Here is a 57,671-nt window from a genome sequence, read left to right on the forward strand (position 1 = left end):
AAGAGGGATTGCAGGAGTTGCTGAAGGCGGTTCCGGGGATAGAGATAGCTTCGCTGTGGGCGACTCAGGATAACCGCCCGGACAGGGATGAGAGATGGCTAAATGGGATATTAAGAAAATGGGCGCCTTTATGAGGATTTCCTTGATTTAAAAAAGGTATCACTTACTTCTCGTTGTGTTAGTCGATGGAGGAACAGGCCACCAGTCTTGAGACGAGTCTACTTATGCGTTTTGGATCACACTAATAATTTAATATATCTAAAAGTAATCGAAAAAGCTCTGAAAAAAGCGGATACTCAGCTAAAATATCGAATTTATTAATGTAAGAATAGGCTAAATATTGTAAGGGATAACATGCCAAAAGTAAGTTTTATTACACCGTTGGATCAACCTAGTGGCTCTAAACGTTTACTGGACATTTTGCGTACAGGTCTCAAAGATCCGCATTTTAATCAACTACGCATAGTCACTGCATACGCGAAATCTGGCCCTTTACTACGTCTTAAGTCAGATATTGAGACCTGGTTAGCTTCTGGAAACTCCCTTTGCGCTATCTTAGGAATTGACCAGCAAGGTACCAGTAAAGAAGCATTAACAATAGCAGCCGATTTGTGTAAAGAGCTTTACATAACTCGTGAGAATGGGATTACATTTCATCCCAAAATTTATTTATTTGATGGCCCAAAACATGCAAAAATAATTATCGGCTCTAATAATCTTACCGTCGGTGGCACTGAAACTAATTTTGAAAGCTCGGTAATTTTAGACTTAGTTTTACCTGACGATAATAGTATTTATACTGATTTAGACACAATGTGGAATAAGTTATTACCTCATTCATGCGTTGCAACTAAAGCAGTTGAACAAAAATTATTAGATGAATTGGTAGCTAATGGTGCTGTACTATCTGAATTAGATAAACAAGCACGCGCCAAGTTGACAGGAAACTATCCGGCGGCTCCGAGAACCGGCCTGATACGCAAACCAGCAAGTCCACTTCCGACATCCATAATGAAATCGCCTAAATCTAAGGCGACAGCAATTATGGGGCAACCACAATCCTCACAACAGGTAGTTGCAGGATTAATTATACAAATTAAACCTCATCATAATGGTGAGATATTTTTAAGCAAAATTGCTGTGCTTCAGAATCCAAGCTTTTTTGGCTGGCCATTCAAGGGGTCGACAATACCTAAGAAAGTAGGTAATCCTGCATATCCACAAAGAACCCCCGACCCAGTAGTGAACATAAATGTATATGGCTCCACTACGACACCGACACTAACGCTTTCTAATTATAAACTCAATACGGTATATTATTCTACTAAAGAGGAAATCAGGATCACAGCATCGCCATTAGTATCTCAAGTGCCAGAATATTCAATAATGGTAATGATGCATGGTAATAGCGTTGGTATCGATTATGAGATAAGCATTTATCGACCGGACAGCCCACAATATACTTACTGGTTAGTTGCTTGTAACCAGTCAATGCCTGGTGGTGGAAAAAAAGCAAGAAAGTTCGGCTGGTTTTAAACCAGCCTCACAATTATGGTTTCCTAAGTCTAAGCACAACATTTTTGACAATAGCATTTTTAATATGCCTGAAATTTTCAGTTGTAACTGATATATCGATTCTTTCTACTACAGCCATACCCTGTGAACAAGCTATTTCTTCAATCAAGTCTGTACAAGGGATTAATATAGTTTTTCCGTTAATTGTCGTTTTATTATCTCCAATGACAATCATCATTTCTCCACCTGATCGCAATAACCGTTTGGCTTGGCCAAGAGCAGCAGACATGTCAAGAAGATATCGCACCATTAGTGCTGGCATATTACGTTTTCTGAATCCTGCAGATAAATCACTTTCGAGTTCATTCTGCATTGTTGAAATAAATTTTTGTGAACCAGAAGGCAGTACCTCGCTGAGTTCAACCTGCTCTAATCGTCGACGTTCAGCCGTACTTATTTCTCGGCTTCCAATTAACCCATTTTCAACGGGTTTCCTATCAGAGCTCTTTAAACCCATTATGAAAAGCAGAGATAGTCGATCGGTATCGATATATGGCAAAGCGGTCCCATAAGGTGGACTAGTTAACACAAGGTCCACACTACCAGGCTCAAGTCCTAATTTCGTAAATGTATCAGATTTTCTATTATCTCCTTCTGTAATTACAGAAGGTAGGAAGGCCTGCGGGGCATTATTTCGTATTTTCCAGAATTTCTCTATCCGATTAAACTGTTCCTCTAATTTGTTCAGAAAGAGACCAAGTACATCAGCATCAGTAAGCGGTTCAGACCGATAGCGGATACGAAGATCTGTGGGTTCTTGATTTGAAACCTCACGAATAATACTGCTCAAAATTACTTCGAGAAAATCTAGCATTACTCCAGCACTGACTCTTCGCAGAAGCCCTAATAGCCAGTTTAGCTTGAAAGCTATAGGGGATGAAAACCAGCGAAGAATTTCTTCACGGCAACTTTCATCTACAAAATCAAGGTGCTGAGGGAAATTTAAAGGTGGGCTAGTGAGAAGTTCCCGAACATTCAATACAACTTCACGTACTGTATCTGGACTCAGCTCTAAGACACCAAGCTTCGCTCGTGATATCTTAGCTGCCAGTGGATTCATATCACAGCCAAAGGTACGATAGCCATTCAAATATCCTTCTAACAAGGTTGTTCCGCTACCACAAAATAAATCCAATACTGTAGCACCGGGTCCAAACCCACTAATATTTAGTAAACTTTTGGCTAACTGTGGATAATACTTCCCTTTGTATGAATGAATCCCATGAGTAACATATTTGGGATCCTTCCGTGTAGTTGAACGCCACGCTTCGCCATTCTCCAAAACAGCTTGCCATGTAGGCTCAACATTTCCACCTTCCAATTGAACACTATGCGAAAAAGCCGCACGCTTGTACATACTCCGATCTTCTTCAAATGAAGGAAGACGAATATCTAAAGAAGGATCTGCATCACCTTGTTTAAGGCCAACCTCTCTGAGCCTTAACTCTTCCTCATATGGCCATAGCTTATATGGCGCTGGAGATATTTGAATGAATGTCGGAGTAACTTTGCGTCGTAAAACCAATATATGTTCAGAAGTCGCACGCCTGCCTGCATGTGAGAATGATCTCTTCACTGCGTGAATAGCTCGATCAACAATAGTACAAGCTTCAAAACCTAAACTATCTGCACGCTCATAAAGAGCATCAGCTGGATCATATGTCTTTTTATCATATACAGAATCTCCAATTACCAGCGCAGCATATCGGCCCGGCTTTAAAGCACGGTGCATAGTTGCTAAAGCTGCTTCCATATCTTCAAGGTAACTTTCGAAACCGCTCGATTCTCTCTGATGTTTTAAGTGAGAACCAATTTCTACATGCCCTAACGCAATAGGATCAAAACCCAGCCATAACAAACGGAAACGGTGGTAAAGATGGTAGTCTGTCGCATTTCCATACGGAGGTGAAGTCACGACTAGGTCCGCAATTCCATCAGGAAGCTTTTCTTTACCAATCAGGCGAATATCATCACATAAGAATTGTGATAGCCCATACCGGGTTGCAGCCTCATTCTTTTCCACAGACTTAACTACTGCTGTAAATTCTCGTAAATATCTTCGTAACGTTTCACCCATGGGAACTTCACGTGGAACACTTTTATAACGTGTTTCTGAATCTTGAAAAGAGGCTTTAATTACAATTCTAGAAAGCGCAACTAAGGCTATATCTTGACTAGTGCTGTTCAGCTCATTTATATAAGCTTTAATTAAGCACAACTCTGCGTATGCAGTCTCTGCAAACCATTTATCCTGATTGACGATCTTTGGTGCATGAGAAGAATAATTGTTAATTAAAGAGGAAGGTGAGAGACTCCCCCCTTCAAGATGAGTAAGTAGCACCGAATGATGGGAATTGAGTGCCTTAAGAGTTTCAGGTTCAAGTCTGGCAGTTTTAACTCGACCAATGAGGGCAGAGAGTGGATTAGCATCGATACTAATTGCCTTACGTCCTAACTTAACTGCTTCAAGTGCTGTAGTTCCGCTCCCACCAAATGGATCAAGCACTGTTTCCCCGCGTCCGCTCAGACGTGATATTAAGCCGTGCGGAAGTTGTGGGATAAACTTAGCGGGATATGGATGTATGTCATGGCCCGGCAGGCGAGTATCCACTTCGGTGAAGCTCCAATCAATAGCTCCCAGCTCATGAGCAACCTCCCTGATTGGCCTCAGATGAAGTGCTGGGTCATTATTTATGACTTCCATCTCCGTCAAATTAGCATTGTGTACAGCTTTTTGTGTTGGCATATAATGGGGACTCTCAATTTTTAGTTCTGGGATTTTATCAAAATCCCAGAATTGATTCAATTATACAATTAGGTAACATTCTAGGGAGATATATTGTTGTTTCATAATTGAAAATCTTCACTAAGAACTCTAGTGAGTATCCCTTCAAGAGCTCTGTGTAGGTAAAAAAATTATCGAACGAGGCAATACCACATCAGTAAGTTGATGTAGATTGAATCTAGTTGACCCATATTGACTTCTGTTGAAAGGAAAATCGCGGAAAGCCATGTGTGGCGCGGATTTCAGACAAAAAAAAGCCGCCTTTAAGCGACTTTGATTTGCATCTTTTGGTGCCGAAGGCCGGACTCGAACCGGCACGTATTTCTACGGTTGATTTTGAATCAACTGCGTCTACCGATTTCGCCACTTCGGCACTGAAGGGGATGCGGAAACGTTGTGGATTATACCTGTCGCGCGCCGCCATGCAAGCGACGACGCGCGAAACCCGCGCTAAGTGCCCAAAAAACCAGCGCCCTTCGTCACTCCAGCTCAGACACCGCCAGCCGAATCACCCCTGCCGCCTTCTGCTCCGGCAGCGCCAGCACCTTCGCCCACATGTCCTGCACCATATCGCAGGAGAGCTTCTCTTTACCCGCCGCCTTCTCCGGCATCTGCAGCAGCTGGATGTCCTCGCCGTACTTATCGGCAAGCGCCTTCATAATCGGCCGCACATCCTCGACAGCCGCCTCGCGTTCGGCCGTGGTCACGGTGTGGCGGTTTTTGCCGTAGGCCGCGCGCATCATGTCGGCGTCGGCCTGCATACGCCGCGCCATCAGGTCTTTATCCAGCATGCGCATCGGGTTGATGCCGCCCTTCACCATAGGGTAAAGAAAGCGGAAGCAGGCGTCGTCGCTCACCTTCTGGATGGCGGCGGTCTGCTCCATGTTGATGGTCATGTAGTTCACCACGTTGGCGTCCGGGGCGTTTTGCAGGCGCGACATCTGCAGATGCAGGATCTGAGGCTGGATGGTGTCGATAATCTGCTGCTCCGGCTCGCCCGCTTTTTGCAGGGCGGCCATCTGGTCGAGGATGCGCTGATGCAGCGCAGGCTCCTGCTCCTTAATCACCTGCCAGGCGGGCATCGCGTTAAGGGCAGCATCCATCTGCTGTTCAGGCGCGCGCTGCCTGTCGAAGAACACCCAGAACGCCACGGCGGCAGCCGCGACGACGACAATCACAATACGGGTCCACGTTTTATTCATCTCGCATCCTTATCCTTGCGTTATGCCGGTTTACACCGGCACGCCGCTGTGGAAGCGAAACTCGTGGTCCGGTGTCGAGATAAGTGTGGCTTCAATTTCGCCAAAATGCTGTATGCGCGGTGAGATATCGTCGTCGCTCACCTGTTGGGCCAGCGTCAGGTAGTCCTGATAATGGCGCGCTTCCGAGCGCAGCAGCGAGAGATAAAACTTTTGCAGGTCATCCTCGAGGAACGGGGCCAGCGCGGCGAAGCGTTCGCAGGAGCGGGCTTCGATGTAGGCGCCGCAGATGAGTTTGTCGATCAGCGTCAGCGGTTCGTGGGTGCGCACTTCTTTAAGCATCCCTTTGGCGTAGCGGCTGGCGGTGATTTTGACGTACGGAATGTCGCGGGCCAGCATCGCCTCGCGCACCTGCCAGAAGTGGTGCAGCTCCTCTTTAATCAGCAGCACCATGCTGTCGATGAGCGCCTGTCCCCACGGGTCGTCGGTTTTGGGCATCACGCTTTTGCCAATCTGCTTGTGCAGGGCGATGAAGTCCGGCTCCGGGCCGTCGCGGAAGGTGAACTGTTCGTAGGGCTTGAGCCAGTCGAGCAGCGCGTCGGCACCGCTTTCGTCGGCGACGTATTTACGCACGAGTAATAGCGCGGTCTGGGCGGCCTTGAGCTCGCACACCATGTGGTCGGTGAGCAGCAGCGGCAGGTTTGCCGGGTCGCGGGCTTTATCAATCCATGCTTGCGGGGTCGGGCACTGAAGGAAGTTGAGTACGGGGGCGAGTATCTGCGGGTAATCCATGGTTCTGCCTTGAAAAAGCGGTGGCGCGCGCCACCGCCTGAAACGCTTAGTGACGCACGCCGTCGTCGTCTTCGTCGACGTAATCTTCGTCGTCGCCTTCTTCGCCGTCTTCACCGTTCGGATCTTCGAAGTAGGTTCCCCAGCCGTCGTACTCCACCTCAAACTTCTCGGCCAGGTTCATCAGCTGTTCTACCTGCGCGTCAATCAGCTCCGCCTTCAGCGCGCCCTCGCTCAGGATGTCGCAGCAGATGACGGTGTCGCCCTCTTCCACTTCCAGCTCTTCCGGCTCGGTCACTTCGTAACCCAGCTTGAAGGCTTCCACCGCCATTTTTTCCAGCGCGTCGAAATCATCCGCAGAGAAATGGTGCTCGATGGTGTACAGCGCGTCCGGATCGCTACCGTCTTCCAGCAGCTCTTCAATAATCAGACGCGTCTCTTCGCGTTGCTCTTCCAGGTGTTCCGGGTTTGCCATGGCTCAATCCTCTTTAAAGTGCGGCAGATACTTCTATTTTCACACACGGACGGGTTTGCCTCCACCTTTGTAAGAAAGAATTGTGAAACGGGGTTGCAAATGAATAATTACACATATAAAGTGAATTTTAATTCAATAAGTGGCGTTCGCCAGGCGAGGATAAAATGTCCGATTTGTACAAGAAACACTTTCTGAAATTGCTCGACTTTACCCCTGCACAGTTCACTTCTCTGCTGACTCTTGCCGCACAGCTCAAAGCCGATAAAAAAAAGGGCAAGGAAGTACAAAAGCTTACTGGTAAAAACATCGCGCTCATCTTCGAAAAAGACTCGACCCGTACACGATGCTCTTTCGAAGTTGCCGCATTTGACCAGGGCGCACGCGTCACTTATTTAGGGCCGAGCGGCAGCCAGATTGGGCATAAAGAGTCAATTAAGGACACCGCACGGGTGCTCGGGCGGATGTACGACGGCATTCAGTATCGCGGCCACGGCCAGGACGTGGTCGAAACGCTGGCGCAATATGCGGGCGTGCCGGTGTGGAACGGCCTGACCAACGAGTTCCACCCGACGCAGCTGCTGGCGGACCTGCTGACCATGCAGGAGCACCTGCCGGGCAAGGCGTTTAACGAGATGACGCTGGTCTACGCGGGCGATGCGCGCAACAACATGGGCAACTCGATGCTGGAAGCGGCGGCGCTGACCGGGCTGGATCTGCGTCTGGTGGCCCCGAAAGCCTGCTGGCCGGAAGAGAGCCTGGTAGCGGAGTGCAGCGCGCTGGCGGAGAAGCACGGCGGCAAAATCACCCTGACGGAAGACGTAGCGGCCGGCGTGAAGGGCGCGGACTTTATCTATACCGACGTGTGGGTGTCGATGGGCGAAGCCAAAGAGAAGTGGGCGGAGCGGATTGCGCTGCTGCGTGGGTATCAGGTGAACGCGCAGATGATGGCGCTGACCGGCAACCCGAACGTCAAGTTCCTGCACTGTCTGCCGGCGTTCCATGACGACCAGACCACGCTCGGCAAGCAGATGGCGAAGGAGTTCGATCTGCACGGCGGGATGGAGGTGACGGACGAGGTGTTTGAGTCGGCGGCGAGCATCGTGTTCGACCAGGCGGAAAACCGGATGCATACGATTAAGGCGGTGATGGTGGCGACGCTTGGGGAGTGATCCTCTCTCCACATTATTGATTCGGTGCGCTCTTCTTGCCGGGTGACGCTGCGCTTAGCCGGCCTACATAACCCGTAGGCCCGTGCAAGCGAAGCGCCGCCGGGCAAATCAAGCCTGCTCAATTGATTTTTCACCCCAAAAAAGGTACGTTTTCGCCTTAATTCCAGCGTGGACATGCCAGCATTATGCCGATTATTCAGTCTGTTGAACGTGCGTTGCAGATCCTCGACCTGTTCAACGAGCAGGCCACCGAGCTTAAGATCACCGACATCAGCAAACTGATGGGGCTGAGCAAAAGTACCCTCCATTCGCTGCTGAAAACCCTGCAGCTTCACGGCTATATCGATCAGAACCCGGAGAACGGTAAATATCGCCTCGGCATGAAGCTGGTCGAACGCGGCCATTTCGTCGTGGGCTCAATGGATATTCGTCAGAAGGCAAAAGGCTGGCTGACGGATCTTTCCCGGCGGACCGGGCAGACCACCCATCTGGGGATCCTGGACGGGCGTGAAGGGGTCTATATCGAGAAGATTGAAGGCAAGCTGGCCGCCATCGCCTATTCGCGCATTGGCCGTCGCCTGCCGGTTCATGCCACCGCCATCGGCAAGGTGTTGATTGCCTGGCTGGGCGAGGCCGAGCTGAAAGCCCTGCTGGAGGGCTATCAGTACACTACCTTTACCCCTTCCACTCTTGCCACCCGCGAAGCGTTGGTGGATGCGCTGAAAAAAACCCGCGAACAAGGCTACGCCCTGGACAGCGAAGAGAACGAGCAGGGCGTGCGCTGCGTGGCGGTGCCGGTGTGGAACCACGAGTCACGCGTGATTGCCGCCCTGAGCCTGTCGACGCTGACCTCGCGCGTGGACGACGCCGAGCTGGCTAATTTCCGCGAGCAGCTTCAGCAGGCCGGGCTCCAGCTCTCACGCGCGCTGGGCTACCCGGCCTGAGCCGCTACAGCGGCTCGTAGGTGAAGTAGTCGAAATCCGCGTGGCAGCCGTCACCGCTGATGTCCTCGCAGTGCAGCCCCACAAATGCGCCGGTGAAGAAGCCGCGCCCGCCGATGTAGTCGTCCGACAGTTTCCACGCCTCATAGGTTACCGGCACGGTGTGCCACGTCTCGCCGTCGAACGAGTAGCTGTAGCGATAGACCAGCGTATCCACCTCGACGCGCAGCCAGACGCTCTGCGCACTCTCCGGCACCGGAATCGGCTGCTCGTGCAGCGGCCATGACGGCACGTTGTGGTCGAGCTGGATCACCTTTATGGTTCTCCCCTGCCCCTCCTCGTAGTCCACAAAGCAGTAGCTCCAGTTTTTACTGTTGTAGTAGCAGGTCAGCCCGGCGCTCTGCTGGAAGTGGATCGGCGAGAACTGCATCCGCGTCTCCGCCCGGAAGGTAAAGTGCTGCCAGCGGCGCGCCACGGTCGACTGGGTGAAGGTCGAGTTAAGCGAGTCGTTGCCGTAGAGCCGTAAATAGCCGGGGCGCGCGGTGAGCGAGCCGAGGGTGTCGTCGAACGGAATGCGCAGGGTTTGCAGCTCCGGGTCAAGCGAACTGGCGTCGAAATCGTCCCGCCAGCTGTGCTGAACGGCAGCGGGCTGCTCGGCAATCTGCGGGCCTTTCACGGTCAGCTGCGCGTGCTTGCCACCTTCGACATACGGCCAGCCGTCGCGCCACTCAATGCGCGCGATGCCGGTCTCGCGCCCCAGCGGGCAGTAGCCGCGCCCGCCGGAGGCCAGCAGCGGCACGCCGGGCAGGCGCAGCGGGCGGCTGGTGAGGTAGGCCATATACCATTCCCCCGTGTGGGTCTGCAGCAGCGAACCGTGGCCGCTTTTCTGCAGCGGGTTCTCCGGCAGGTGCCAGCTGGTCATCATCGTCACGTCCGGGTGCAGCTCGTACGGCCCGTCGATCGTTTTTGAACGCAGCACCACGACGGCGTGTTCGTAGCTGGTGCCGCCTTCGGCAACCATCAGGTAGTACCATCCTGCGTGGCGATACAGGTGCGCGCCTTCGGTGTAGCAGAGCGGCGTGCCGGTAAACAGGGTCTTACGCTCCGGCGAGAGGGTGCCGGTCTGCGGATCGAACTCCTGCATCACGATGGTGTTGTGCGGATTGCTGTGGTGGCGCGGCCCCCACGGGCGGTAAAGGTAATATTTGCGGCCATCGTCGTCGTGGAACAGGGACGGGTCGAACCCGCCGTTGCCCATCGGGATCGGCTCGCTCCACGGTCCCTCAATGGACGGCGCGGTGACGAGGAAATTGCGGCCGTTTTTCCACGGCGAGTCGACAATTTTCACGTCGGTATAGAGCAGCCAGAATTTGCCGTCGGCGTAGCTCAGGCACGGCGCCCAGATGCCGCCGGAGTCCGGGTTGCCCTTCATGTCCAGCATCGACACGCGGTCCAGCGGGGTGTTGACCAGCGACCAGTTTTTCAGGTCGCGGGAGTGGTAGATGCGCACGCCCGGGAACCACTCGAAGGTCGAGGTGGCAATGTAGTAGTCCTCGCCCTGGCGGCAGAGAGACGGGTCCGGGTTGAAGCCGGTGAGTATCGGGTTAGTGATTTCCATAGTGCCTCCGGTTAATGGGATGCGGCTGTCGCGGCGTCGGGAACGGCTTCACCCTGGGCCGCGCGGTGCTTGATCAGCTGCTGGCTGATGGCCTCCACGCGGGCGTCGGTGAGTTTGTAGAACGACAGCATGATGAACATGCCCGCGTAGAGCACTACCGGCACCACGCAGAACAGAATTTTGATGGTGGTCAGCACCTCAACCGGCTGCACGCTGCTGCTGGCGGAGTAGTTGACGTACGCGAGGATCCAGCCCACTACCGCCCCGCCAATCGCCAGGCCAATCTTCAGGCTGAACAGGTAGGTGGAGAACACCAGCCCGTCGAGGCGGCGCCCGCTGCGGCTCTCCTCGTAATCCACCACGTCAGAGGCCATGAGCCACTGGAGCGGCGTGGTGGTGTTAAAGACGAACAGGAACAGAATGTTGAGGGCGAAAATCAGGGCGATATGCTCCGCCGGGGTGACGAAAATCAGCAGGCTGATCAGCGAGTAGGCGACGATGATCCACTTGAAGGCGGTGACGCGGTCAAAGCGGCCCAGCAGGCGGGAGGAGCAGAGCGAGCCGAACATGGTGGCGAGGCTGCCATAGAGTAAAAACTGGGTCGCCAGCTCCGGGTGATCCATCACGTATTTGACGAAGTAGAGGGTCGCTCCGCCGCGCACCACGTTGGAACAGGTCGCCATCATCTTGAAGGCGCACATAATGCGCCACTGGCCGTTGCCGAACAGCAGCCTGAGATCTTTTGCCACCGACGAGCCCGGCTGCACCTCAAAGGTGTAACGCTCTTTGGTGGTAAAGAAGCAGACGTAGAGCAGCACCACGCCGCTCAGCCCCAGCACGCACATGGCGCCGAAATAGCCCACCTGCTCGTCCCCTTTGCCGATGATGCTCACCAGCGGCAGGGCAATGCCGCTGATGGCGAGCGACCCCGCCGCCGCCAGGAAGAAACGCCAGGATTGCAGGGCGTGACGCTCTTTCGGGTCAGCGGTGATGACGCCCGGCATGGCGCAGTACGGCACGTTAACGAAGGTGTAGACCAGAGTCAGGAGAATGTAGGTCACGCAGGCGTAGATGATTTTGCCCTGCGCCGAGAAGTCCGGCGTGTAGAAGGTCAGCACGCAGACGATGCCGAACGGAATCGCGCCCCACAGCAGGAACGGGCGGAACTGGCCGTGCCGCGTGCGGGTACGGTCAACCAGCAGCCCCATCAGCGGGTCGGTGACGGCGTCGAGCACGCGGGAGACTAAAAACAGCGTGCCCATAATGCCCGCCGACAGGCCGAAGACGTCGGTATAGAAATAGGCCAGCAGAAACATCGTGGCCTGCCAGACGAAGCCGCAGGCGGTGTCACCCAGCCCGTAGCCAATTTTGTCTTTCATGGTTAATTGCGTCATCAGATTTACACCCTTATGTCGTGTGCTGAATAACAACATCGTGTTAATGGAGTGTAATGAGCTGTTCAATTAACCAGCAATGGTCATATCTTATTTCTGAATTATGTTATTTTGCTTTTGTGACGCCAACGATATATCGCAACTGATTGTTTAAATTAATAAATTACAGAAACGGGAAAGCCGTCCGCGGAATATTTTCCGCAGACGTTTTTCCTGGAAATAATTAAATGCCGAGCGCTTTTTTACCGGCGTTAATTACCTCAATAATTTTATCGGTGTCATAAATACAGCCTTTCCAGGTGCCGCCGCTCACCGACTGCAATGCTGCCCATAGCCGGGTATCGTCCGGCAAAAAGTCGTGGGCGTGCAGGTCCGGATGCGTCTGCCGCCGTGCCAGCTCGCGCGCGCCCTCTTCCGGCGTCAGCGGGGTGTCCGCCGTGCCGATAAAGTTCACGCTGCCCGTCAGGGTCATACGATCCACGGCAATCTCAATGATGTCGTTATCGCGCAATTTGCCGATCGGCCCGCCCGCCAGCGCCTCCGGCGACACGTGCCCGAAGCATGCGCCCGTCGACACGCCCGAGAAGCGCGCATCGGTAATCAGCGACACCGTCTTGCCCCACGAAATATGCTTCAGCGCGGAGGTGAGCTGGTAGGTCTCTTCCATGCCAGTGCCGGACGGTCCGCCGCCGATCACCACCATGATATCGCCCTGCTGAATCTCTTCCCGCTTGATGGCCTTAATCGCCTGCGCTTCTGAGACAAACACCCGCGCCCGACCGGTGTGGCGGTAAACGCCATCGTCACCGACCACCGACGGGTCGATCGCCGTGGCCTTGATCACCGATCCTTCCGGCGCAATGTTGCCCGTCGGGAAGCAGACCGTTGAGGTCAGCCCTTTCGCTTTGGCCTTCTCGGGCGGCAGGATCACGTCATCCGGATCGACGCCGTCCTGCTCGCGCAGGCACTGACGGAAGCGCGCCCGACGTTCCGATGCCTGCCACCAGTCGAGGTTCTCGCCCACCGTCTGGCCGGTCACGGTCATGGCATCCAGATGCAGCAGGCCGAGATCGCGCAGGTGGAGCATCACCTCCGGCACGCCGCCTGCCAGGAACGCGCGCACGGTCGGATGGTAGTCCGGGCCGTTGGGCAGGACGCTCACCAGGCGCGGAACTTTACGGTTGATGCGCGTCCAGTGCGCGACGTCAGGAAGGGTGCAGCCCGCCGCGTGGGCGATGGCCGGTATGTGCAGCAGTAAATTGGTGGAACCGCCGAACGCCGCGTGGAGCACCATGGCGTTTTCGATGGCCTTATCGGTGAGGATATCGCGCGTGGTGATGCCGCGGTTATCCAGCTCGCTCACCGCCCGCGCCGACTGGCGGGCGATCTCCAGCCACACTGCCTGCCCGGACGGTGCCAGCGCGGAGTGCGGCAGTGCCAGACCCAGCGCTTCCGCGACCACCTGAGAAGTGCCCGCCGTGCCGAGAAACTGACACCCGCCGCCCGGCGACGCGCAGGCGCGACAGCCCAGCTCGGCGGCCTCCTGCAACGACAGCTCGTGGTTGGCAAAGCGCGCGCCAATGGTCTGCACCTTGCCCGCATCTTCACCCACGGTCGGCGGCAGCGTCGCGCCGCCCGGCACCAGAATGGTCGGCAGATCGTGCATGGCGGCCAGCGCGATCATGGTCGCCGGCAGCCCTTTATCGCAGGTTGCCACGCCGATCACCGCCCGGCGCGTCGGCAGGGAGCGGATCAGACGACGAAACACGATCGCCGCATCGTTGCGGTACGGCAGGGAGTCGAACATGCCGTGCGTGCCCTGAGAGCGCCCGTCGCACGGGTCGCTGACGAAGGCCGCGAACGGGATCCCACCGTTGCGGGTGATCTCCTTCGCTGCCGCCTGCATCTGCATGCCAATTTCCCAGTGCCCGGTGTGGTAGCCCAGCGCAACCGGGCGTCCGTCCCCGGCGCGGATGCCGCCCTGGGTACCGATGATCAGCACCTCTTTGCCGGTCAGCCTGTTGGCGTCCCAGCCCATCCCGGCGTTTTGCGTCATGCCGAACAGGTTGCCGCTGGGGGATTCCATCAGCATTTGCGGGGTCAGCGGCAGCGCGCCCTGCGGCCCCGCCGCGTGGGTGATCACCGCATAAAACGCATCGTCCTGTGGGGTGAAAATTTTCTCGATGGTCATGGTTATCTTCCGGCTCAGCAGAGCTTGAGCTGTTGCAGCAGGGATTTCAGCTGCGCTTTGCGCGGCTCGTCCAGCGGTGAAGCGGGCGGCAGCACGTGCGTGGAGATCGGGCGACCGCAAAGTACAATCGCCTCTTTAATGACGTTCACGAACGGCGTATCCAGCTGATACAGCTGCGGGATTTGCAGCAAGGTCTGATGATACTCAGCCGCTTTCGCCACGTCCTTATCGCGCCAGGCTTTCAGAAGATTTACCGACACCTGCGGCGCAAAGTTGCCGCTCGCCGAAATCGCCCCGTCGCCGCCGAGCAGCAGGGTATTGAACAGATGATCGTCGTAGCCACACAGCACGGTGAAGTGTGGGTGGGCCGCTTTGACGGTGTGGATCATGCTGCGCAGATGGGCGACGGAGTCGATGGTGTCTTTAATGCCTACGATGTTGCTGCGCGAGTCGGCGAGGGTTTTCACCAGCGCTGGCGTGAGATCCTGCCCGGTCAGCGCCGGGAAGTTATAGAGCATCACCGGCAGCGTGACGCTGTCGGCCACCTGTTCGAAATAGCGAATCAGGTTCGCTTCCGAGACTTTCCAGTAGTAGGGGTTGATGACAACGATGCCGTCCGCGCCCGCCTGCTGCGCGTGCTGGCTCAGTTCAATGGTTTCCCGGGCATTGGTGCCGCCGGTGCCGATCAGGACCGGCACGCGACGATCGACATGATCGATAGCAAAGCGGGCAATGGTTTTACGCTCTTCGGCGTTGAGCTGGGAGAATTCGCCGCCGCTGCCAAGGAAGAACAGGCCATCAACGCCTGCGGCGATCAGATCGTCGATCAGCGCGGCGGTGCCCTGCTTATCGAGCTGGCCATCGGCGGTAAAAATGGTGGAGACAGGGGGAATGATTCCCGTAAACAACACAGGCTGCGGCATGAGATCTCCTTGCTGAATCATTTTGTTCTACATTATAGAACAGTGTTCATTAATTTAACGATCATACTATGACGCAGAAAAAGCGCAGGTAAATGGGAGATGAGGAGGGAGTGCGGGAAATTTAAGCTGGATCACAGATTGTCCCCCTCACCCCGACCCTCTCCCCAAAGGGGCGAGGGAGAAAAGACGGCTCGGTGCAGTCCCCTCTCCCCACTGGGGAGAGGGTTAGGGTGAGGGGTAAGGGGTTATTCAATCAGCATTTTCACCACGACTTTTCGCACCTTAGCAGGCGCCCCCACCGCGCACAGCGGCTTATGGACTTCGCCAGGCCAGAACACCACAAAATCCCCTTCGCTCAGCACCACGGTTTTCTCCTGCTCGCCTTCCGGCAGGAACGCGATGTCTTTGTCCGCCAGCCAGTCGGTATCCGGCGTACCGTGCGGCAGGGTGCTGAAGGTCATCCCTTCCTGACCCTTCATCACGATCTGGATGTCCAGATAGCGCGCATGAAACTCGGCGCGGCGTTCAGCAAACGGCTGAGTCATGTCTTCCGAGACCAGATAAAAGAGAGTGTTGCCATCGATATCATGCTTGCCGGGCGGCGTGGCGTCGGTGACGTGGCGCTTTATATACTCAATGGCCTGGCGCAGCTCGTCAGGCAGCCAGGGCTGGAGATGGTGGATGTTGCCGATAATCATGAGAAAACCCTCGATGTAAAACAACGTTTCATTTTTTTCTTTTATACGAGAGTTCGCGCTGCCATACCAGCCCTTTTTCTGTAACCATTGCGCGAGCGCATGTTTATCGGGAAAGGTGTTAATTCACTGTTAATCACACACAGGCAATTATGCAGCGGTTATGCATAACCTCATTTCGCGCGCGTCATAGCGCCAACATAACCTCCTGAATCGAAAGCGTAAATCACAAAACCTGCTGCCGTATCACATTTTATCACTTTAATAATTTCCTTTATAAACCCATAATTATTTATGGATTTTCCTTAAGTCAAAAATAGTTAACTGCCATTATTGCATAGCTATTCCAGACACCAAATTTTAACTTTTAAAATCAATGATATAACTAATTATTTCGAAACATTAAATTCTACAAAATAATAACAAATACAAATATTGCCACCGAATGCTGCTTAGCTATTCACGTGTCAATAATATGAAATTAATCATTATCTGATGCGAATCATGCAAATGAAAACAAACACCTTAATATCCATTTTCGCGTGAGCTGCATCACAATAATGATTATTTAACCGCCTAGTATGAACCACGAAATCAATTGAGCTTAGCCGCCATGAAATTAAACACATCACATGGCGCATGCCCTTTTTATTCTGAAAAACAGTTAAAGGAATAATTATGGAAAAGCATTACGTCGGTTCTGAAATTGGTCAATTGCGTAGCGTTATGCTGCACCGCCCAAATTTAAGTCTGAAACGTTTAACGCCATCGAATTGTCAGGAACTGCTTTTCGATGATGTGCTCTCGGTTGAACGGGCGGGTGAAGAGCATGATATCTTCGCAAACACGCTGCGCGAGCAGGGTGTGGAAGTCCTGCTATTGACCGACCTCCTGACACAAACGCTTGATATTACAGAAGCGAAAGCCTGGCTGCTGGAGACGCAAATCTCGGACTATCGCCTCGGACCTACCTTTGCGGGCGACGTGCGCGGCTGGCTGGCGGACATGCCGCACCGTGAACTGGCGCGCAGATTAAGCGGCGGATTAACCTACGGCGAAATTCCGGCAGCCATCAAAAATATGGTGGTAGATACCCACACGGCCAATGACTTTATTATGAAGCCGCTGCCGAACCATTTATTTACCCGCGACACTTCCTGCTGGATTTATAACGGCGTGTCCATTAACCCGATGGCTAAACCCGCCCGTCAGCGTGAAACCAATAACCTTCGGGCAATATATCGTTGGCATCCGGCATTTGCCGACGGCGATTTTATTAAGTATTTCGGCGACGAAAATATTAATTACGACCACGCTACCCTGGAAGGCGGCGACGTATTAGTGATTGGTCGCGGGGCGGTATTGATCGGCATGTCTGAACGCACGACGCCGCAGGGCGTGGAGTTCCTCGCCAACAGCCTGTTCAAACACCGCCAGGCCGAGCGCGTGATCGCCGTTGAGCTGCCAAAACATCGCTCCTGCATGCACCTCGACACCGTGATGACCCACATCGACGTGGACACTTTCTCCGTCTATCCGGAAGTGGTGCGCAAAGACGCCCAGTGCTGGACGCTCACCCCGGACGGGCGCGGCGGTCTGCAACGTACCCAGGAAACCGACCTGCTGCACGCCATCGAGAAAGCGCTCGGCATTAATCAGGTGCGTCTGATCACCACCGGCGGCGACGCCTTTGAAGCCGAACGCGAACAGTGGAACGACGCCAACAACGTTCTGACCATCCGTCCCGGCGTGGTGATTGGCTACGAGCGCAACGTCTGGACTAACGAGAAGTACGACAAAGCCGGCATCACCGTGCTGCCCATCCCGGGCGATGAGCTGGGACGCGGCCGCGGCGGCGCACGCTGCATGAGCTGCCCACTGGAACGCGACGGAATTTAAAGGAGCCATCATGGAACGAAAACCCACTCTGGTTGTGGCCCTTGGCGGCAACGCGCTGCTGAAGCGCGGCGAGCCGCTGGAAGCAGAGATCCAGCGCCAGAACATTGAGCAGGCCGCCCGCACCATCGCCGGGCTCACGGCGCAGTGGCGCGTGGTGCTGGTCCACGGCAACGGTCCACAGGTCGGGCTGCTGGCGCTGCAGAACAGCGCCTACGACAAAGTGACCCCTTACCCACTGGACGTTCTTGGTGCCGAAAGCCAGGGGATGATCGGCTACATGCTCCAGCAGGCGCTGAAAAACAGCCTGCCGCAGCGTGAGGTGAGCGTCCTGCTTACGCAAGTGGAAGTGGACGCCGCCGACCCGGCGTTCAGCAACCCGACCAAATACATCGGCCCGGTGTACAGCGAAGCCCAGGCAAAAACGCTGGCTGCGGAAAAAGGCTGGGTGTTTAAGGCCGACGGCAGCTACTTCCGTCGCGTGGTGCCGTCACCGCAGCCGAAACGCATCGTCGAGAGCGACGCCATCACGGCGCTGATCCAGCGCGACCACCTGGTGATCTGCAACGGCGGCGGCGGCGTGCCGGTGGTGGAAAACGCCAACGGCTATCACGGCATTGAGGCGGTGATCGACAAAGACCTCTCCGCCGCCCTGCTGGCGCGCCAGATTGAGGCCGACGCCCTGCTAATCCTCACCGATGCCGACGCGGTGTACCTCGACTGGGGAAAACCGACCCAGCGCCCGCTGGCGCAGGTGACGCCAGAACTGCTCAGAGGCATGCAGTTTGACGCCGGATCGATGGGGCCGAAAGTGGCCGCCTGCCGCGAGTTTGTTGAAGCCTGCAACGGCATTGCCGGAATCGGCGCGCTGGCCGATGGGGCAGAGATTCTGGCGGGCGAGAAAGGCACGTTGATTCGTAACTGAACATACATTTAAAAAGGATTTCCCATATGAGCATCAACCTGAAAAACCGCAACTTCCTGAAACTGCTGGACTACACCCCGGCCGAGATCCAGTACCTGATCGACCTCGCCATCGAGCTGAAAGCGGCCAAAAAAGCCGGACGCGAAAAGCAAACCCTGGTCGGCAAAAACATCGCCCTGATCTTTGAAAAAACCTCCACCCGCACCCGCTGCGCCTTCGAAGTGGGCGCGTTTGACCAGGGTGCGCAGGTGACCTACCTCGGCCCAAGCGGGTCGCAGATCGGCCATAAAGAGTCGATGAAAGACACCGCCCGCGTGTTGGGGCGTATGTATGACGGTATCGAATACCGCGGCTACGGCCAGGCGATTGTTGAAGAGCTGGGTGAATACGCGGGCGTACCGGTGTGGAATGGCCTGACCGACGAATTCCATCCGACGCAGATCCTCGCCGATCTGATGACCATGCTGGAGCACGCCCCGGGCAAAACCCTGCCGGAGCTAAGCTTTGCTTATCTCGGCGACGCACGCAACAACATGGGCAACTCCCTGATGGTCGGCGCGGCCAAAATGGGGATGGACATCCGCCTGGTGGCACCGAAATCCTTCTGGCCGGAAGCGGGTCTGGTTGAGCAGTGCCGTGCCATCGCGAAAGAAACGGGGGCGCGCATCACCCTGACCGACGACGTGGAAGAAGGCGTGCGCGGGACGGATTTCCTCTACACCGACGTGTGGGTCTCCATGGGCGAGCCGAAAGAGGCGTGGGCCGAACGCGTCAGCCTGATGAAGCCGTATCAAATCAACGCGGACGTCATGAAAGCCACCGGCAACCCTAACGTCAAGTTCATGCACTGCCTGCCGGCGTTTCACAACGAGCACACCAAAGTGGGCCGCGAAATCGAAATGGCCTATGGCCTGAAAGGGCTGGAGGTGACGGAAGAGGTCTTCGAATCCCCGAACTCTATCGTCTTTGATGAAGCAGAAAACCGCATGCATACCATTAAAGCGGTCATGGTGGCGACACTCGGCGACTAATCACCGCCCGGCGCGCCGCGGGGTGCGCCGGGTTTCAGGAGAACATCATGGGCAAGTTCAAATTTCCCTCCGCATACACCATTCTCTTTTTTCTGATTGCCGTCGTTGCCGTCCTGACGTGGATTGTTCCGGCCGGGCAGTATCACATGGCCATGAACGAGGCGCTCGGCAAGGACGTGCCGGTTGCCGGAACCTATGCGCACGTAGCGGCCCATCCGCAGGGACTGGTTTCCGTGCTGATGGCCCCGATTGCCGGGTTGTACGATCCCGAGTCCGGCCAGGCCGGGGCGATCGACGTTGCGCTGTTTATACTGATCATCGGGGGATTCCTCGGGATCGTCACCAAAACCGGGGCCATTGACGCCGGGATCGAACGCGTCACCACCCGATTGCGCGGTCGCGAAGAGTGGATGATCCCGATCCTGATGGCGCTGTTTGCCGCAGGCGGCACCATTTACGGCATGGCCGAAGAGTCCCTGCCGTTCTATACCCTGCTGGTTCCGGTGATGCTGGCCGCACGTTTCGACCCGGTGGTAGCCGCCTCCACCGTGCTGCTCGGCGCCGGGATCGGCACGCTTGGCTCCACCATTAACCCGTTCGCGACGGTGATCGCCGCCAACGCCGCCGGGATCCCCTTCACCAACGGTATCGCCCTGCGCGTCGCGCTGCTGGTCATCGGGTGGATCATCTGTGTGGCGTGGGTGATGCGCTATGCCCGTAAAGTGCGCAAGGATCCCTCTCTCTCCATCGTGGCGGACAAACAGGAGGAGAACCTCGCCCACTTCCTCGGCAACAAGGGCGAACAGTCGCTGGAATTCACCCCGGTGCGCAAAATCATCCTGGTGATTTTCGCCCTTGCCTTCGCGGTCATGATCTACGGCGTGGCGGTGCTCGGCTGGTGGATGGGGGAGATCTCAGCGGTGTTTCTCGCCAGTGCAATAATCGTCGGCCTGATCGCCCGCATGAGCGAAGAGGAACTGACCTCAACCTTTATCAACGGCGCGCGAGATTTGCTGGGCGTCGCGCTGATTATCGGTATCGCGCGCGGTATCGTAGTGATCATGGATAAGGGCATGATTACCCACACCATTTTGCACAGCGCCGAGGGAATGGTTACCGGCTTATCGACGGTGGCGTTCATCAACGTGATGTACTGGCTGGAGGTGGTGCTGTCGTTTCTTGTGCCTTCTTCGTCCGGCCTGGCCGTTCTGACGATGCCGATCATGGCGCCTCTTGCCGATTTCGCTAACGTCAACCGCGACCTGGTGGTTACGGCTTACCAGTCGGCGTCCGGTATCGTTAACCTGATCACTCCCACCTCTGCCGTCGTAATGGGCGGGCTGGCTATCGCCCGCGTGCCTTACGTGCGCTATCTGAAATGGGTCGCGCCGCTGCTGGGGATTTTAACGGTGGTGATTATGGTGGCGTTAAGTCTGGGGGCGTTGTTGTAATTTGCCGGATGGCGCTGCGCTTATCCGGCCTGTGGATCGGTGCGGTGTCACCGGTTATTTCGGGAACTGATATGGGAACTATGATGGATTACGAAGAGTACTCTCCCAAAGAGCAACTACAGCTAACGGTCTGCCAGCGTCTGATCGCGGAAAAGGGCTATCTCTCTCAGGAGGAGATCCGCCGCGACTTACAGGAGCGGGGTTTTGAGACCATCAGCCAGTCCACCGTTTCACGTCTGCTCAAATTGCTCGGTGTCATAAAAATTCGAAATGCCAAAGGGCTAAAGATTTATTCGCTGAATCCCCAGCTGCGCCCGGCTCCTGATGCCGCGCGCACCGTGTCCGAAATGGTGGTGAGCGTTGAGCACAATAGCGAATTTATCCTTATCCATACCGTTGCCGGATATGGCCGCGCGGTGGCGCGTATCCTGGATTATCACCAGTTACCGGAAATTTTAGGCGTGGTGGCCGGAAGCAGTATCGTCTGGGTCGCCCCTCGGGTGGTGAAGCGCACCGCGCTGGTGCATAAGAAAATTAATTATTTACTCAGAACGCATTAATATTCATAAAGAACCGTTTGCATTGAGTAAAGCGTGCATTAAATCGCTTGATCCGCAAAGCGAGCTGCGTATAATGCCCGACAATTTGCCGGGAGGAAGCATGGTCAAACGTGTACGACATAACGTCTTACCGCGTCTGAAATCAGACGCTGGCCTGCCGTTTTTCTTCCCGTTGCTTAATCTATTCCCAGAGCCCCTCATTTGAGGGGCTTTTTTTTGCCCGGCGTCAGGAGATAAACATGAATCCGCTTTATCAAAAACACATCATTTCCATAAACGACCTCAGCCGCGAAGAGCTGGAACTGGTTCTGGAAACCGCGGCAAAACTGAAGGCCAATCCGCAACCGGAGCTGCTGAAGCACAAGGTGATTGCGAGCTGCTTCTTTGAAGCCTCGACCCGCACCCGCCTCTCCTTTGAAACCTCCATGCACCGCCTGGGCGCGAGCGTGGTGGGCTTCTCAGACAGCAGCAACACGTCGCTGGGTAAAAAAGGCGAGACCCTGGCGGATACTATTTCAGTGATCAGCACCTACGTAGACGCGATTGTGATGCGCCACCCGCAGGAGGGCGCGGCGCGCCTGGCGACCGAGTTTTCCGGCGGCATCCCGGTACTGAACGCCGGGGACGGTGCTAACCAGCATCCGACGCAGACCCTGCTGGATCTGTTCACCATTCAGGAGACGCAGGGCACGCTGGAGAACCTGAACATCGCCATGGTCGGCGACCTGAAATATGGCCGCACCGTCCACTCCCTGACCCAGGCGCTGGCGAAATTTAACGGCAACCGCTTCTTCTTCATCGCCCCAGACGCGCTGGCGATGCCGCAATACATTCTCGATATGCTGGACGAAAAAGGCATTGCGTGGAGCCGGCACGCCAGCATCGAAGAGGTGATGAGCCACGTGGATATTCTCTACATGACCCGCGTGCAGAAAGAGCGTCTGGATCCTTCCGAGTACGCCAACGTGAAGGCGCAGTTTGTGCTGCGCGCCAGCGACCTCGACGGCGCGCGCGACAACATGAAGGTGCTGCACCCGCTGCCGCGCATCGATGAGATCACCACAGACGTGGATAAAACGCCGCACGCCTGGTACTTCCAGCAGGCCGGGAACGGTATCTTCGCCCGCCAGGCGTTACTGGCACTGGTTCTGAATCGCGACTTAGCTCTGTAAGGGGAGACGACCATGACACACGATAACAAACTCCAGGTTGAAGCCATCAAACGTGGCACCGTGATTGACCACATCCCTGCGCAGGTGGGCTTTAAGCTGCTGACGCTGTTCAAACTGACCGAGACCGATCAGCGCATCACCATTGGCCTGAACCTGCCGTCGGGCGAGATGGGCCGCAAGGATTTGATCAAAATCGAGAATACCTTCCTGACCGACGAGCAGGTCAACCAGCTGTCGCTGTACGCACCGGATGCCACCGTCAACCGCATCGACGAGTATGAAGTGGTCGGCAAATCCCATCCTGGCCTGCCGGATCGCATTGAGAGCGTGCTGGTCTGTCCGAACAGCAACTGCATCAGTCATGCTGAGCCGGTTTCATCCAGTTTTGCAGTGAAAAAACGCGCTGATGACATCGCACTCAAATGCAAATACTGCGAAAAAGAGTTTTCTCATTATGTGGTGCTGGCCAACTAATTGAGGTTGGTAAAGGATCCCGGCCTCCCTATAATGGCCGGGAACATTTAATCAGCTGTTATTCTGGAGAAATCATGACCAAAGTACTCGCGACGGAAAATGCACCCGCGGCTATCGGCCCGTACGTTCAGGGCGTTGATCTGGGCAGCATGATCATCACCTCGGGCCAGATCCCGGTGAACCCAAAAACCGGTGAAGTGCCAGCCGACGTAGCGGCACAGGCGCGTCAGTCGCTGGAAAACGTGCAGGCTATCGTTGAATCTGCCGGTCTGAAAGTGGGCGACATCGTGAAAACGACCGTGTTCGTGAAAGATCTGAACGATTTCGCGACCGTTAACGCCACTTATGAAGCATTCTTTACCGAACACAATGCGACCTTCCCGGCGCGCTCCTGCGTTGAAGTGGCGCGTCTGCCAAAAGACGTGAAAATTGAAATCGAAGCGATCGCCGTGCGCCGCTAATCAATTTCAGGCAAACCAGGCAGCTTCGGCTGCCTTTTTTATTTGGCTATTTTTACCTTCGTAATACGATGACGACGCGGTCCGGGAATAAATACACTCGCACACCTTTATAAATTCCCGCTTCGGACAAAAATGAAAATCTCCAGAATTGCGTTGGCTATTGCCACTCTTACGGTAGCCTCTTCTGCGCTGGCACATGGCTATATCGAATCCCCTGCCAGCCGCGCTTATATGTGTAAACAGGGACAAAATATTGACTGCGGTCTGGTGGAATATGAACCCCAGAGCGTAGAACGTGCCTCCGGTTTCCCGTCAGGGAGCCTGCCGCCGGATGGCGAACTCGCCAGCGCCGGGATTGCCAACTACTCGCAGCTTGATAAGCAAAGCCAGAATGCCTGGACCAAAACGCCGATGACCGCCGGGGTACATCAGTTTGTCTGGCACCACACCGCGCCGCACAAAACCACCAACTGGCGCTATTACATCACCAAACAAAACTGGAACCCGAATAAGCCGCTGACCCGCGACCAGTTCGACTTAACGCCGTTTTGTACGGTAAACGGCAACGGCCAGGCGCCCGCAATGACCCAGTCGATGAACTGTAACGTGCCGGAACGTACCGGTTATCAGGTGATTTACGGCGTGTGGGAAATTGCCGATACGCCCAACAGTTTCTATCAGGCCATCGACGTGGACTTCGGTAACGGCGGCAACGTCACGCCGGATGAAACCCCGGCCGCCACCTCCCTCTGGAGCAAAACGCTGAGCGGCCAGGTTGCAGGTAACAACCTCAACGTGGGCGATAAAGTGATTGCTCGCTTCTTCGATGCCAACGGCGAAATCACCTCCATGGCGACCGAGCTGACTATCGCCTCGGCTCAACAGGGTGATGCCAACCAGTGGGCCTACGATCTGGCGCAAAAAATTAACAGCGCTCATCACGACGTGCGCGTCGGCGTGAAGGATGAAAGCGGAGACGTTAGCCCGGTTCACGGCGCAAACAGCGTCTTCGTAAAAGAAGGCAGTACGCTGAAGTCAGTGGCTATCTCTTATGAAGAGCAAAAAGCGGTGGTTAATGAATCCATTGCCGTGACTGACCTGCATTACAGCAAAGTGGCTCACGGTGCAGCGACGGTGACATTCCACGTCAATACGCAGGGTGACGTGAGCCTTGAAGCACACGTATTGAACCATCCCGGAGCGGAAAAAGGTTATCTGAAGCAGGATATGAATAACAGCAACCAGGATGTGACCATGAACCTGACAAACGTCACGCCAGGGCACCACATGCTGAAATACTACGCCACCAATAAAGCCGACACCCTGTTCGCGCAGGACGTGCTGGATATGATGCTCGAAGGTGAAGCAACCTCCGGCGATACCGGTAAATCTGATTTTATCTTCCCGGATAACCTTGCCTCTTATAAGGCGGGCACCGTGGTGTTGCAGCCCAAAGACGGTAAGACCTACGAGTGCAAGCCATTCCCGTACAGCGGGTACTGCAAACAGTACAGTTCGACCTCTACCCAGTTCGAGCCCGGCGTGGGTTCAGACTGGAAAGAGGCGTGGATGTTGAAGAACTGAGTGGTTTGATTCCCTCACCCTAACCCTCTCCCTTTGGGAGAGGGCGGGGTCAGGATTCTTTTCTACTGATTCCGCGTGGCGCGCAATAACGTCTCCAGCGGATACACCACCGCAATCACCACTTCGTCCTGCACCTTCGCCGCGTTATCCAGCTCGTGTTGAATCGAGGCGATCTCTTTGTCATCCAGCGTGCCCTGTCGCGCCACCAGATCCGTCAGCCTCAGGCCAATTGCGGCAAGCTTATCCACCTCCAGGATCACCGGTTTAATCGCCTTCAGCTGATAGCTGTTTTCGCTCAGCGCCAGCGCGTCGCTGGTGTTGCTCTGCCAGCGATTAAAGACGTGGCGCAGCGCGTCGGCGCTTTCCGTGTCTTCCGCATCGCTCACCAGACGGTCCGCCCATTTGTTCATCTGACGCACGGTGATGCTTTCCGCATTCAGCGCATCCGCGAGGCGGTTAAGCGGCTCAAACTGGTGATAGTTTCCCGCCTGGAACTTGAGGTGCTGACGGGTGTAATACTGGGCCGGTTCAAGCGCCTGCGCGAGGATTTGCAGCGGCAACGTGTCGGCATTATTCGCGAGCCGCGTGAATTGCACCTGCTGCTGGGTATGCTGCTGCAGGCCAACCGACACCGTCGTCCAGCTGTCCATCGCCTGCAGGCGGGTATACATGTTGTCGACATCATTGACGTCCTGCGCGGACCATAACCGCTCCGCCACCGCAAACGTCCGAGGCCACAGGCGGATATCCAGCACCGGCGCGACCACATTTTCCGCCCACAGCGCGGCTTCTCCGCCGAGCAAATTAACCTGATTCGCCACGTCCGGCACTACCGGTGGGATCCCTTTCGGCACCTCGTCCAGACGGGTACCGCTAATCGGATAGCGGGTATTGCCCACCAGGAAGTAACCGGTGAGCTTGTCGTTATCGACCGAGACGACCGGGCGCGTTTCGCCCATCCAGGTGTCAACGGTAAACGTCACCTGATTGTCGTCGCGCCACGCAATATCCTGCACCGCACGGCGGGATTTCCCGGCAAAATCAATAAAACCGCGCCAGCCGGCGTCCCCTTTCACCAGGGTAAAACTCCCCTCGACCGGCTTGCCTTTCAGACGCGGCATGGAGAAGGCCCAGCTCTGGGCGCTGTCGGTGTCTGCTATCACGTCCACGCCATTCAGCCCCTGGGGAACGATTTCATTGCGGTAGTGATAGGCGGTGGACTGGGGTTGATCGAGGTAGAAACCGGTCGAAAGAATGCCCTTGTAGCCGGTTTGCGCCACCTTACCCAGTGCGTCCTGCCCCTGCCAGGACTGGATCAGAATGCTTTTCGGTAAGTCAGGATGATAGATCTCATCCCAGCCGACCATCTGCCGATGATGTTTCTCGAGGATCGTCTCCAGCTTGCGGTTGAAATAGGCCTGCAGCGCGTGGCTGTCCGCCAGCGTGTGGTCACGCATAAACTGCTGAATGGCAGGATTCGCTTTCCACTGGCTGTCGTCCACCTCATCCCCGCCGATGTGCAGATACGGATCCGGGAAGATCGCCGCCAGTTCGCTGACCATCGCGTCAGCAAAGGCGTATGTGGCCTCTTTGGTCGGATCAAGCACCGGCTTCAGCACGCCCCAGTTGCGCTCCATTTTGTAGGGCCCCGGCGCGCTCATCAGCTCCGGGTAGGCCACAGCAATCGCCGAGGCGTGGCCCGGCATGTCGATCTCCGGCACCACGCGGATGCCGCGCTCGGTGGCATAGCGAACAATCTCGCGCATCTGCTCAGGGGTATAGAACAGCCCGTCGCTGGCAAGCTGCGTCAGCTTCGGGTAACGCTTCGAGCTGAAGCGCCAGCCCTGATCGTCGGTTAAGTGCCAGTGCAGGACGTTAAGCTTTGCGGCCGCCATGCCGTCAATCTGGCGTTTGATATCCGCGACGGGAATGAAATGGCGCGCCGAGTCGAGCAGCAGCCCGCGCCACGGGAAGCGCGGCGCGTCTTCAATGGTCACCCACGGCAGCGACGTGTTTTCCGCGCCGTTTTGCACCAGCTGAAGCAGCGTTTCCATCGCCCGCAGCGCGCCGAAGCGGGTGTTGGCGGAGATGTTCACACCGTTGGCATCCACCGTGAGCTTATAGCTTTCATCGCTGTCCGGCAGCGGCTGTGGCTTCACCTTTTTGGCGATGGCGATGCGAATGGTCGGTTTGTCCGGTTGCTCAGCCTGCGGCTGTAGCGTCCAGCCGGTTTGCAGGGCGATACGCTGACGCAGGCGGTTGACCGCGTCGCCGAGATCGTCGCCGCTGACGGTCACGGAAAGTTGGCTGGTGAGCACCAGTGCTCCCTGCGTGGTCGGGCGTTCCACCTTCTCAGGCCAGGGCATTAACGGGAGATCCCCTGCCGGGGCGGCAAAGGCAGAGGCGCCGAGCAGCAGCCCGGCGGTTAAGAGGCTGTACCGTAACATGAATGTTCCTTATCTGACGGGCCAAATAAAGGCAAAACATTCTGTTAACATGCGTACAAATTGTCGTCAAGCGAATGCGCCGACGGCGATCACAGGTTGTTGAATTTGGGAAGAAAGCTATTGCCCGGTGGCGCTGCGCTTACCGGGCCTACGTGACGGGAGTAGGCCGGGTAAGGCGAAGCCGCCACCCGGCAAAAAATCACTGCCATCCATACCGACGCGCATAAAACCCTTTCACCATCTGCGTCAGCACCATGTAGCCCGCGAGGATCGCCACCAGCCAAGGGAAGTAGCTCAGCGGCAGCGCCTGAAGCTGCAGGTAACTTGCCAGTGGCGAGAACGGCAGCGCGATGCCGAGCGCCATCACAATGCCCGTCATCACAATCAGCGGCCATGCGGCACGGCTCTGGATGAACGGAATGCGGCGCGTGCGGATCATATGCACAATCAGCGTTTGCGACAGCAGACCCACCACGAACCAGCCGGACTGGAACAACGTCTGATGTTCCGGCGTGTTGGCATGGAACACAAACCACATCAGGCAGAAGGTCAGGATGTCGAAGATGGAGCTGATCGGCCCAAAGAACAGCATAAAGCGCCCCAGATCGGACGGGTTCCAGCGCTGTGGCTTCTGGATCTGCTCGTCGTCGACGTTATCAAACGGGATCGCTACCTGGGACACGTCGTACATCAGGTTCTGGATCAGCAGGTGCAGCGGCAGCATCGGCAGGAACGGCAGAAACGCGCTGGCCACCAGGACGCTGAACACGTTACCGAAGTTGGAGCTGGCGGTCATTTTGATGTACTTGAGCATGTTGGCGAAGGTGCGACGCCCTTCGATAACGCCCTCCTCCAGCACCATCAGGCTTTTTTCCAGCAGGATAATATCCGCCGCTTCGCGGGCGATATCCACCGCGCCGTCCACGGAGATGCCAATATCCGCGGCACGCAGGGCGGGCGCATCGTTGATGCCGTCGCCCATAAAGCCCACAACGTGCCCTTCACGACGCAGCAGGGTAACAATGCGCTCTTTGTGCATCGGTGTCAGGCGGGCAAACAGCGTGGTGTGCTGCGCCAGTTTCGCCAGCTCGTCGTCGGACAGATGCTCAATGTCGCTGCCCACGACCACCTCGCCCGCATCCAGCCCGACTTCGTGACACACTTTCGCGGCCACCAGCTCGCTGTCGCCGGTGAGGATTTTAACGGTGATACCGCTCGCCTTCAGCGCTTTGAGCGCAGGCGCTGTGGTCTCTTTCGGCGGATCGAGGAATGCGATGTAACCCTCGAGGATCAAATCGGATTCGTCGATACGCTGATAGTCCCCCTCGCGCGCGGGCAGAAACTTGCTCGCCACCGCCACCACGCGCAGCCCCTGACGGTTCAGGTTGTCGGTAACGCGCTTGATGCGGCGCAGCATGGTGTCGTCCAGCGGCACGATCTCACCGTTATGGCGCACCTGCGTCGACACATTCAGGATCTCCTGCAGCGCGCCTTTGCAGATCAGCTGGTGCACGTCCGGCTGCTCGCTCACCACCACCGACATGCGGCGGCGTTCAAAGTCGAACGGGATCTCATCCACCTTCTGCCAGCGACCGGAGAGCGTGCGGGCGGCTTCCTCATCGACCCCTTCCAGCACCGCCACGTCGAGCAGGTTCTTCAGCCCGGTCTGGTAATGGCTGTTCAGCCACGCGCTGTGCAGCACGCGTTCGCTGGTTTTACCGGCGATATCGGTGTGGTTCTCCAGCACGATTTTATCCTGCGTCAGGGTGCCGGTTTTGTCGGTGCAGAGAATGTCCATCGCGCCAAAGTTCTGGATAGCGTCGAGGTGCTTGACGATCACTTTCTGTTTCGAGAGCTTCACCGCCCCACGCGCCAGCGTGGAGGTGACAATCATCGGCAGCATTTCCGGCGTTAAGCCAACGGCCACGGAGAGGGCAAACAGCGCCGCCTCCCACCAGTCGCCTTTGGTGTAACCGTTGATCAACAGCACAATCGGCGTCATCACCATCATAAAGCGGATCAGCAGCATGCTGACGCGGCCAATCCCTTTCTGGAAGGCATTCGGCTCGCTCTCCTGCTCGCTGACGCGTCCGGCAAGCTGACCAAACCAGGTGTTGCCCCCGGTCGCGGTGACAATCGCCTGCGCCGTACCGCTGACGACCGTGGTTCCCATAAAGCACAGGGTGTCGCACTCAAGCGGGTTCATCTGCTGCGGATCTCGGCTGCGCGCCACCTTTTCAACGGGCAGGGATTCCCCGGTCAGGGAGGCCTGGGCGACAAACAGATCCCGCGCCTGAATGATGCGTAAATCCGCCGGGATCATGTCCCCCGCGGCCAGCTTCACCAGGTCACCCGGCACCAGCTGGTCAATGGGCAGCTCCACCCAGGCGTTTTCGCCGAGGTCGTTAATCACGCGCAAGACGGTCGCGGTGTTGCTGACCATCGCTTTCAGGGCGTCCGCCGCTTTGGTGGAGCGGGCTTCCTGAATAAAGTTCAGCAGCGTGGAAATCCCCACCATCAGGGCAATCACCCCTGCGGCAAAGAGATCTTCCGTCGCGTAGGAGATGATGCCGAGCACGGTCAGCAGCAGGTTGAAGGGGTTGCGGTAGCAGAGCCACAGGTGCACCCACCACGGAGACGGTTTTTGCGCCGGAATTTGGTTATCGCCGTGCACGGCGCGGATTTTGTCCACTTCCGTCGCGTTCAGCCCTTCCGGGTGGCCGCCAAAGGCGCGCCAGACTTCGTTCTCATCCATTGCCGCCACGTTCAGGCAGCGTTCGGTCAGGGAAGCGGGAATCGCTGCACCCGCGATGTTTTTGGCATTAGGCAGCGGGTCGCGCTGAATAAGACGATGTGGCAGGTGGCGGCTCAGCAGGGCCTGCAGGTGCCGGGTGATATTTTTAAACATAGTCATTCCTCCGCATCCGCAACGGCGGACGCAGCATTCCCTTCAGGCATGGCAAAGCCGTACCTGTCAGGCACTCAATTTTTCAAGCAGGAACGTTTGGGACGTTGCTGCCTCACATCACCGGTGAGACAGCAAAAGCTGGCTTACCGGAAAGAACGTGTTCTCCCGTTCAGGAGAGGTGTGGGATCGGGATCCATGGAGCCTCCGGTAAGTAAAAACAGGGTGTCGCCGCGCAGTATAAGGATTTAAGCGTACCCTTTGTGACGATTCGGGCGGTATTATACCCCCCTGCAAATAAACCGAACGTAAACCAGACTTTGCCCATAGCGAAATCGCGCTATAGCATTAGGCTCAATTGATCATTTTGTCGTTGTTACAGGGAAAACAGCATGCAGAACCGCCTTACCATTAAAGACATCGCGCGTTTAAGCGGCGTGGGGAAATCGACCGTCTCACGGGTGCTGAATAACGAAAGCGGTGTCAGCGAACGCACCCGCGAGCGCGTCGAGGCGGTGATGAATCAGCACGGCTTTTCCCCTTCCCGCTCCGCGCGCGCTATGCGCGGGCAGAGTGACAAAGTGGTCGCGATTATTGTCTCTCGTCTGGATTCGCTCTCGGAGAACCTTGCCGTGCAGACCATGCTGCCCGCCTTTTACGAGCAGGGATATGACCCCATCATGATGGAGAGCCAGTTCTCGCCGCAGCTGGTTGAAGAGCATCTGGGCATGCTCAAGCGACGCAACATTGACGGCGTGGTGCTGTTCGGCTTTACCGGCATTAAAGACGAGATGCTAAAACCCTGGCAGCCCTCACTGGTCATGATGGCGCGCGACGCCCACGGTTTTGCCTCTGTCTGTTATGACGACGAGGGGGCGATTATCACCCTGATGCAGCGTCTGTACGATAAAGGCCATCGCCATATCAGCTTCCTCGGCGTCCCCCACACCGACGTCACCACCGGCAAGCGTCGCCATGAGGCCTATCTGGCGTTTTGCAAAAAGCACAACCTCCCGGCCGTCGCCTCCCTGCCGGGTCTGGGCATGAAGCAAGGCTACGAGCAGGTTGCCAGTGTCCTGACCCCGCAGACAACCGCGCTGGTGTGCGCCACGGATACGCTGGCGCTGGGAGCCAGCAAATACCTTCAGGAGCAGCGCATCGACAGCCTGCAGGTGGCGAGCGTCGGCAGCACGCCGCTGATGAAGTTTCTGCACCCGGAGATCATCACCGTCGATCCGGGTTATGCCGAGTCCGGCAGACAGGCCGCCGCGCAGCTGATCGAGCAGATCAACGGGCGGAGCGAGCCGCGGCAGATCGTGATTCCCGCTCATCTTTCATAGCCCCTCTGAAGCGTTTATTGTGATCTTCGCCCGATTTCGGGAACGTTCCCATTTTCGCCGTCACGCTGAAAGAGTAGGCTTGCGCTCAGGTCATTACACCCCTCACCATCTGTCATGAGGTTTCATGATGAGTAAAGTCAAACAAGCAGATATTGATCAGCTGATCGTCCTGGTCGGCGGCCGCGAAAACATCGCAACCGTTAGCCATTGCATTACCCGCCTGCGCTTCGTGCTGAACGATCCGGCCAAAGCGAACCCGAAGGCGATTGAAGAACTCAAAATGGTTAAAGGCTGCTTCACCAACGCCGGGCAGTTCCAGGTGGTCATTGGTACCGAAGTGGGCGATTACTATCAGGCTCTGCTGGCAACCACCGGGCACAGCTCGGCGGATAAAGAGCAGGCCAAGAAGGCTGCACGCCAGAATATGAAGTGGCACGAGCAGCTGATTTCCCACTTCGCGGAGATCTTCTTCCCGCTGCTGCCGGCGCTGATCAGCGGCGGCTTAATTCTCGGTTTCCGTAACGTCATCGGTGATGTGCCGATGAGCGACGGCAAAACGCTGGCGCAGATGTATCCGGCGCTGAAAACCGTTTACGACTTCCTGTGGCTGATTGGTGAAGCGATCTTCTTCTATCTGCCGGTCGGGATTTGCTGGTCCGCGGTGCGCAAAATGGGCGGTACGCCGATTCTCGGTATCGTGCTGGGCGTCACGCTGGTCTCTCCGCAGTTAATGAACGCTTACTTACTTGGTCAGCAGGTGCCTGAAGTGTGGAACTTCGGTCTGTTCACCATCGCCAAAGTGGGCTATCAGGCGCAGGTTATCCCGGCCCTGCTGGCGGGGCTGATGCTGGGCTTTATTGAGACACGCCTGAAGCGCATCGTGCCGGATTATCTCTATCTGGTGGTCGTTCCGGTCTGCTCGCTGATTCTGGCCGTCTTCCTGGCACATGCGTTTATCGGTCCGTTTGGCCGCATGATCGGCGACGGCGTGGCCTTCGCGGTGCGCCACCTGATGACCGGCAGCTTCGCACCGATTGGCGCCGCGCTGTTTGGCTTCCTGTACGCCCCGCTGGTGATCACCGGTGTACACCAGACCACGCTGGCCATTGATATGCAGATGATCCAGAGCCTCGGCGGCACGCCGGTCTGGCCGATTATCGCCCTGTCTAACATTGCGCAGGCGTCTGCGGTGACCGGCATCATCATCGTCAGCCGTAAGCACAACGAGCGCGAGATCTCCGTTCCGGCCGCGATCTCCGCCTACCTCGGCGTCACCGAACCGGCGATGTACGGTATCAACCTGAAATACCGCTTCCCGATGCTCTGCGCGATGATCGGTTCCGGTCTGGCAGGCCTGGTGTGTGGTCTGAACGGCGTGATGGCGAACGGGATTGGCGTGGGCGGTCTGCCGGGCATTCTCTCCATCCAGCCCGCTTACTGGCAGGTGTTTGCCCTGGCAATGGCGATTGCGATTATCGTCCCAATGGCGCTCACCACCGTGGTTTATCAGCGTAAGTTCCGTCAGGGCGCGCTGCAGATTGTTTAACTTCATCTTTCGGGGCGCAGTTGCGCCCCTTCGCATTTGCAGGAACGCATTATGAATACCCTTCCTCACTGGTGGCAGAACGGCGTCATCTATCAGATCTATCCAAAGAGTTTTCAGGACACGACCGGCAGTGGCACCGGCGATTTACGCGGCGTGACCGCGCGGCTGGACTACCTGAAAACCCTCGGCATTGACGCCATCTGGCTGACGCCGTTTTATATCTCGCCGCAGGTGGATAACGGCTATGACGTGGCGAATTACATCGCCATCGACCCGGCGTACGGTACGCTGGATGATTTTGACGAACTGGTCGCCGGGGCGCATCAACGCGGTATTCGCATCGTGCTGGATATGGTGTTCAACCACACGTCAACCCAGCACGCCTGGTTCCGGGAATCACTGAATAAGGAAAGCCCGTACCGCCAGTTCTACATCTGGCGCGACGGTACGCCGGAGCAACTGCCTAACAACTGGCGCTCCAAGTTTGGCGGCAACGCCTGGCGCTGGCACGCCGAGAGCGAGCAGTATTACCTGCACCTCTTCGCGCCGGAGCAGGCGGATCTCAACTGGGAAAACCCGGAGGTGCGCGCCGAGCTGAAAAAGGTATGCGAGTTCTGGGCCGATCGCGGCGTGGACGGCTTACGTCTGGACGTCATTAACCTGATTTCAAAAGATCAGGATTTCCCGAATGACGAAACGGGCGACGGTCGCCGCTTCTACACGGACGGGCCGCGCATCCACGAATATCTTCAGGAGATGAGCCGCGACGTCTTTACCCCGCGCAACCTGATGACGGTGGGCGAAATGTCCTCGACCTCGCTGGAGAATTGCCAGCAGTATGCCTCGCTCGACGGGCGCGAGCTGTCGATGACCTTTAACTTCCATCACCTGAAGGTGGATTACCCGGGCGGTGAAAAATGGACGAAGGCGAAACCGGACTTTGTCGCGCTGAAAACCCTCTTCCGCCACTGGCAGCAGGGGATGCACAACAAAGCCTGGAACGCGCTGTTCTGGTGTAACCACGATCAGCCGCGCATCGTTTCACGCTTTGGCGACGAAGGGGAACACCGCGTGGCCGCAGCAAAAATGCTGGGCATGGTGCTGCACGGTATGCAGGGCACGCCGTACATTTATCAGGGCGAGGAGCTGGGGATGACCAACCCGCACTTCAGCCGCATCACCGATTATCGCGATGTGGAAAGCCTGAATATGTTCGCCGAAATGCGGGCAAACGGTCGCGATCCTGACGAACTGCTGGCGATTCTGGCAAGCAAATCCCGCGATAACGGCCGCACGCCAATGCAGTGGGACGCCTCGCACAATGCGGGCTTTAGCGAGGGCGAGCCGTGGATTGGCGTCTGCGATAACTACGAAACCGTGAACGCCCGCGCGGCGCTGGACGACCAGGACTCGGTGTTTTACACCTACCAGTCGCTGATTCGCCTGCGCAAAACGCTGCCGCTGCTCACGTGGGGCGACTACGAGGATCTGCTCCCGGACCATCCTTCCCTGTGGTGTTATCGCCGTCAGTGGCAGGGGCAGACGCTGAAGGTGGTGGCGAACCTGAGCCGCGAGCGTCAGCAGTGGCAACCGGAGCCGGTACAGGGCGCATGGCGGGTCGCACTCAGCAACTATGATGATGTCCCCACCCGTCCCGACACGCTGCTCTTGCGCCCGTTTGAAGCTATCTGGTGGGTGCAGGAATAACTATCAGGAGATACAGCATGCTGTATCTCTTTTTTTATGTTTAGCGATACGCTAAATGTACGACGATAACTTTTACATCGTGGCGTGCCGAAAATAAAAATAGCCCTGCCAATAAAATAACCTCGGCAGGACATTATGAAAAAGAGAATTATTAAAGCAACGTGTATTAGCGCACTATTATTAAGCACACAGGGATGGTGCGGAAATACATCCGTCGACCTTCGTTTTGGTCACAACACAAACTCAGACGTCAATGATTCCCGTATTAAGGTCATGCATCAGGCGGAGAATGGTTTTTACTTCTCCGTTGAAGCCGCACAAAACCACAATGATACCTTTTTTGGCGATACCGACCGATATAACCCAGACGAAAAAGGCTTAACGGAGGCGGCACAAGAGATTGAAACGCGCTGGCGCTTCGATCTTGGAAACGGCTTTGCCGTAGCGCCGGGCATGGTGACGGTTTTCACCGCCAGCAATACCCATTACCGCCCCTTCATTCAGGGCTGGAAAGCGTTCGATAACGGTCTGAATCTCGCCGCCCGTTATCGCTATAACACCGTCAATGACGCGCACAGCGACAAAGAACTCGACGGCAGCGGGTATACCCGCCGCCAGTCACACCAGTTCGACATCTGGTTCGCGTATAACATTGGCAAATTCGGGATGTCCTACAACCCACGCTTCCGCTGGCAGGATGGTGTCGATCAGGGAACCGGGGATGATACCTACTGGGAACATACCGTCGCCTTCAACTACAAGCTCGACGATGGCTGGACGCCTTACGTCGAACTGGTTTCACTGGATAAAACCTATATCAACGATGACGGCAACCATGAAAATGATTATGCCGTCCGTCTGGGGATAGTGAAGCAGCTCTGACGACCTGACTACACCGTATCGTGCTGCAGCAGCCTGCAGCCGATACGGTCTACCGCACTTAACAGTTCCAGCTGCCCTTCCCGCTGATATAACGATACCGCGTTGATATCAATCAACAACGGCCAGCATAGAGAAGAGAGCGCGGCCAGCGTAGACCCCTCTCGCGTGATCGCAATAATCTTTAATCCTTTGCGCAGCGCGTTACGCGCCATTTCAATTAACGACTGCGTCTCTCCGGATTTACTGATCAACACCAGCGTTCCCTTCGATACCCGCGTCAGCTGGTGCATATCGTTGAGAATAAGGTGCGGCAGGCTCGCCAGAGATAAAAAACGCGACAGGTAGTTGAGGCTGGTGAGTGATGCGCCCCGTGCATAGAGAAAAATATGGCTGGAATGGGTCAGCAACCTGGACATCTCCACCACAATCTCCTCCGCCTGCGGCCCCACGTCAGGGTTTACAGGCGCAGGGGTAAAATGATCGCGTAAAAAACGATACCGAAGCTCTGTATAGCTCTTATAGCCCATTTTCTTACACACGCGATTAACGGAGGTTGTCGTGGTAAAAGTATCACGGGCAATCTCTTTTGCCGATATAGTAGAAATATGAGTAGCGTGATGCTGAATGTATTCGAATATCAAACGCTCACTTCCCTGAAATGAATTCATATATTACACCCTGTTTAATCCTGGCATGATTTTACCACAGCCGAAAAATATCCTCTGGAAGGCGCTTCACATATTGCAAGCCCGCGTATGACGATACGTAATAAGTATTAGCAAACATTAAAAACTGTTTTGGCTTCTCTTTATACTTTCCCTGTTTTCACATCCAGGGAATTATGACAATGACGAAACAAAAAGTTGTCGCGGTAACGGCCTGCCCGACAGGCATTGCACACACGTTTATGGCCGCGAATAAAATTATCGCATGGGCTAAAGCGCATAACATTGAGGTAAAGGTTGAAACGCAGGGTAGCGACGGCGTTAAAAATCGCTTAACAAAACAGGATATTGCCTCTGCCACCGCCATTATTCTGGCAACCGACGTCCCCATTCAGGATGCCGAACGTTTTGATGACATTCCTCACCTTCAGACACGAACACAAGAGCTGATCAAGCACACCGACCGCTATCTTCGTCAGGCGCTGGCAATGGAAAAAAATGCTACCGCGGTGGCAGATGAAGACGAAGACGATCTCCGGCGTTCGGCTTACCAGATATTTATTGGCCATATCATGGCGGCCATCAGCTATATGTTACCGGTCGTGGTCATGGGTGGGCTGATGATGGCAACGACCAAAATTACCGGCCAGTTTATTAACATTGAACATTCGCCGTTCAGCGTGCTGGATAAAGTGGGCTTTATGACCATCAAGTTCATGTATCCGGTCTTCGCCATGTATCTGGCGTTTGCCATTGCCGGAAAACCGGCGCTGATCCCCGGGCTTATCGGCGGCATCATGTCAGACGAAGTCTACAAGCGCTTCTTTGATATCGAGGGCTTTATGCCCTCCGGCTTTTTCGGCGCGATTGGCATTGGCTTCTTTGTGGGCTATCTGGTGCGCTGGCTCAACGATTCGATTCATGTCCGCCAGCAGCTCACCACCATTAAAACCATGCTAATCGTCCCGCTGATCACCGGCATTACGCTGGTGATAGTCATGGAATATCTGATTAACCCGATTTTTGGCTCGCTTAATCAGCTGATGGTGGTTTTTTTTACCTCGGCAGGTGACACCGGACGCGGGTTCTATTCCGCAATGATCGCCGCGGGCACCGCTTTCGACCTTGGTGGTCCGGTCAATAAGGCGGCAGGCTCGGTCGCGCTCGGCCTGAATGGCATGAGTGAGACGTTTGATTTAACCGCCCGCGAACTCTCTATCGTGATCCCCTCCATTGGCGTCGGTTTTGCCGCATTCCTCAACGGCCGTTTTGGTCTGCCGGACGTCTTCAGCCGGGAAGAAAAAACCGTTGGCAGCACCTCGTTATTGCTGGGCGTAATCGGGATCTCCGAAGGCGCTATCCCGTTCATCCTGAAAAACCCACGCCTGATCCCGGTATTCATGACCGGTGCCGTCGCCGGTGCGCTGGTGGCGATTGCACTCGGCGTGAAGCAGACGCTGCCTCTGCCCGCCATCTGGGGCTGGCCGCTGGCGACCAATGTGGCGGGCTATCTGGCGAGCGTCTTTATTGGCGCACTGATTTGCGCCCTGGGCGTGCTTTATGTCAGCCCAAAGAACGTCAGGTGAGGGAAACATCATGAATCAGATCCACGTTATTGCCCACACGCACTGGGATCAGGAGTGGTATTTCACCCGTCAGGACAGCATGGTGCTGGCGTCATATAACTTTGCGGATGTTATCAACACGCTGGAGCAAGACCCGGCTTATGCCTGCTATCACCTTGACGGGCAGATGGCGGTCGTGGAGGACTTTCTTGCGATCAATCCCGATTATCGCGCCAGGCTGGAAAAGCTGGTCAGAGAAAAAAGGATTTTCGTCGGGCCGTGGTATACCCAGACGGACACCTACAACGTGCATGGCGAATCCATTATCCGCAACCTGAAGTACGGCATCTTCGCCGCCCGAACGCTGGGACATGCGATGCAGGTCGGTTATCTGCCGGATACCTTCGGCCACAATGCGCAGATGCCGACGATTTTGCAGGGCTGCAATATCGATAACATCGTCTTCTGGCGCGGTATCGATCACGACCGGCAGGCCAAACGCAGCCAGTTTATCTGGCGCGCGCCGTCAGGGGCGAGCGTCATCGCCTGTGCGATGGCGCTCGGGTATGGCGCGGCTAAAAATATCGCTTCGCAAGCCAGCCATCTGCAGGGGAAAATCTACCCGATGGTCGATTTGCTGCGTTCACGGGCCGGTATCGATGACCTGCTCCTGCCCTGCGGCGGCGATCAGGTCAGCATCGACCCGGCGCTGCCGACTATCCTGCAGGTCGCCAGCAAACACTCTCCCAACCAGGATTGGTACACCATCAGTTCGCTGGAGCGTTACGTGGACATCCTGCGCGCGCAGCGTGAGCAGTTTGAATGCTGGGAAGGCGAGCTGAAATCGCCACGCTACACCCGCATCCATAAAACGATCGGCTCCGTGCGCTACGACATTAAAAAGAAAAATGATGAGATTGAGCAGTTTATCCTGCGACAGCTGGAGCCGACGATTGCCATGGCGCGGCATCAGGGGCTACCGGTCAATCTCTCTGTGGTCGATACCCTCTGGAAGACGCTTTTGCGAAGCCACGCCCACGACTCTATCGGCGGCTGTAATAGCGATACGACCAATCGCGACATTCTGCATCGGCTGGAACAAACCGAGCAGCTGTGTCACAGCCTGTGGAATCTGGTGGTAAAAACGCTGGCCGTCGCCTGTGCTCAGGAAGGGGACCTGCTGATCTTCAATCCGCTGACCACCCCAATGCGGCGCGTGGTTAAAACCACGCTGTATAGCCGGGCTGAACATATCGCGCTGACGTATCAGGGGCAGCCCGTGCGCTTCGACGTCCTGAAAAGAGACATTTTACCCGGCGGAACGGCGATCTCCCTCACTGCCGAAGGCGAGTGTGAAACGCCCCTTCCTCCCTATTTCCGCTGGCACATTGCTGTGCAGACGCCGGTTCTGCCGTCGGTTGGCTATCTCACCGTGAACGTTGAGAATAACCCTGCGCCGTTACGGCAGCCTGAACAGGAAAAGGGCCGCGAAATAGAAAATGCGCATTATCGGCTGATGCTGGACGCCGGAACACTTACCCTTGAGGACAAACACACGGGCAGATGCATCCCCGCGTTCTTTACCCTCGAAGACTGCGCGGATGCGGGCGACAGCTACGATTTCTCCCCGCTTGCAGGCGATACGCCAACGCGCTGTTCCCATTTCACACTCATTGATTGCCTGAAAACGCCTCTTGTCGAAAAGTTGATTATTGAGGCGACGCTGCTTCTGCCGCCGGATCTCGCCGGACACCAGGATGCAGTCAGAAAACCGTTATGCCTGCGTCTGGCGTGTGAATTACGCCATGACGATCCGAACCTGTATGTCGACGGTGCGCTGGAAAACAGCCACTGCGATCACCGGCTGCGCTTGCTGATCAACAGCGATATTCACACGCATCACGCTATCGCCTCACAGCCCTTTGCGATCATCCAACGCGAAACGGGGTATGACGATGAAAACTGGCAGGAACGCTATCGCGAGCTGCCCGTGGATATCGAAACCAGCGAGGGCATTATCGCTGTCGCAGAAGAAGGCAAAGCGCTGGTGGTGAACAGCCGCGGCATGAAGGAGTTTCAGATCCTCGGGCATGAACCGGCAGTGATTGCCCTGACGCTGTTTAAGTCAACGGGTGTGCTCGGACGAAACGACCTTGACTGGCGACCGGGTCGGGCATCCGGGATTAATAATACGGTGGTTGAGACCCCCGATGCCCAGTTGCTGAAGCCGTTGCACTTTTCATTCAGCGTCGCGATGGCCGACAGTGCCGATCATCTGACGCTACGCCAGCTGGAAAATCTCGCGACCGGACAGCCCTTTACCTATCAACGGCAAACGCTGCACACGCTCGATCATCGCCTTGAGCGCTTTTCGTTGCGCCTGCCCGAACGCCAGCTTCCGGCACACTTCTCGCTGTTGACCCTACCGGAGCCGCTTATTCTGTCTGCCCTGCCCCATGCCCAACAGTCGCATGGCACGGTCATCCGCGTGTTTAACGCTGGCACGCAGCCGGTTCCCGTTCCGGCAGATCTCGCGGGGCTTCCTCAGATCAACTATCTGGAAGAGCCCGTGCAGCCGGTAACGGCGATCCAACCTTCCGCGACCTGCGATTTTTTGTTAGAGGCTTAATATGAACTTGCTTGCATTGACGCACCCCGATTTGGTTTTTATCAACCCGCCGCACCGTACCCCTGAAGCGCTGATCCGCTGGCTCGCCGAACCGCTCGTCAGGCGAAACGTCATCGGCGATCAAGAGACATTTATCCAGAGCGTTTTACAGCGTGAAAGTGAAGGTCCTACGGCTCTGGGCGAAGCACTTGCCGTTCCACACGGTAAAACCGAGACGGTGCATCAGGCGGCGTTTTGTCTGGCGCTCTTTGACGACCCGATACGCTGGCCGGGGCTGGAGGGGGATGAAGAGGTCAGAATGGTCTTCCTGCTCGCCATTCCCCCTGCTGAAGCAGGCAGCACGCATATGCAGCTGCTCACGACGCTAACCAGCCTGTTGACGGAAGACCGTGTGCGTGAGCAGCTTCTGGCGGCACGCACCCGGGAAGAGGCGCTGTCAGCCCTGAGTACGGAAGAACCGCACATTGAGGATGCGGTGCCCGCGCGTTCCCTTCTCATCCCACTGGTGCTGGGCACTGTCGCTATCGCCGCCTTTTTACAGGCAGGTTTAAGCTGGGTGCGCGGCATCTATTAATCACGTAGCGCTCAGTACAGACCGTGCTGAGCGCTTGTTTTTGTTGAATAATTAATCAGATTTTTCCTTCTGGTCTTTACAATCGCTGAAGCGCCCGCCGTTTGTACTCTCGTCTTTTTACTTTGTTCTGCATCAAATAAATCGCAAACAAGTTTGATGCAAATCACTATATGTAGCACTTAAAATGCTCGCCGACCCAACATGTTGTATTAATCGTCTACTATTCCAACAACAAGACGGCGCTTACGCTGGCCGGAATTGTGGATAACACGAGCCGGGAACGCGGGAAGTCTTTGGCCTGGCGGGGAATGCGCCCGGTGAATACTTCTCCACCTCTGTGGATAAACTGTTTTTAAAAATGGAGTGATCATGACACCGCATGTGATGAAACGTGATGGCTGTAAAGTGCCGTTTAAATCAGAGCGCATCCAGGAAGCCATTCTGCGTGCAGCTAAAGCAGCGGGAGTCGATGACGCAGATTACTGCGCCACCGTCGCAGAAGTCGTTAGCAGCCAGATGAATGAACGCAGCCAGGTGGATATCAACGAGATCCAGACCGCGGTTGAAAATCAGCTGATGGCGGGCCCCTACAAGCAGCTGGCCCGCGCCTACATTGAGTACCGCCACGATCGTGACGTGCAGCGTGAAAAGCGCGGTCGCCTGAACCAGGAGATCCGTGGCCTGGTAGAGCAGACCAACTCTGCCCTGCTCAATGAAAACGCCAACAAAGACAGTAAAGTGATCCCCACCCAGCGCGATCTGCTGGCCGGTATCGTCGCCAAACACTATGCCCGTCAGCACCTGCTGCCGCGTGATGTGGTCTCAGCGCACGAGCGCGGTGAGATCCACTATCACGATCTCGACTATTCACCGTTCTTCCCGATGTTCAACTGTATGCTGATCGACCTGAAAGGCATGCTGACCCACGGGTTTAAAATGGGTAACGCCGAGATTGAACCGCCAAAATCCATCTCCACCGCCACTGCGGTCACGGCACAGATTATCGCCCAGGTCGCCAGCCACATTTACGGCGGCACCACCATTAACCGCATTGACGAAGTGCTGGCCCCGTTTGTGACCGCAAGCTTCAACAAGCACCGCAAAACGGCCGAAGAGTGGCAGATCCCGGACGCCGACGGCTATGCGCACTCGCGCACTGAGAAAGAGTGCTATGACGCGTTCCAGTCGCTGGAGTATGAGGTGAATACCCTGCATACCGCCAACGGCCAGACGCCGTTTGTGACCTTCGGTTTTGGCCTGGGCACCAGCTGGGAATCGCGTCTGATCCAGCAGTCCATCCTGCGCAACCGTATCTCCGGCCTCGGTAAGAACCGCAAAACGGCGGTGTTCCCGAAACTGGTATTCGCCATCCGCGACGGGCTGAACCACAAAGTTGGCGATCCGAATTACGACATCAAACAGCTGGCGCTGGAGTGCGCGAGCAAGCGCATGTACCCGGATATTCTGAACTACGATCAGGTCGTAAAAGTAACCGGTTCATTTAAAACGCCAATGGGTTGCCGCAGCTTCCTCGGCGTATACGAAGATGAAAACGGCGAGCAGATCCACGACGGGCGTAACAACCTCGGCGTCATCAGCCTGAACCTGCCGCGCATCGCGCTGGAGGCCAAAGGCAATGAAGCTGAATTCTGGACACTGCTGGATGAACGCCTGCAGCTGGCGCGCAAGGCGCTGATGACCCGTATCGCTCGCCTTGAAGGGGTCAAAGCCCGCGTGGCGCCTATCCTCTATATGGAAGGGGCCTGCGGCGTGCGCCTGAAAGCGGACGATGACGTGTCTGAGATCTTCAAAAACGGCCGCGCGTCGATTTCGCTGGGCTATATCGGCATCCATGAAACCATCAATGCCCTGTCTGGCGGCACGCATATGTATGACAGCGACGCGCTGCGTGAAAAAGGCGTGGCGATTGTTCAGCGCCTGCGCGATGCCGTGGACCAGTGGAAAGAGGAAACCGGCTACGGTTTCAGCCTGTACAGTACCCCAAGCGAGAACCTGTGCGACCGCTTCTGCCGTCTGGACACCGCCGAGTTCGGCATCGTGGAAGGCGTGACCGATAAAGGTTACTACACCAACAGCTTCCACCTCGACGTGGAGAAGAAGGTAAACCCGTACGACAAGATCGACTTTGAAGCGGCATATCCGCCGATCGCCAACGGCGGCTTCATCTGCTACGGCGAGTACCCGAACATTCAGCACAACCTGAAGGCGCTGGAAGACGTGTGGGATTACAGCTATCAGCATGTGCCGTATTACGGCACCAACACGCCCATCGACGAATGCTACGAGTGCGGCTTTACCGGTGAGTTCGAGTGTACCAGCAAAGGCTTTACCTGCCCGAAATGCGGTAACCACGACGCGGCACGCGTGTCGGTAACCCGCCGCGTGTGCGGCTATCTCGGTAGCCCGGATGCGCGTCCGTTTAACGCCGGTAAGCAGGAAGAGGTGAAACGCCGCGTGAAGCATCTGGGGAATGGGCAGATCGGGTAAGTTCTGCGCTGGGTTCTCCCCCTCACCCTACCCCTCTCCCTCAAGGGAGAGGGAACCGATCGAGCATATTGTTGAGCCCGGCTCCGGTTTTCTCCCTCTCCCTGTGGGAGAGGGCCGGGGTGAGGGCATCAGGTTAACGCTATGAATTACCATCAATACTACCCCGTTGATATCGTCAACGGACCCGGCACCCGCTGCACCCTTTTCGTGTCAGGCTGCGTCCACGAGTGCCCGGGTTGCTATAACAAAAGCACCTGGCGCTTAAATTCCGGTATGCCGTTTACCGCGGAAATGGCAGACCTGATCATTAACGATCTCAACGATACGCGCATCAAACGACAGGGAATTTCGCTCTCCGGCGGCGATCCTCTTCACCCGCAAAACGTGCCGGAGATCCTGAAACTGATAAAACGCATTCGCCGCGAGTGCGCAGGAAAGGATATCTGGGTCTGGACGGGTTACAGGCTGGATGAACTGAATGCGGCTCAGATGGAAGTGGTGGAGTTGATTAACGTGCTGGTCGACGGCAAGTTCGTTCAGGATTTAAAAGACCCCGCGCTGATCTGGCGCGGCAGCAGTAACCAGGTTGTGCATCATTTGCGTTAATGAAAAGCGGATATTATTTATCCGCCTTTTTCTCAAAACCGACTCAAACTCTCCATCGCCACCGTTTTAAACTCGGCAAAATCGCCGCAGCTACAGAGCCGCGCCATGGCGCGCTCGCGCAGGAAGGTGACGAAGATATCGTAGATCGCCATCGCCTCTTCATACTCGCTTTTGCTGATGGCGAGCAGGAAAATCACGTGCGCGGTTTCGTCACCCCACGCAATCCCCTGCGGGGCGAGTACGGTGTAGACCACGGTTTTCTGGGCAAGCAGACCGAGGGAGTGCGGAAGCGCAATGCCGTCACCGAGCATGGTGCTGACGATGGCTTCACGTTCAACCACCGACTCCAGAAACGCCGTCCCCACAAACCCCTCACCTTCAAGCTGTTCGCACAGCTCGCGGAACAGCGTTTGCTGGTCAATCGGCGCGTCGATGATGCGGAAATGGGCGGCGTCGAAGTATTTATCCAGCATCCACGGGCGGGTGCGGTCTACCAGCACCAGCTTGCCAATCTGCTCCAGCTGATAATCAGTCGGAAACGGTGCGATCATCACTACCGGTTTTGCTTTTTCACTGACGCGCGCGGTGGCGATAACAAAGTCCTCGCTGAGCGATTCCACCTGCTCGTACTCGCGCAGCGTGAGCGTGCGCGTGACCTCAATCTGCGGGTATTTACGCTGGAGTACCGCCTCAATCATACGCACCATCGCATTACCGGCGTCACAGACCAGCAGCACGCGCGGCTGGCGCTGGTAGCCAATGTTGTAGTGACGCTCCAGTCCGACGCCAATGTGCAGCACCAGGAAACCAATTTCGTTTTCGCTGATCGCATACGGCGTGTATTTGCCCCAGTTCGATACCGCCGCCAGGGTCATGTCCCAGGCCATCGGGTAGTGCTGCTTGATGTTATCCAGCAGCGGATTGGGGATCATGATTTGATACCGCACGCGGGTGATCATCGTCTTGATGTGCGTGAGCAGATCCGCGTGCAGCTGCGCGTCGCTGAGCAGGTTGTAGTTGTAGTGGGTGTTGATGTAGCGCAGGATGTAGTTCACCAGCGCCTCTTCGTCATCGGCGTTAATGGCGCTTGGGGCGATCTCCTGGATCTGCCGCGCAGCGATGTGCACGCAGAGCCAGTTCTCCTCCGAGGGTGCAAGCGCTTTGCCCGCCAGTTCCTGAATGGCCACAGCAATATCTTTCGCCGCTTCCCGCACGTTCTCCTCCACATCCTCCGCATGGAATTCCGACAGCGGATAGCCTTCGCTGATGCGTCGCACTGATACCGCGCAGTACAGGCGCAGGAACAACTCCCCTTCGTCCGTCAGGCGAATGTGGTGACGCGTCAGCGCGTCGTGCAGCACTGGCACCATCTTTTCCGCCACGCCCGCATTGAGCGCGACGTCCGTCACCAGCGGGTTCAGGCTGTCCTGCTGCGCCAGCTCCCAGAGCAGATCGGTCAGGCAGGCGCGAACCGACATTTCGCTGCCAAACAGCTTCATGCCATGGCGTGGACGGGTTTCCAGCGTCAGGTTATAGCGATGAAAACACTCGCGCACTTCCGCCATGTCGCTTTGCAGCGTGGCGCGGCTGACAAACCACTCGTCCGCCAGGTCCTCCAGCTTAAGCGAAAACGCCGACGTCAGAAAACGCACCACCAGATAATGCACGCGCTCCGCGCCCGTACGGGGAATACGCAGCGCGCGCGGATGGGAGGCCTGGAGCTGCTGATAACGCGCGGCGTCGTCAATTTTAAGCTGATAGCCATTTCCACGGCTCAGAATAAACTGCGCCCCGTGACTCGCCAGCAGCGCGTTCAGGGCGGTGATGTCAGCACGGACGGTTCGCGTGGAGACCGACAGCCGCTGCGCCAGCTCGTCCTGCGGCAGCGTCTCGTTTTGCAACAGATCGAAAAGTTGCGCTAAACGTTGGTTCGGAAATCGCACGTCGTTGTCCTCTTACGGCTTAGGGTGAAATGACCATCTGGGATGGGCTGCCGACCGGCGTATAGTCTGGCTCGAAGCTCAACTTCCCATCCTGCGCCACGCGAAAACGGGTAATGTTATCGCTGCGCTGGTTCATAACGTACAGCCAGCGTCCTTGTTTATCGAGCGTCAGGGTGCGCGGGTAGTCGCCACGCGTCCACACGTCATCCTGATGCCTCAGCGTGCCTTCTGCTGTTACGGTAAAGTGCCCGATGCTGTTATGCAAACGGTTAGCCACATACAGCTGTTTACCGTCGGCGCTTAACGCCAGCCCGGCAGCAAAACTGGTGCCTTTGTACCCTTTTGGCAGGGCAGAGAGTGTTTTACCCGCTTTCAAGGTGCCGTTGGCATTCACGGTATAATGGGTGAGCGTTGAGGCCTCTTCGTTAATCAGCCACAGGGCATCCCCTTTCGGCGTAAAGACGAAATGGCGAGGTCCGGCCCCTTTCGAGGAGGCGCTGATAAACGGCGGATCGTTGGGGGTCAGCTTTCCGCTTCGATCGTCAAAACGGTACTGATAGATGCGATCTAACCCCAGATCGGTCGAAAACACGTACTTCCCGCTCGGATCGGCGGCGATCATGTGCGCATGAGGACCGTTGTGATCGCTGATAGCAAAACTGCCCTCTACAGCGGCTTCTGGTTTTGCTGCACCCGGTTCGCCTTGATCCTGATGTTTATCCGTGGCATCTCCCAGGCTGCCGTCTGCTTTGACCGGCAAAACGGCAATCGATCCGCTGACGTAGTTGGCCACCAGCAGGTGCTGGCCATTCGGCGTCAGCGAAAGATAAACCGGCCCCGCGCCGCCGGAGGCCACCTGATTCAACTCGCTCAGCTCGCCGTTATCTTCCACCCGCAGCGCCTGCACCACGCCCTGCTCCACTTCGCTTGCCAGATAGAGCGTTTTGCCGTCGTGTGAGACGGCCAACTGCGCGGCGTTAGGCAGTTTGCTCACCAGCGTTTTGTTGCCGAGCGCGCCGGTTTGCGCGTCAACGGTAAAACGGTACAGCCCTTCGCCGTTGGGGTTGTAGGTGCCGACCCAGGCATACTGGGTTTGCGCGACGGCGGCGGTAGCAAGCAAAGAGAGTGAAGCGACAAGCAGGTTACGGGTGTGCATGGTGGCTCCTTTGGGTGTTATGACTTAACCAGTTTCTTCGTCATCTCAAGCAGCGTACGCACATCTTCTGGACGTGTATCACCGCTGGCCTTGTCGATAATCGAGCTATAGATATGCGGGATGATCTTGCTCACGCCCGCGTCGAGGGCGATCTGCAGGATCGCCTCAAAGTTTTCCAGATCGATCCCGCCGGTCGGTTCCAGCCAGAAGTCGTAACGGGCGCAGGCTTCCGCTACCGCCTGGTATTCGTCACGGCACTTAAGGCCGCCCATCGGGAAGTATTTGATCGAGCTGCCGCCAAAATCTTTCAGCAGGGCAATCGCGGTTTCCACCGGGACGATACCGTCCGGTGCCGTGCTGCTCAGCGGACCGGTGGAAATTTTCACCATACCGACGGTGCCGGTCGGTGAGACCAGACCGTTCACCACAGAGTCGTTCTGCCCCAGCAGCGCGCGGCTGGTCGCCACGCCGGTAAAGACCTGGTTGACGTGCTGCGGCTGTACCTGACGGGAGATTTCACTGACCATCGCCGACTGGTTCGGGTCGCCCGCGCCCAGTCCCACGGAAAGCGCGTTATCAATCAGCGCCGCGTACTCGCGCATATCCGCCACTGCGCTTGCCACGTCCGGGTAATTTTTGGAGAGCACGCCCACCAGCACATGGCCTTCCGCCGCCTCGTAAATGGCGCTGGCATTAGCTTTCGAACCTGCCAGCACGTTCAGGCAGACGCGGTCACGATAAAAATTGGGGGTCAGTTTCATGCCTTTTTCTCCTGTCCTAACACTTCGCTAATGCGGCGGTACACGATGTTCAGCTGGTCAGCATTTACGCTGCGCACGTCCGCTTCGATTATCCCTTCGTTGGCCTTGTAGCCACGGAAATAGATGGCGTATTCACCCTGCTTGAGCTTATTCACCAGGTCACCGGTGCCCACGCCGGTGGTCGCTTCGTCAAATTTAATCTCGGTGCGGGCAATATCGCGCCCGGCGCTGTCCCAGACTACGCGCGCGGTGACGCCGTTCAGGGTGTTAAGCGCGTCGATAAACGGCGTCATCTTCGCCACCATCTCGGCACCGCTCTCTTTGGTTGCCGTGAGGTAGTGTTCGATGGCGCAGGTCAGGCCGAGAATGCCCTCTTTACCCACCTTCATCGCGCGGCCAATACCTGCCGTCTGGCGTTTCACCCACTCAATGTACTGGGTTTTGCCGATCACCAGCCCGCTGGTTGGCCCTTCGATCGCCTTCGCACCGCTGTAGATCACCAGATCCGCGCCGGAACGGTAGTAAACATGCAGATCTTCTTCCGCTGCGGCATCGACGATCAGCGGCAGATCGTGTTTACGTGCGACTACTGCCGCCTGCTCGACGCTGAGCATGCTTTTCTGCACGCAGTGGTGAGATTTGATATAGAGGATCGCCGCCGTGCGCGGGGTGATCGCCGCCGCCAGCTGATCGGCGGAACATTCATTGGCATAGCCCGCTTCGACCAGTTTTCCGCCGCCCAGCGCGACCATGGTGCCCACCGGCGCGCCAAAGTTAACGTTGTGGCCTTTCGGCAGGACAATCTCGTTGTTCGCAATCGGGGTGACGTGCAGGTTTTCCAGCAGCCAGTCGCTGTCTTTGACCAGCACTGCCGCTACGGACTGGGCAATGCCCGCCGACGCGCAGGAGACCACCGTCGCGCCCTCCACATCAAGAAGCTTCGCGATGTATTCCCCGGTTTTGTTGACCAGGTCCTTCATCTCAAAATAGTGATTCATGCCGTCCATTGCCGCCTGCACCACTTCCGGGCGCGGCGTGGAAACGCCCAGCGCCGTCATGCGGCCCGAGGTGTTGATAACTTGCTTTAAGTGGTACTTCTCATAAATCGAAGGCATGTTCCGTGCTCCCTTGTTCGGTCATGTAGCCCTTGCCCGCGCGGATCGCGGCAAGCGGCACCAGAATATGTTCAGCCTGCAGGCTGTCGTTTTCGGCATCCGTCAGCACCGTTGGCTGGCGTTTAATCGTGAACAGCGTCAGGTCGGCGTCAAGGCCGGGCTGGATGCGGCCTTTACGCGTCAGGCGCAGGCCATCCGCGGCGTTGGCGGTGACGCAGTCAATGACCTGCGGCAAAGACATGCCGATGGCGAGAAACTTCGACATCACGCTTGCAAGCGACCCGACCGGGCCGTTAATCCGGTTACGGCAGTAGATATCCGAGCTGATGGTGTGCGGCAAAATGCCCATCGCGATGGCGCGTTTCGCCACCTCAAAGCTGAAACTCGCCGTACCGTGCCCCACGTCCAGACGCACGCCGCGCTTCAGGGCGGAGGTGATGGAGGCACGCAACTCGCCGGAGGGCGTCAAAATACGGTTGGGTTTGCCGTTGTAGCAGTGGGTGATGATGTCGCCGGAACTGAGCAGTTCGGCGATTTCGTCGAGGTTCGGCGGGTTGTTGCCGATGTGCACCATCAGCGGCAGATCGCTGTTCTCGCTCTGGATGGCTTTCGCGCGCTCCAGCGGCGTAATGCCGTTTTCACCGACCACGCTGCTGCTCATGCGCGCCTTCAGGCCGACGATAAAATCAGGGTGGCGTTTTACTGCCTGCTTCACGGCATCGGCATCAATATTCGCCATATTGGCCAGTTCGTTCTGGGCAATCAGCCCGACGCGGGAGATGTTCAGCAGGGCAAACACCTCGGTGGCGGCCTTGCGGGTAATTTCATAGAAATCATCCACGTCATCTGCCCCGGTACTGCCTGCATCCACCACGGTGGTGACGCCCGTGGCAATGCCTACGCTGTCCGGCTCGTCGTGATAAATCGGCGAGTTCGGGTAGCAGTGGACGTGAGAGTCAATCCAGCCTGCGCTGACGAACACATCACCGTTCAGCTCAACCGTTTTACGGGCGGGAGCGTCAATGTCGCCCAGCGCGGCGATTTTCCCATCCTGAATGGCGATATCGGTCAGGGTATCGTCGGCGAGGCGCGCGCGGCGCAGGAGTAAATCAAACATGGGGTTCTCCTGATAAGGCGGGCGCCTGAGCGCCCGCGGGTATTAAAGGGCGACCGGGAACAGCCAGCCCAAAATCATTGCACCGAGGATGGCGCCACCGGTGATCGGCTTCTGCCAGATGTAGAACAGCAGCGCGCCCACCAGGGAACCGACACCGATAGGAATAGAGGCGGTCATGGCGCTGAGGATAATCAACGGCCCGAGGAAGCGGCCTGAGGCGTTACCCGCGCCCATCATCACGTCAGCCCCGTAGGTGGAGTTGCTCTGGTTGATGGTGAACTTACGCGCCAGGATGATGACGTAGCCAATCGCCAGGCCAATCACCAGGCCGGTAATCAGCGAGGCAATAAAGTTGGTCACCGGGAACATGATCCCCGCCCCCAACAGCAGCGCCGGCACGCCGAGCCCGACGCCGGTCTGAATCGCACCGCCGATGTCGAGAATACCCACCAGTGAGCCTTCAATGATGCGGGCGAACAGGAAGCTTGCGCCGAATGCCGCCACCGCACCGTAGACCCCGGTATCAATCCCGGCTTTCAGCATCGCCACGAAGGCCACTTCGTTAAACGCGCCGATGCCGTAGAGGTAGTACATGTGCGTCCCGGCGAACACGCCGGAGGAGAGCAGGCCAACGAAGATCGGGAACGACCAGTCGGCATACCAAAAACCTTTATTCTGTTCCATGTCGAGGCTCCTGTTATTTACCGCTGAGCGAGTTGTGGATCATGTCGAGCCAGTTCGGCACGGTCAGATGGAAGGATTCGATCATCTTCATGTCGAAGCCGCGGAAGAAGCCGCTCAGCACGAAGAGCAGAACGATCGCCGCCATCATCACTTTAGTGACGTGGTTCCAGCCGCTCTCTTCAACGCCTTTACCGATCAGGATCCCCAGCACCAGGCCCGGTACGGCGTTACCCATGATCAGCTGTGCCGCGCCGCCAAAGATGGTGGCCCAGAAGCCCGATTTTTTACCGGCGTCGATGGCCGCCAGCCAGAAGATCACCGGCATCACGGTGTTGACCAGCAGGTTCGCAGCGGGCACCAGCACCTTCACGGCGGTGACCTGAAGCGCAGCCGGTACGGAGGAGGCCGTCAGGTTAAGGAAAGTCACGACGATCATGCCGATCACGCCACAGGCAATCGCCATTTTGCGCGGATCGTGCAGCGTTTCGCCGACGTTACGGTTTTTGATCATCAGTGCCGCCGCGCCCCAGTTCGGGATGATGCGGTGGTCAACGTCCTGTGTGAAAGCACCCGCGGCCACGGAAGAGGCCCAGGCGTTAAAGAAGAAACCTAACCCAAAGGAGAAGTGAGAAGCGGGATCCCCTTCGCAGGAGTTCAGTTCCCCCAACGTACGAAACGCGCCCATACCCTGAGTGGTAGGCGCATGAAACATGCGTGCAGCCCCGGCCCCAACACCGACGCCTACCAGGCCGCCGATAATGAGCGATTTTATTAATATAATTAAGAACATCAGTCTGCCCTTTTATGAATAATCAGCGTTGCGTGACGAAGTCCACCCGATCGAGATTGATGGCGGTCACGTTGACGGTCACATCCAGCTCCACGCTGTAGGTGCGTCTTTCCCGGCGCAAAAAGAAGAACAGAAACGCTTCTTTACGCACCGCTTCTTGCGCCTGAACGACCTGCACATCCTGTGGCTCAATACGCAGTAAGATATGCGGTGAGGCTTTCATCACCGCGGCCTGAACGTGGTTGAGCGCGTCGGCAAAGGCGCGCGCTTTGGCGTCGCCCTTCCCCTTCACTCTCACCGTGGTTGTGAACTGTTCTTTCATGCTTATGCGCCGTGTTTCTTCTGCCACGCCTGCACCAGACGCTCGCCCAGCTCTTCTTTGTCCATAAAGCCAAATCCCAGCACGTTGCAGCCTTCGTTGATGGCGGTAACGCCTTCATCCACCGAACGCATGCCGTATTTGGCTTTGTAGCCATACTTGGTTTGCGCGGTAATCGCGCCCGCGCCGCCGCTGCCGCAGAAGGAGATGCCGAAGGTGGCGTTTTCCGCTTTCATTACGTCGCCGAGCTTCATATCCGCTGCCATGCCCGGCACAACCACCGCGCGTCCACCTGCTTTTTCCACCCCGGCCGCCACTTTCTGACCTTTACCCAGGCGATCGCCAATCACGACTGTAATCTGTTCCATGTGTTGCTCCTTAAAGGTTGTCTTTCGCGACTTCAAAGTGAACGGAAAGCAGCCAGGCCTCTTCATCAGGAAGGTTGCCAAACTGCGCCACCACTTCACGGGCAAGCCGCATTGAATCCGGTGAAATTTCGTCAAACAGCTCTGCTTCAACCTCCGGCAGCGGCTCGCCGGTCACGGACCGGTGCGCCATGGCGCGAACGTGGGAGGTGAGCATCTGCTCCTGTACTGCGTTGGGGATGATGTTGTGCCGGGCCAGCAGGGCATAGACCTGCTGTAGCATGGTGTTCGCGAGCTGTTCTGTTTGCACCGCCTGTTCCCCAACGTCGTTCATTACCGCTCCGTTAATCACTCGTCTTACCCCGTTAATGGCTCTGGAATAAAACTAACGGTGGGGAGGAAGGGTTTGTAGCGAGTTGTTTTCCACTTCGAAGTGGAAAGGCAAGCCGCGGCAGTGATCTGTGCCACATAAATACGGTGAATGCGGTCAAATCAATGCATTTACGTGATGAATATCACTGATTCCAGCGGTCAAAGGCGGGCAGAGGCAACGAAAACGTTCAGGCGTGGTAATGCAAAAATGTGATGGCGATAGGGTTTACTTATCACCACGCAAAAAAAACGGGAGCCACTGGCTCCCGTTGGGTGTTGGTCCGATGCGCGATCGGTTAACGGTATTTCTTGTGATACGTGTTGCGGGTCGTCACGAACTGCTCGGCCGCCGCCTGGGCTTCTTTGACTTTGCCTTCGTTGGCCAGCTTCAGCGCGCCGTCAATCTGGCCGACCAGCACGTCAAAGCCGTGGCGATAGTCTTTCATCTCTGCGCTGTCAGCCGCTTTGCTTTCCAGCTTCGGCGGTGTCGCTTTTTGGGCGTCCAGCGCCGCTTCACGCATTTTGGTCAGGGCGTCTTTCATTTCCGCCGCATTGTCCGTCTTTTGCACCACCTTCAGGTTTTGCCCGAGGATGCCCATGTCTTCTTCAAGATCGGCAGCAAACGCAGAAGAGCCAAGAACCAGCGTTGAAGCCGCGACGATCGCTAACAGATGTTTACGCATTGCTCACTTCCTTTTTTATTATTAACAAAACGCTATCTTTATTGACCCGCAATTTTCATCTCGGGCAGCAGTACAGAACCACACTGTATATTGCTACGTGTTTCAATATCGTTACCGACCGTAACGATGTTGCGCCACATGTCCTTCAGGTTGCCGGCGATGGTGATTTCGCTCACCGGATACTGAATTTCACCGTTTTCGACCCAGAAGCCCGCCGCCCCGCGAGAATAGTCTCCGGTGATGCCGCTGACGCCCTGGCCCATCAGTTCGGTTACCACCAGACCGGTGCCCATCTCTTTCAGCATCTGCTCAAAGTTCAGGCCCTGCCCGGCAATACGCCAGTTATGTATACCGCCCGCGTGGCCAGTACTTTTCAGCCCCAGCTTGCGCGCGGAGTAGTTGGTCAGCAGCCACTGGGTCAGAATGCCGTCCTTAACGATATCGCGGCGTTCCGTGCGCACCCCTTCGCTGTCGAACGGCGTAGAGGCCAGCCCTTTCAGCAGATGCGGGTGTTCTTCAATGGTCAGCCATTCCGGCAGGATCTGCTTGCCCAGCGAGTCGAGCAGGAAGGTGGATTTACGGTAAACGGAGCCACCGGCGATAGCGCCCACCAGATGACCAAACAGACCGGTTGCCACTTCATTGGCAAAAATCACCGGGGCTTTCATGGTAGAGAGTTTACGCGGCGACAGGCGAGACAGCGTGCGTTCGGCACACTCTTTGCCCACCCACTCCGGCGATTGCAAATCCCCCAGCGCGCGGCCGATGGTGTAGGCGTAGTCACGCTCCATGTCACCGTTCTCTTCGGCGATGACGCAGCTGGAGAGCGAGTGACGGGTGGAGCAGTAGCCCTGCAGCATGCCGTGGCTGTTGCCGAAAACTTTGATGCCGTAGTGGCTGTTGAAGCTGCCGCCTTCGGTATTGGTGATGCGCTTGTCGGCCTGCAGGGAAGCCTGCTCGGCACGCGCGGCCAGCTCGATGGCTTCATCCGGGGTGACTTCTGCCGGGTGGAAGAGATCAAGATCCGGCGCGTCAAAGGCCAGCAGCTCTTTATCGGCCACGCCGGCGTAAGGATCCGGCGAGGTGTATCGGGCGATATCCAGCGCCGCCTGCACCGTGCGGGCAATGGCATCCGGGCTGAGATCGGTAGACGACGCGCTGCCTTTGCGATTCTGGTGATACACCGTGATCCCAAGCGCGCCATCGCTATTGAATTCTACGTTCTCCACTTCGCCATAGCGGGTGCTCACGCTGATACCGGTGGTTTTGCTGACCGCCACTTCGGCGCCATCTGATTTTTCTGAAGCAAGCATCAGCGCGGTGGAGACGGCTTCTTCCAGAATCTTACGCTGCGCTTCAACTTGTGAGGTTACTTTCATCGCAAATGCCATACTGTAAGAGAGAGTTAAATGAAGTCTAACAGAGAACCGTTTTTCAGTGCGCGTCTTAACTGGTAACATTAGCCTCTTTTTTTAAGGAGCCTGACATGACTAAGCAGCCCGAAGACTGGCTCGACGACGTTCCCGGTGATGACATCGAAGACGAAGATGATGAGATCATCTGGGTCAGTAAAAGTGAAATTAAACGCGACGCCGAAGAGTTAAAACAGCTTGGCGCAGAAATGGTAGAACTGGGTAAAAACGCGCTGGACAAAATCCCGCTCGACCAGGATCTGCGTGATGCCATTGAACTGGCACAGAAAATCAAAAAAGAAGGCCGTCGTCGCCAGCTTCAGCTTATCGGGAAAATGCTGCGTCAGCGCGACGTTGATCCGATCCGCCAGGCGCTGGATAAACTGAAAAACCGCCACAACCAGCAGGTTGCGCTGTTCCATAAGCTGGAGCAGATCCGCGATCGTCTGATTGAACAGGGCGATGATGCGGTACCGGAAGTGCTGAACCTGTGGCCGAATGCCGACCGTCAGCAGCTGCGCTCTTTGATCCGCAACGCGAAGAAAGAGAAAGAAGGGAATAAACCGCCGAAGTCTGCGCGTCTGATTTTCCAGTATCTGCGCGAGCTGTCTGAGAACGAAGGGTAATCTGTGCGGTTTTGCGCCGGATGGCGGCGTAAACGCCTTATCCGGCCTACAAGGTCGTGCAAAATCCAGGCCCGGTAAGCGCTAGCGCCACCGGGCTTTTTTTTACTCTGCGGCCTCGGCCTTTTTCGCCAGACCGTCCAGCAGCTTCTGATGGATCCCACCAAACCCGCCGTTGCTCATCACCAGAATATGGTCGCCAGGCTGTGCAGCTTTCACCACCATATCCGCGAGCGCATCCACATCCGCACTCCAGTGGGCAGGCTGAATGCAGGCATCGGCCACTTCCGCCACCTGCCACGGAATATGCTGCGGCTGCAGCAGGAAGACTTCATCGGCACGGCCTAACGACGGGGCCAGATCGTCTTTGCAGATGCCCATTTTCATGGTGTTCGAGCGCGGTTCCAGCACGGCAAGAATGCGCGCGGTGCCGCCGACCTTGCCACGCAACGCGGCAAGCGTCGCCAGAATAGCCGTTGGGTGGTGTGCAAAATCGTCATACACCGTCACGCCATTCGCTTCACCGCGCAGTTCCAGACGGCGGCGGGCATTGATAAACGTGCCCAGCGCATTGGCGGCATCCGCAGGCAGAACGCCGACATGACGCGCTGCTGCAATCGCCATCAGGCCGTTGTGCATGTTGTGTTCGCCCACCAGGCCCCACTTCACCTCACCCACTTTTTCGCCGTCGAGCAACACTTCCCACTCGGAGGCATCCGCGTTGAGTTTCTTCGCCTGCCAGTGACCCTGCTCGCCCACCAGCTCTTGCTCGCTCCAGCAGCCCATCGCCAGAGTCTGCTTCAGGTTGATGTCATTCTCCGGAAGGATGATACGGCCCTGCCCCGGCACGATGCGCACCAGGTGGTGGAACTGCTTCTGAATCGCTTTCAGGTCGTCAAAAATATCCGCGTGATCGAACTCAAGGTTGTTGAGGATCAGCGTGCGCGGGCAGTAATGGACAAACTTGGAGCGTTTGTCGAAGAACGCGCAGTCGTATTCGTCCGCTTCAATGACAAAGAATGGGCTATCGCCCAGACGCGCAGAAACGTCGAAGTTACCCGGCACGCCGCCGATCACAAAGCCCGGCTTGTAGCCACAGGCTTCGAGGATCCAGGTCGCCATGCCGGCGGTGGTGGTTTTGCCGTGGGTACCCGCAACGGCAACCACCCAGCGGTCACGCAGGACGAAATCATGCAGCCACTGCGGGCCGGACATGAACGGAATATTGCGCTCCAGCACCGCTTCAACGCACGGATTGCCGCGGGTCATGGCATTGCCAATAATGACCAGATCCGGCTCGGGATCCAGCTGGCTGGCATCGTAGCCCTGAATCAGAGAGATACCCTGCTTCTCCAGAAGCGTGCTCATCGGCGGATACACATTGGCGTCCGAACCTGTCACTTCATGGCCCAGCGAGCGCGCCAGCATTGCCAGCCCGCCCATGAAAGTGCCACAAATCCCCAATATATGAATGCGCATACGTCACTATCCTTCTTCAATGTGGCGCACATTTTACTCACATGTTAGCGGCTGTGAAACGCATTTCAGGTAAATCCGTATGTTGCTGGCGCGATTCACCTCTGCGCTACTATTTGAATATTTGTTAAGATTGTTGGGCTTTAGTCGTTTTAGTGAACATACAATCGCTC

The 57,671-nt window shown here is 56.4% G+C and carries 50 protein-coding genes and 1 tRNA gene (1 of these 51 running past the window's edge); 25 read left to right on the forward strand and 26 right to left on the reverse strand.

The features are described from left to right. On the forward strand, positions 1-134 hold the 3' end of the coding sequence (locus tag ACOTY9_RS16150; RefSeq protein ID WP_348565814.1) for a class I SAM-dependent methyltransferase. The gene continues 454 nt to the left of window position 1, outside the view; only the last 134 of its 588 coding nucleotides appear in the window; its start codon lies off the left edge, out of view; it ends in the stop codon at positions 132-134. 220 nt (positions 135-354) lie between these two features. Next, positions 355-1,536, forward strand: coding sequence for a phospholipase D family protein (locus ACOTY9_RS16155; protein ID WP_348565815.1), 1,182 nt, complete (start codon positions 355-357; stop codon positions 1,534-1,536). Between the two features lie 13 nt (positions 1,537-1,549). Here ACOTY9_RS16155 and ACOTY9_RS16160 read toward each other — a convergent pair whose 3' ends face one another. The 5 genes from ACOTY9_RS16160 to rraB form a co-directional block, all read right to left on the reverse strand. After that, a complete protein-coding gene (locus ACOTY9_RS16160) occupies positions 1,550-4,381 on the reverse strand; it encodes a DNA methyltransferase (protein ID WP_421637382.1) in 2,832 nt (943 codons plus the stop codon). A gap of 267 nt (positions 4,382-4,648) precedes the next feature. Next, positions 4,649-4,733, reverse strand: a tRNA-Leu gene (locus ACOTY9_RS16165). 106 nt (positions 4,734-4,839) lie between these two features. Further along, positions 4,840-5,562, reverse strand: a complete 723-nt coding sequence (locus ACOTY9_RS16170) for a topoisomerase II (RefSeq protein ID WP_348565817.1) — start codon at positions 5,560-5,562, stop codon at positions 4,840-4,842. Positions 5,563-5,592: 30 nt separating this feature from the next. Continuing rightward, positions 5,593-6,351, reverse strand: a complete 759-nt coding sequence (gene miaE / locus ACOTY9_RS16175) for a tRNA isopentenyl-2-thiomethyl-A-37 hydroxylase MiaE (RefSeq protein ID WP_348565818.1) — start codon at positions 6,349-6,351, stop codon at positions 5,593-5,595. A gap of 46 nt (positions 6,352-6,397) precedes the next feature. After that, positions 6,398-6,823: a ribonuclease E inhibitor RraB gene (gene rraB / locus ACOTY9_RS16180; RefSeq protein WP_014882320.1), complete on the reverse strand. Its 426-nt coding sequence runs from the start codon at positions 6,821-6,823 to the stop codon at positions 6,398-6,400. Between the two features lie 99 nt (positions 6,824-6,922). Here rraB and argL point away from each other — a divergent pair, with 99 nt between their 5' ends. From argL to xynR, 3 genes are all read left to right on the forward strand, one after another. Beyond that, complete coding sequence (gene argL / locus ACOTY9_RS16185) at positions 6,923-7,018, forward strand: putative translational regulatory protein ArgL (protein WP_213014371.1); 96 nt, start codon at positions 6,923-6,925, stop codon at positions 7,016-7,018. Then, positions 6,988-7,992, forward strand: a complete 1,005-nt coding sequence (gene argF / locus ACOTY9_RS16190) for an ornithine carbamoyltransferase (RefSeq protein WP_023331910.1) — start codon at positions 6,988-6,990, stop codon at positions 7,990-7,992. Before argL ends, argF (ACOTY9_RS16190) begins: the two co-directional genes overlap by 31 nt. Positions 7,993-8,177: 185 nt before the next feature. After that, the gene (gene xynR, locus ACOTY9_RS16195) at positions 8,178-8,936 is read left to right on the forward strand and encodes a DNA-binding transcriptional repressor XynR (protein WP_348565820.1); all 759 of its coding nucleotides are present in this window, start codon (positions 8,178-8,180) and stop codon (positions 8,934-8,936) included. Positions 8,937-8,940: 4 nt separating this feature from the next. Here the strand turns inward: xynR and ACOTY9_RS16200 are convergent, their stop codons facing one another. The 5 genes from ACOTY9_RS16200 to ACOTY9_RS16220 all read right to left on the reverse strand — a co-directional run bounded on the left by ACOTY9_RS16200 (position 8,941) and on the right by ACOTY9_RS16220 (position 15,757). Next, positions 8,941-10,551 (reverse strand): glycoside hydrolase family 43 protein, encoded by a 1,611-nt coding sequence (locus ACOTY9_RS16200; RefSeq protein ID WP_348565822.1) that lies wholly within the window; start codon positions 10,549-10,551, stop codon positions 8,941-8,943. An 11-nt stretch (positions 10,552-10,562) separates the two neighbouring features. Further along, positions 10,563-11,945 carry an MFS transporter gene (locus ACOTY9_RS16205; RefSeq protein ID WP_014882316.1) on the reverse strand — a complete coding sequence of 461 codons (1,383 nt, stop codon included), beginning with the start codon at positions 11,943-11,945 and terminating at the stop codon, positions 10,563-10,565. A gap of 223 nt (positions 11,946-12,168) precedes the next feature. After that, positions 12,169-14,136, reverse strand: a complete 1,968-nt coding sequence (gene yagF, locus ACOTY9_RS16210; RefSeq protein WP_014882315.1) for a xylonate dehydratase YagF — start codon at positions 14,134-14,136, stop codon at positions 12,169-12,171. Between the two features lie 14 nt (positions 14,137-14,150). Next, complete coding sequence (gene yagE, locus ACOTY9_RS16215) at positions 14,151-15,059, reverse strand: 2-keto-3-deoxygluconate aldolase (protein WP_014882314.1); 909 nt, start codon at positions 15,057-15,059, stop codon at positions 14,151-14,153. Positions 15,060-15,304: 245 nt separating this feature from the next. Continuing rightward, the gene (locus ACOTY9_RS16220; RefSeq protein WP_048997318.1) at positions 15,305-15,757 is read right to left on the reverse strand and encodes a YhcH/YjgK/YiaL family protein; all 453 of its coding nucleotides are present in this window, start codon (positions 15,755-15,757) and stop codon (positions 15,305-15,307) included. Positions 15,758-16,432: 675 nt separating this feature from the next. Between ACOTY9_RS16220 and arcA the strand changes: the two genes are divergently transcribed. The 10 genes from arcA (at position 16,433) to gbpA (ending at position 25,308) form a co-directional block, all read left to right on the forward strand. Beyond that, complete coding sequence (gene arcA / locus ACOTY9_RS16225) at positions 16,433-17,653, forward strand: arginine deiminase (RefSeq protein ID WP_014882312.1); 1,221 nt, start codon at positions 16,433-16,435, stop codon at positions 17,651-17,653. Positions 17,654-17,663: 10 nt separating this feature from the next. Then, on the forward strand, positions 17,664-18,575 hold the full coding sequence (gene arcC, locus ACOTY9_RS16230) for a carbamate kinase (RefSeq protein WP_032637623.1): 912 nt from the start codon (positions 17,664-17,666) through the stop codon (positions 18,573-18,575). 26 nt (positions 18,576-18,601) lie between these two features. Beyond that, complete coding sequence (argF, locus tag ACOTY9_RS16235; RefSeq protein ID WP_348565823.1) at positions 18,602-19,606, forward strand: ornithine carbamoyltransferase; 1,005 nt, start codon at positions 18,602-18,604, stop codon at positions 19,604-19,606. A gap of 47 nt (positions 19,607-19,653) precedes the next feature. Continuing rightward, positions 19,654-21,057, forward strand: a complete 1,404-nt coding sequence (locus ACOTY9_RS16240) for a YfcC family protein (protein WP_348565825.1) — start codon at positions 19,654-19,656, stop codon at positions 21,055-21,057. An 80-nt stretch (positions 21,058-21,137) separates the two neighbouring features. Further along, positions 21,138-21,617 (forward strand): ArgR family transcriptional regulator, encoded by a 480-nt coding sequence (locus ACOTY9_RS16245; RefSeq protein ID WP_348565838.1) that lies wholly within the window; start codon positions 21,138-21,140, stop codon positions 21,615-21,617. A gap of 100 nt (positions 21,618-21,717) precedes the next feature. Then, positions 21,718-21,822, forward strand: coding sequence for a pyrBI operon leader peptide (locus ACOTY9_RS16250; protein ID WP_022646880.1), 105 nt, complete (start codon positions 21,718-21,720; stop codon positions 21,820-21,822). Positions 21,823-21,856: 34 nt separating this feature from the next. After that, a complete protein-coding gene (pyrB, locus tag ACOTY9_RS16255; RefSeq protein ID WP_348565826.1) occupies positions 21,857-22,789 on the forward strand; it encodes an aspartate carbamoyltransferase in 933 nt (310 codons plus the stop codon). Between the two features lie 12 nt (positions 22,790-22,801). Continuing rightward, positions 22,802-23,263 (forward strand): aspartate carbamoyltransferase regulatory subunit, encoded by a 462-nt coding sequence (gene pyrI / locus ACOTY9_RS16260; protein WP_014882306.1) that lies wholly within the window; start codon positions 22,802-22,804, stop codon positions 23,261-23,263. A gap of 74 nt (positions 23,264-23,337) precedes the next feature. Further along, a complete protein-coding gene (ridA, locus tag ACOTY9_RS16265) occupies positions 23,338-23,724 on the forward strand; it encodes a 2-iminobutanoate/2-iminopropanoate deaminase (protein ID WP_014882305.1) in 387 nt (128 codons plus the stop codon). A 132-nt stretch (positions 23,725-23,856) separates the two neighbouring features. Beyond that, positions 23,857-25,308 carry an N-acetylglucosamine-binding protein GbpA gene (gbpA, locus tag ACOTY9_RS16270; RefSeq protein ID WP_348565827.1) on the forward strand — a complete coding sequence of 484 codons (1,452 nt, stop codon included), beginning with the start codon at positions 23,857-23,859 and terminating at the stop codon, positions 25,306-25,308. A 62-nt stretch (positions 25,309-25,370) separates the two neighbouring features. On the opposite strand, the gene ACOTY9_RS16275 is transcribed toward gbpA, so the two are convergent. Beyond that, positions 25,371-27,755: a beta-N-acetylhexosaminidase gene (locus tag ACOTY9_RS16275; RefSeq protein ID WP_348565828.1), complete on the reverse strand. Its 2,385-nt coding sequence runs from the start codon at positions 27,753-27,755 to the stop codon at positions 25,371-25,373. A gap of 199 nt (positions 27,756-27,954) precedes the next feature. After that, on the reverse strand, positions 27,955-30,663 hold the full coding sequence (gene mgtA, locus ACOTY9_RS16280; protein ID WP_348565829.1) for a magnesium-translocating P-type ATPase: 2,709 nt from the start codon (positions 30,661-30,663) through the stop codon (positions 27,955-27,957). Between the two features lie 389 nt (positions 30,664-31,052). Between mgtA and treR the strand changes: the two genes are divergently transcribed. The 4 genes from treR (at position 31,053) to ACOTY9_RS16300 (ending at position 36,135) form a co-directional block, all read left to right on the forward strand. Beyond that, positions 31,053-32,000, forward strand: coding sequence for a trehalose operon repressor TreR (gene treR / locus ACOTY9_RS16285; RefSeq protein WP_045281935.1), 948 nt, complete (start codon positions 31,053-31,055; stop codon positions 31,998-32,000). Between the two features lie 127 nt (positions 32,001-32,127). Further along, on the forward strand, positions 32,128-33,546 hold the full coding sequence (gene treB, locus ACOTY9_RS16290) for a PTS trehalose transporter subunit IIBC (RefSeq protein ID WP_014882300.1): 1,419 nt from the start codon (positions 32,128-32,130) through the stop codon (positions 33,544-33,546). Between the two features lie 51 nt (positions 33,547-33,597). Next, positions 33,598-35,253 carry an alpha,alpha-phosphotrehalase gene (gene treC / locus ACOTY9_RS16295; protein WP_023331895.1) on the forward strand — a complete coding sequence of 552 codons (1,656 nt, stop codon included), beginning with the start codon at positions 33,598-33,600 and terminating at the stop codon, positions 35,251-35,253. Between the two features lie 135 nt (positions 35,254-35,388). Beyond that, positions 35,389-36,135 (forward strand): oligogalacturonate-specific porin KdgM family protein, encoded by a 747-nt coding sequence (locus ACOTY9_RS16300; protein ID WP_023331894.1) that lies wholly within the window; start codon positions 35,389-35,391, stop codon positions 36,133-36,135. 8 nt (positions 36,136-36,143) lie between these two features. On the opposite strand, the gene ACOTY9_RS16305 is transcribed toward ACOTY9_RS16300, so the two are convergent. Then, positions 36,144-36,803, reverse strand: a complete 660-nt coding sequence (locus ACOTY9_RS16305; protein WP_014882297.1) for a MurR/RpiR family transcriptional regulator — start codon at positions 36,801-36,803, stop codon at positions 36,144-36,146. Between the two features lie 179 nt (positions 36,804-36,982). Here ACOTY9_RS16305 and ACOTY9_RS16310 point away from each other — a divergent pair, with 179 nt between their 5' ends. The 5 genes from ACOTY9_RS16310 to nrdG all read left to right on the forward strand — a co-directional run bounded on the left by ACOTY9_RS16310 (position 36,983) and on the right by nrdG (position 44,682). Continuing rightward, positions 36,983-38,386, forward strand: coding sequence for a PTS fructose transporter subunit IIC (locus ACOTY9_RS16310; RefSeq protein WP_421637383.1), 1,404 nt, complete (start codon positions 36,983-36,985; stop codon positions 38,384-38,386). Between the two features lie 10 nt (positions 38,387-38,396). Next, on the forward strand, positions 38,397-40,994 hold the full coding sequence (locus tag ACOTY9_RS16315; RefSeq protein WP_421637384.1) for a glycoside hydrolase family 38 C-terminal domain-containing protein: 2,598 nt from the start codon (positions 38,397-38,399) through the stop codon (positions 40,992-40,994). A 1-nt stretch (position 40,995) separates the two neighbouring features. After that, the gene (locus ACOTY9_RS16320; protein WP_200924802.1) at positions 40,996-41,568 is read left to right on the forward strand and encodes a PTS sugar transporter subunit IIA; all 573 of its coding nucleotides are present in this window, start codon (positions 40,996-40,998) and stop codon (positions 41,566-41,568) included. A 369-nt stretch (positions 41,569-41,937) separates the two neighbouring features. Next, positions 41,938-44,076 (forward strand): anaerobic ribonucleoside-triphosphate reductase, encoded by a 2,139-nt coding sequence (nrdD, locus tag ACOTY9_RS16325; protein ID WP_014882293.1) that lies wholly within the window; start codon positions 41,938-41,940, stop codon positions 44,074-44,076. Between the two features lie 141 nt (positions 44,077-44,217). Beyond that, the gene (gene nrdG, locus ACOTY9_RS16330) at positions 44,218-44,682 is read left to right on the forward strand and encodes an anaerobic ribonucleoside-triphosphate reductase-activating protein (RefSeq protein WP_221703792.1); all 465 of its coding nucleotides are present in this window, start codon (positions 44,218-44,220) and stop codon (positions 44,680-44,682) included. A 32-nt stretch (positions 44,683-44,714) separates the two neighbouring features. Here nrdG and ACOTY9_RS16335 read toward each other — a convergent pair whose 3' ends face one another. The 12 genes from ACOTY9_RS16335 to pmbA form a co-directional block, all read right to left on the reverse strand. Further along, complete coding sequence (locus ACOTY9_RS16335) at positions 44,715-46,625, reverse strand: BglG family transcription antiterminator (RefSeq protein WP_014882290.1); 1,911 nt, start codon at positions 46,623-46,625, stop codon at positions 44,715-44,717. Positions 46,626-46,644: 19 nt separating this feature from the next. Further along, the gene (locus ACOTY9_RS16340; protein WP_023338954.1) at positions 46,645-47,781 is read right to left on the reverse strand and encodes a lactonase family protein; all 1,137 of its coding nucleotides are present in this window, start codon (positions 47,779-47,781) and stop codon (positions 46,645-46,647) included. Between the two features lie 17 nt (positions 47,782-47,798). After that, positions 47,799-48,542, reverse strand: coding sequence for a 2-dehydro-3-deoxy-phosphogluconate aldolase (dagF, locus tag ACOTY9_RS16345; protein ID WP_023338953.1), 744 nt, complete (start codon positions 48,540-48,542; stop codon positions 47,799-47,801). Continuing rightward, the gene (locus ACOTY9_RS16350) at positions 48,539-49,657 is read right to left on the reverse strand and encodes a DgaE family pyridoxal phosphate-dependent ammonia lyase (RefSeq protein ID WP_117581621.1); all 1,119 of its coding nucleotides are present in this window, start codon (positions 49,655-49,657) and stop codon (positions 48,539-48,541) included. The genes dagF and ACOTY9_RS16350 overlap by 4 nt, the downstream gene beginning before the upstream one ends. Next, positions 49,641-50,774 (reverse strand): amidohydrolase/deacetylase family metallohydrolase, encoded by a 1,134-nt coding sequence (locus ACOTY9_RS16355; RefSeq protein ID WP_045268865.1) that lies wholly within the window; start codon positions 50,772-50,774, stop codon positions 49,641-49,643. The genes ACOTY9_RS16350 and ACOTY9_RS16355 overlap by 17 nt, the downstream gene beginning before the upstream one ends. 42 nt (positions 50,775-50,816) lie before the next feature. Continuing rightward, positions 50,817-51,458 (reverse strand): DUF4310 family protein, encoded by a 642-nt coding sequence (locus tag ACOTY9_RS16360; protein ID WP_003856081.1) that lies wholly within the window; start codon positions 51,456-51,458, stop codon positions 50,817-50,819. Between the two features lie 13 nt (positions 51,459-51,471). Next, complete coding sequence (locus ACOTY9_RS16365; RefSeq protein ID WP_008501408.1) at positions 51,472-52,248, reverse strand: DUF4311 domain-containing protein; 777 nt, start codon at positions 52,246-52,248, stop codon at positions 51,472-51,474. A 22-nt stretch (positions 52,249-52,270) separates the two neighbouring features. Further along, positions 52,271-52,570 (reverse strand): DUF4312 family protein, encoded by a 300-nt coding sequence (locus ACOTY9_RS16370; protein WP_008501409.1) that lies wholly within the window; start codon positions 52,568-52,570, stop codon positions 52,271-52,273. Between the two features lie 2 nt (positions 52,571-52,572). Continuing rightward, the gene (locus ACOTY9_RS16375) at positions 52,573-52,935 is read right to left on the reverse strand and encodes an SFCGS family glycine-rich protein (protein ID WP_006179053.1); all 363 of its coding nucleotides are present in this window, start codon (positions 52,933-52,935) and stop codon (positions 52,573-52,575) included. Positions 52,936-52,945: 10 nt separating this feature from the next. After that, on the reverse strand, positions 52,946-53,284 hold the full coding sequence (locus ACOTY9_RS16380) for a glycine dehydrogenase (RefSeq protein WP_086527803.1): 339 nt from the start codon (positions 53,282-53,284) through the stop codon (positions 52,946-52,948). A gap of 316 nt (positions 53,285-53,600) precedes the next feature. Further along, positions 53,601-53,987: a cytochrome b562 gene (cybC, locus tag ACOTY9_RS16385; protein WP_014882281.1), complete on the reverse strand. Its 387-nt coding sequence runs from the start codon at positions 53,985-53,987 to the stop codon at positions 53,601-53,603. A gap of 38 nt (positions 53,988-54,025) precedes the next feature. Further along, positions 54,026-55,378 carry a metalloprotease PmbA gene (gene pmbA, locus ACOTY9_RS16390; protein WP_023336694.1) on the reverse strand — a complete coding sequence of 451 codons (1,353 nt, stop codon included), beginning with the start codon at positions 55,376-55,378 and terminating at the stop codon, positions 54,026-54,028. A 95-nt stretch (positions 55,379-55,473) separates the two neighbouring features. Here pmbA and yjgA point away from each other — a divergent pair, with 95 nt between their 5' ends. Continuing rightward, positions 55,474-56,025 carry a ribosome biogenesis factor YjgA gene (gene yjgA, locus ACOTY9_RS16395; protein ID WP_014882279.1) on the forward strand — a complete coding sequence of 184 codons (552 nt, stop codon included), beginning with the start codon at positions 55,474-55,476 and terminating at the stop codon, positions 56,023-56,025. A gap of 102 nt (positions 56,026-56,127) precedes the next feature. On the opposite strand, the gene mpl is transcribed toward yjgA, so the two are convergent. Next, a complete protein-coding gene (gene mpl / locus ACOTY9_RS16400; RefSeq protein WP_014882278.1) occupies positions 56,128-57,501 on the reverse strand; it encodes a UDP-N-acetylmuramate:L-alanyl-gamma-D-glutamyl-meso-diaminopimelate ligase in 1,374 nt (457 codons plus the stop codon). Between the last annotated feature and the right edge of the window lie 170 nt (positions 57,502-57,671).

Origin of the sequence: Enterobacter cloacae complex sp. SHL012 (assembly GCF_049237505.1) — a bacterium.
Taxonomy (GTDB): domain Bacteria; phylum Pseudomonadota; class Gammaproteobacteria; order Enterobacterales; family Enterobacteriaceae; genus Enterobacter; species Enterobacter kobei.

Bases quoted from the DNA above. Each gene is read 5' to 3' on its own strand.
- ACOTY9_RS16155 (WP_348565815.1), top strand. From the start codon at position 355: ATGCCAAAAGTAAGTTTTATTACACCGTTGGATCAACCTAGTGGCTCT.
- ACOTY9_RS16170 (WP_348565817.1), bottom strand. From the start codon at position 5,562: ATGAATAAAACGTGGACCCGTATTGTGATTGTCGTCGTCGCGGCTGCC.
- miaE (WP_348565818.1), bottom strand. From the start codon at position 6,351: ATGGATTACCCGCAGATACTCGCCCCCGTACTCAACTTCCTTCAGTGC.
- rraB (WP_014882320.1), bottom strand. From the start codon at position 6,823: ATGGCAAACCCGGAACACCTGGAAGAGCAACGCGAAGAGACGCGTCTG.
- argL (WP_213014371.1), top strand. From the start codon at position 6,923: ATGAATAATTACACATATAAAGTGAATTTTAATTCAATAAGTGGCGTT.
- argF (WP_023331910.1), top strand. From the start codon at position 6,988: ATGTCCGATTTGTACAAGAAACACTTTCTGAAATTGCTCGACTTTACC.
- xynR (WP_348565820.1), top strand. From the start codon at position 8,178: ATGCCGATTATTCAGTCTGTTGAACGTGCGTTGCAGATCCTCGACCTG.
- ACOTY9_RS16200 (WP_348565822.1), bottom strand. From the start codon at position 10,551: ATGGAAATCACTAACCCGATACTCACCGGCTTCAACCCGGACCCGTCT.
- ACOTY9_RS16205 (WP_014882316.1), bottom strand. From the start codon at position 11,945: ATGACGCAATTAACCATGAAAGACAAAATTGGCTACGGGCTGGGTGAC.
- yagF (WP_014882315.1), bottom strand. From the start codon at position 14,136: ATGACCATCGAGAAAATTTTCACCCCACAGGACGATGCGTTTTATGCG.
- yagE (WP_014882314.1), bottom strand. From the start codon at position 15,059: ATGCCGCAGCCTGTGTTGTTTACGGGAATCATTCCCCCTGTCTCCACC.
- ACOTY9_RS16220 (WP_048997318.1), bottom strand. From the start codon at position 15,757: ATGATTATCGGCAACATCCACCATCTCCAGCCCTGGCTGCCTGACGAG.
- arcA (WP_014882312.1), top strand. From the start codon at position 16,433: ATGGAAAAGCATTACGTCGGTTCTGAAATTGGTCAATTGCGTAGCGTT.
- arcC (WP_032637623.1), top strand. From the start codon at position 17,664: ATGGAACGAAAACCCACTCTGGTTGTGGCCCTTGGCGGCAACGCGCTG.
- argF (WP_348565823.1), top strand. From the start codon at position 18,602: ATGAGCATCAACCTGAAAAACCGCAACTTCCTGAAACTGCTGGACTAC.
- ACOTY9_RS16240 (WP_348565825.1), top strand. From the start codon at position 19,654: ATGGGCAAGTTCAAATTTCCCTCCGCATACACCATTCTCTTTTTTCTG.
- ACOTY9_RS16245 (WP_348565838.1), top strand. From the start codon at position 21,138: ATGATGGATTACGAAGAGTACTCTCCCAAAGAGCAACTACAGCTAACG.
- ACOTY9_RS16250 (WP_022646880.1), top strand. From the start codon at position 21,718: ATGGTCAAACGTGTACGACATAACGTCTTACCGCGTCTGAAATCAGAC.
- pyrB (WP_348565826.1), top strand. From the start codon at position 21,857: ATGAATCCGCTTTATCAAAAACACATCATTTCCATAAACGACCTCAGC.
- pyrI (WP_014882306.1), top strand. From the start codon at position 22,802: ATGACACACGATAACAAACTCCAGGTTGAAGCCATCAAACGTGGCACC.
- ridA (WP_014882305.1), top strand. From the start codon at position 23,338: ATGACCAAAGTACTCGCGACGGAAAATGCACCCGCGGCTATCGGCCCG.
- gbpA (WP_348565827.1), top strand. From the start codon at position 23,857: ATGAAAATCTCCAGAATTGCGTTGGCTATTGCCACTCTTACGGTAGCC.
- ACOTY9_RS16275 (WP_348565828.1), bottom strand. From the start codon at position 27,755: ATGTTACGGTACAGCCTCTTAACCGCCGGGCTGCTGCTCGGCGCCTCT.
- mgtA (WP_348565829.1), bottom strand. From the start codon at position 30,663: ATGTTTAAAAATATCACCCGGCACCTGCAGGCCCTGCTGAGCCGCCAC.
- treR (WP_045281935.1), top strand. From the start codon at position 31,053: ATGCAGAACCGCCTTACCATTAAAGACATCGCGCGTTTAAGCGGCGTG.
- treB (WP_014882300.1), top strand. From the start codon at position 32,128: ATGAGTAAAGTCAAACAAGCAGATATTGATCAGCTGATCGTCCTGGTC.
- treC (WP_023331895.1), top strand. From the start codon at position 33,598: ATGAATACCCTTCCTCACTGGTGGCAGAACGGCGTCATCTATCAGATC.
- ACOTY9_RS16300 (WP_023331894.1), top strand. From the start codon at position 35,389: ATGAAAAAGAGAATTATTAAAGCAACGTGTATTAGCGCACTATTATTA.
- ACOTY9_RS16305 (WP_014882297.1), bottom strand. From the start codon at position 36,803: ATGAATTCATTTCAGGGAAGTGAGCGTTTGATATTCGAATACATTCAG.
- ACOTY9_RS16310 (WP_421637383.1), top strand. From the start codon at position 36,983: ATGACGAAACAAAAAGTTGTCGCGGTAACGGCCTGCCCGACAGGCATT.
- ACOTY9_RS16315 (WP_421637384.1), top strand. From the start codon at position 38,397: ATGAATCAGATCCACGTTATTGCCCACACGCACTGGGATCAGGAGTGG.
- ACOTY9_RS16320 (WP_200924802.1), top strand. From the start codon at position 40,996: ATGAACTTGCTTGCATTGACGCACCCCGATTTGGTTTTTATCAACCCG.
- nrdD (WP_014882293.1), top strand. From the start codon at position 41,938: ATGACACCGCATGTGATGAAACGTGATGGCTGTAAAGTGCCGTTTAAA.
- nrdG (WP_221703792.1), top strand. From the start codon at position 44,218: ATGAATTACCATCAATACTACCCCGTTGATATCGTCAACGGACCCGGC.
- ACOTY9_RS16340 (WP_023338954.1), bottom strand. From the start codon at position 47,781: ATGCACACCCGTAACCTGCTTGTCGCTTCACTCTCTTTGCTTGCTACC.
- dagF (WP_023338953.1), bottom strand. From the start codon at position 48,542: ATGAAACTGACCCCCAATTTTTATCGTGACCGCGTCTGCCTGAACGTG.
- ACOTY9_RS16350 (WP_117581621.1), bottom strand. From the start codon at position 49,657: ATGCCTTCGATTTATGAGAAGTACCACTTAAAGCAAGTTATCAACACC.
- ACOTY9_RS16355 (WP_045268865.1), bottom strand. From the start codon at position 50,774: ATGTTTGATTTACTCCTGCGCCGCGCGCGCCTCGCCGACGATACCCTG.
- ACOTY9_RS16360 (WP_003856081.1), bottom strand. From the start codon at position 51,458: ATGGAACAGAATAAAGGTTTTTGGTATGCCGACTGGTCGTTCCCGATC.
- ACOTY9_RS16365 (WP_008501408.1), bottom strand. From the start codon at position 52,248: ATGTTCTTAATTATATTAATAAAATCGCTCATTATCGGCGGCCTGGTA.
- ACOTY9_RS16370 (WP_008501409.1), bottom strand. From the start codon at position 52,570: ATGAAAGAACAGTTCACAACCACGGTGAGAGTGAAGGGGAAGGGCGAC.
- ACOTY9_RS16375 (WP_006179053.1), bottom strand. From the start codon at position 52,935: ATGGAACAGATTACAGTCGTGATTGGCGATCGCCTGGGTAAAGGTCAG.
- cybC (WP_014882281.1), bottom strand. From the start codon at position 53,987: ATGCGTAAACATCTGTTAGCGATCGTCGCGGCTTCAACGCTGGTTCTT.
- pmbA (WP_023336694.1), bottom strand. From the start codon at position 55,378: ATGGCATTTGCGATGAAAGTAACCTCACAAGTTGAAGCGCAGCGTAAG.
- yjgA (WP_014882279.1), top strand. From the start codon at position 55,474: ATGACTAAGCAGCCCGAAGACTGGCTCGACGACGTTCCCGGTGATGAC.
- mpl (WP_014882278.1), bottom strand. From the start codon at position 57,501: ATGCGCATTCATATATTGGGGATTTGTGGCACTTTCATGGGCGGGCTG.